This window comes from Paraburkholderia sp. A1RI-2L (assembly GCF_048957375.1).
Classification (GTDB): Bacteria; Pseudomonadota; Gammaproteobacteria; order Burkholderiales; family Burkholderiaceae; genus Paraburkholderia.
In genome coordinates this window covers 1-57,161 of sequence record NZ_JARBTA010000004.1, presented here as the reverse complement: position 1 = coordinate 57,161, position 57,161 = coordinate 1, and the positions used below count along the sequence as shown (strand labels likewise).

Sequence of the window (57,161 nt, the reverse complement as noted above, 5' to 3'; positions counted from 1 at the left end):
TGGTTCAGCCGGAAAGACCCGGCCTTCCGCACAAGGTGGTTGCGACAGCACGACCATTGGAGGACGGCAGGTACGCGGCGCAGTTGCGCGTTCAAAGAGCACTCGGCATCAACGGAACCTACGCGGTCGAGGAGCACTGGGAGCAGCTCGGTGTATTCCTCAACGCGCAAGAGGCCGTAGCGCACGCGAATTCTTTCGCAGCTGAGCTGCTGAAGGCCTAGGCGTCCCTGGCTTTCACGGCATGCGCCGGCAACACGCATTCGCCCTGGCTCCGGCCTCGCCGGCCGATCCAGGCGCGTTGCGTTTGCCTCCCGCGATCTTGCTGGCGTGCTTCAGGTTTCCCCGCTGGGAGAAGACCATGCAACCTGGAATGATGGCGGCACTATGCGGCTTGCTTTTCGCTTCCACGACCGCCATTGCGCAAGAGACGCATATCGCCGCATTCGATGCACCAGCGAGCGGGAACAAGTACACGCAGCAGTATGTCCTCGACGTCGGTGACGTGCCCGGCCACAAACTGCGGCTATACGAGCTGGTGCGCAATTACGGCGGCAAAGACCAGACAATCGAAGGCATCGTTCTGAAAGAAGCCGTCATCCGCGCCACCAGCGATCTGACCGATCTGAACGGCCTGGGACGCAGCTATGTCGAATACCGAATGGAGAACGGCGACAAGATTTTTGCGCGTGGATATTTCCTCAACCACAAGCTGCCAGACAGCAACCGTCTGAAGAACCTCACAGAGTTGGATATCACCGGCGGTACCGGCAAGTTCCGCGGTATTCGCGGCATCGTGCGCGCAGAGACAACCTCCGACTCCAAGACCTTCAACCAGAACCATACCGAGTTCGAATACTGGTTCGAGAAGTAGCCGCAAGGCTGCCTCGAGTTCGCGAACGCCTTGGTGAATCCGATTTCTGCTCCAGATTCGAGCAGCCGCGCATCATTCTGCGGCTGCTAAGGTTCGACAACGCTCGACGATAGTTCCGGCACAAATCCGACGATTTCCATGGGGACGCCGCACGATCGCCCGTGGATTTCCGAACACCTTCCCATTTCGCGATGCCTTGAATGGCCGGCGGCAAAGACGGCTTTTCAACGGGAAAGAAGCCATTGACCTGAATCAATCGGATACCGTCAATGGGACCTTATGGTGGGTTACGAACCGAATCGACTGCTGCTCGATGGGGCGCGGAGCGCGTTCGTCCCGCCTGCCGAGCCGCTACGATTCGTACGAAGAACGTACCACCAAGCGCTCATATCGCGACCCGGGAGGCATCATGATCCATCAACCCATTGCGGCGCTCGCCGCAGCGTTTGTCGGCCTTGCCGCATTGACGGCCGCTCGGGCCCAGACATTGGACAAGATTGCGCGAACCAATCAGATCGTCGTTTCGTATCGGGAATCCGCGGTCCCCTTCAGTTATCTGCTGACGCCGCATAAGGCGGTTGGATTTTCGGTGGATGTGACCGAAGCCATTGTCGATGACGTCCGAAAGACACTTCGAAAGCCGGACCTGCGCACCGTCTACATGCCCGTCACCGGGCAAAACCGGATTCCGTTGCTCGTCAACGGCACCGTTGATCTGGAGTGCGGATCGACGACAAATACATCGACGCGCGGCAAGGACGTCGCATTCTCGATCAACTACTTCTATGCCGGCACGCGACTGATGGCCAAACGCGAATCACATATCGGTGATTACGCGGGTCTCGCACACAAGGTCGTCGCGACCGTCGGCGGCAGCACCAATGAGACGGTCTTGCGCCGCCAACTCAACACGCAGCGCATCGAAGCGGACGTGGTGCTCGCAAAGGATTACGCCGAAGCGCTGCAGGACGTTGCGAACAATAGAGCGGCGGCGCTCGCACTCGACGACGTTCTGCTTTATGGGCTACGTGCGAACGCAAGCGACCCGGATACGTGGGAAGTCGCCGGCGAGGCGCTGCAGATCGAGCCATACGCGTGTATGGTGCGAAAGGATGATCCGGCGTTCAAACGGCTCGTCGACGGCACGCTGACCCGGCTGATGAAGAGCGGCGAGTTCACGCGCCTGTACGCAAAGTGGTTCGAATCGCCTATTCCACCGCGCGGCGCAAACCTCAAAATGCCAATGAGCGCCGCGCTGAAGGCAAACCTGAGCGCGCGCAGCGATCGCCCCGCACAATGACAGATCGCGCGCGTCTTCACTTCGCGCAGAACAGGCGCAAATGACCGCAAGGGGCTGGCGTCGCGATATGCCTCGAGGGTGCCCGGCGCATGTCGCGCCCGCACCGGACAGCGCACCCCAACCATCGCTGACCAGGCATCACGATGACAATCGCCGCCGGACCTCGCGCTGACGCCGCCGCAGCCCTGCCGACCACCGCCCGCGCGACGGGACTTGCGTCGGCCGAGGCGCAACGCCGCCTGCAATTATTCGGCGTCAATGCCATCGAAGAGGTTCGCACGCCGCGATGGCGCCAGCTTCTCGGCAAGCTCTGGGGCCCCGTGCCGTGGATGCTCGAAGCGGTAATCGCGCTGCAGGTGATGCTTCATCGTGGCCAGGAGGCGCTGGTTATCCTGTTTCTGCTCGCTTTCAACGCCCTTGTTGCCTTCGTACAGGAGCAGCGCGCGCAGGACGCACTGACTTTGCTGCGCCGGCAATTGCAGGTCAACGCGCGCGTGCTGCGCGACGCGCATTGGAGCCGTCGTCCCGCCGCGCAACTGGTTCCCGGCGATGTGGTGCGCGTGCGGGCGGGCGACATCATCCCCGCAGATCTCGCGTTGTTCGATGGAGCCGTGACGCTGGATCAGTCGGCCCTGACCGGCGAGTCTCTCGCCGTCGACGCCGGTCCCGGGCAGCCCGCGTACACCGGTTCGATCGTGCATCAGGGCGAAGCCAGCGGCGAAGTGATTGCCACCGGCTCGCGAACCTGCTTCGGGCGGACCGCGGAACTCGTGCGCACGTCCAGCGCGCCCAGCCATATGCAACGCACGATTTTCTCGATCGTCAAGCGCCTCGTCGCTTTCGACCTCGTGCTCGTGGTGCTGGTCGTCCTTTACGCCGTCACGCATGGTCTGCCGTTGGGCGATACCGTGGTGTTCGCATTGTTGCTGCTCGTCGCGTCCGTTCCGGTCGCCTTGCCGGCGACCTACACCCTGGCCACGGCTATCGCGAGCACACGCCTTTCAAAACAGGGGGTTCTTGTCACGAGGCTGCCTGCGGTAGAGGAAGCTGCAGCCATGGACACCCTTCTGTCCGACAAGACCGGTACATTGACGCAGAACGCCCTGTCTGTCGTCGGGGTCAAGGCATTGGCTGACGTCGACGAGGGTGCCGTCTTGCGCGCTGCAGCAATGGCGAGCGACGATGCATCGCAGGATCCGCTCGATCTCGCGATCCTTTTTGCCCATCGCAAAAGCGCGCAGAGTGCCCCGGTGCCCGCGCGCGCGCATTTTCAGCCCTTCGATCCGGCAAGCCGATTCAGCGAAGGCATCTACGTCGTCGATGGGCAGGAGTGGCATGCCCTGAAAGGCGCGACCAGCGCAGTATTCGAACATTGCGGTGCCAGCGCGGCGCAACGTCAGGCCGCGCAAGACACGGGAAGGGAGTTGGCCGCTGGAGGCGCGCGCGTGCTCGCGGTTGCGGCGGGTCCAGTGGGCGCGATCCGGCCTGTAGGCCTGATCGGCCTCTCCGATCCGCCTCGGGAGGACGCTGCCGAACTCATCGCCAAACTAGGCCAGCTTGGCGTGAGAGTCTGCATGGCCACCGGAGACGCGCTGGAGACCGCGCGGGCCATCGGACAACGACTTGGGCTGGGCACGCGTATCTGCGTTCCGCGCGAAGACGACCTGCGACATCCCGAAAAATGCGACATCTTCGCCCGCGTGCTGCCTGAAGAGAAGCATGCCATCATCCGCGCGCTGCAACGGGCAGGACACGTCACGGGAATGACCGGCGACGGCGTCAATGACGCGCCCGCGCTACGGCAGGCCGAACTCGGGATCGCCGTGGCCAGTGCCACGGATGTGGCCAAGGCCGCAGCGGGCGTTGTGCTGACCGATCCGGGTCTGAACGGTGTCCTGACCGTGGTCGGCACAGGGCGCGAAGTGCACCGGCGCATGCTTACGTATGTTCTCAACAAAATCGTCAAGACACTTGAGATCGTCGTTTTCCTCACACTGGGTCTCTGGCTCACCAAAGGCTTCGTGATCTCGCCGCGGCTGATCGTGTTGCTGCTGTTCGCCAATGACTTCGTCACGATGAGCATCGCAGCCGACCGCGTCCGACCGGCGACCCAGCCCCAGCGCTGGCGAGTCGGCCAGCTTGTCGGCGCCTCAGCCGTGCTCGCAGCCGTTTCGCTTGTGTTCACGCTATCGCTGTATGGCGTGGCGCGCACCCAGTTTGGGCTGAGTGCCGGGCAAATGCAGACAATCGTGTTCCTGCTGCTGGTATTCACGACGCAGGCCAATGTTTATGTGCTCCGCAATGACGGGCGAATGTGGGCGTTCGCTCCCGGGACGCTCATGGCGTGTGCGAGCGCCATCGATGTCGTCCTGATGAGTTCGATGGCCGTAACCGGAACGCTGATGGCAGCCGTCCGACCGGAACTCGTCGGAGCCTTGATCTGTGCCGTCGTCCTGTTCGCTGTCTTTCTCGATCGGATCAAGAGTGTCGTGTTTCGGCGCTTCATGTTCAGCGGCGCGTAAATGACGCTCGCACGTCATGGAGCCCGGCGGACACCTCCAGCCGTCTAACATCTACATAGCGCCTACAATTTGTGAAAGAACGCACAACGCTGGATCCGGCCGGACGCACGCCACCGCCTGGCGCCAGCGCGTTCAATGCAAAGGACACGCGCCATGAGAAAGCCGCATCCGCCAGGAATACGCTCCGCACTTGCCGCGCTGGTGCTTCTGCTCGCCGGTTGTGTCTACAGCGGCATGCCGCCGCCTTATGCCGGCCCGCACCTCAGTCCAACGGAGTGCCGCGACCTTGCATCGCTGAAGAGCAACGCGCCGCCTACGATGGCGCAACACCAAAGCGAACTCTCGGCGCTGAGGAAAGCGGGTTACGACCCGTCGCCCTGGTTCGACGACCCGTACTATCCGGATGATCTACAAGCGGCGCAGCGCCTGGTCGACTATTGGTTCCAGACAGAGTGCCCGCACCTTCAACCCGGCTGAGAACCGCATGGGAAAGCGGTACCATGAAAACGTTATCGAACGCGAGGCGCATTCGTGCCTGAGCCGCACTCTCCCAAGCCAGGAGTCCACCATGATCCTGTATCACACCACCTCAGATTCCCCGGTCGTCGAAATAACCGTCGAAGGCAAAATCACCGACCACGAATTGCGCGAAACCATCGAGCGCATGCGCAGCGATATCGAACTGAACGGCAAGACCCGCGTGCTCGAACGCATCGAGCATTTCAGCGGCATCGAGCCGAAGGCGCTGTGGACCGACATGACGCTCGGTGTCCCCCTCGCCCGCAAGATCACGCGCGCTGCCGTGGTGGCCGACGCCGGCTGGATTCGTGCATCGATGCATTTGGCGCGGTTCTTTACGAAGGCTGAAATCAAGGCCTTCCACGTCAACGAGCTGGAACAGGCGCGAGCCTGGATCACCGCCTGATCAGGCGGTGGTCACGGCATCGCCGTGCGCGTCGTTTCATGCATCTGTTTCGTAATGCAGACCGTATTCGCCAGTCGTTCGCTTTATTCGCGCGAAGCCGGGCACCCCCAAATGCATGCCAGCGATCAAAATCCCGTCCGCGCTGACCCGCTCCAGAAGCCGCGACCGTGTAGTGGCCGCGAGCGACGGGTTTTGATCGAATGCGATCGATACGTCTGGCCGTTTAATCTGGATGTGAGGAAAGTGAACGATATCCCCCCAGACAAGCACGCCCTGATCGCGTGATTCAAGGAGGTATCCGGTGTGACCGTCCGTATGCCCCGGCAACGGCACCGCGCTGATACCGGGGAGCACGTCCCCCTCAGCGATAGTACGAAGCTTGTCCCTGTAGCTATCGAACACCTGGCGCGCGATCAGGAAATTTCCGCGTGCCCGTTCGCTGGCACGCGCCAGATTTCCGTCATCTTGCCAAAACGCGAGCTCTTGCTGATGAACCACTAGCTCCGCATTCGGAAAAGCCGCCTCTCCGGCCGCATTCATCAGTCCTCCGACATGATCGGGATGAGCGTGCGTGAGCAGGATGGTGTCGATCGTGGCGGGATCCATGCCGGCAAGCGATAAGTTGCGCTTCAGTTGGCCGCCCCACTGCTTGAAGCCTCCCGCGCCACCGTCGACGAGAATGGTGCGGCCCGCTCCGTGCACGACGTAGCAGTTGATATGCACAGCAGTGAGCTCCTTCTGCCCCGCCTCGCGCTGCATTCTGGAAGCCTCAACCGTGTCGATATTCGAAAGAAAATCGAGGCCGGCGTTGAGGTAGCCATCGCTGATTGCGGTAATCGTGAAATCGCCGACTTGCTGACCTGGAAAGGCGAGGGTGGACACCATTTTTTCCTCTGACCCGCTAATTGCGGGCGTGAATGTTCGACGCGGCATACCCAAAACAACGGATGCGCGCCATAAGCCCAGTGCGGCGAACGATAGCGTTCTCCAGCGCATCCATGAACGGGTTCATGACCGCGGACGTGCGTGACGGCGCAAGACGGTATCGGACTTCCACGAAAACGGGATGCCCATGTCCGTGCCGCACTTCCGCATAGACGACGTGCACGTTTTCGAGGTCCGCTTCCAGCACATTCGTACACAGCTCGATGCAGTCGTCGGAAAGTTCGGCAAGGCGCTCATCAGGCGGCATGTGCCCCGCATGAATGTAGAAAGTGACGTTTGGCATTGCAGATCTATTTGCTCATCCCGATCGAAACCGGGCGTGCGCTTGTCAGTTGTTCCGTCATTGGCGTGTACAAGTAAAGGCCTTCCCGGTTCGCGACACGCTGTGCGTTTGGCCGTGGCCATTTCGCGAGCCAACGGTGTTCCGGAAACTTCTCCAGCGCAACCGCTTGCATGGCCAACGGTTCGAGGCCCATCTGGATCAGTGGTTCCGGGCCGCCGGTACAGAGCACGAGTAGTTCGTCGGCACTGACCGCGGGCGCCAGGCCGATATCGCTGTAGAGATTCCGGTGCCAGTCGATGATGTGCTGCTGCCATCCTGCGAAATCGCCGCCGCCTTTCTGGCGATATTCGTCGCCCGTCAAGACGTCGAGACCGTCAATCGTGTGGACGGCCAGGTAGACGGGGCAACCGTCGGTTATCGCCCTGAAGCGCTGCGACGTGTGAAAACCGGTCACCGAGATGAGGGCCGGCAGCTTTTCAAGGCTGTAAAAGTCGTTCCATTCGTGTTCGGATCGGCGAAGCTGCATTCCACGGTGTAGATCATCGGTTCGTGCTTCGTGGTGGACGTATATCCGCCCGCGAAGTCATATTCATTGCAGTGATGTAATGGTAATCTCGCATTTACGGCGCTCATAACGAAATAAAGTCACGCTTTAGTGATATTTACTCAAGGTGGCGCCGAGCGCATTACCAAGTGCATTCAAAGGGCGAGATTCAGATGCGACGCAAGATACCCAGCAATTCCGCGCTTCTGGCGTTTGAGGCAGCGGCTCGGCACGCAAGCTTCGCGCGTGCCGCCGAGGAGTTGGCGCTGACCGAAGGCGCCGTGAGCCGACAGATTGGCCGGCTGGAGGCGTTTTTGGGCGTTGCTCTATTCGAGCGGGTTGGAAATCGGGTTCGGCTTGCAGCCAACGGCACGCGATACGCGGTGCAGGTTCGCGAGATACTCGAACGGCTGGAACGCGACAGCCTGTATCTGATGGGGCAGCCCGTTGAAGGCGCGAGCATCGATATCGCCGCCATTCCGACCTTTGCCACCCGTTGGCTTATCCCTCGGCTCAAGCGTTTTCAGACTCGGCATCCGAACATCACCGTGCATATCGCCGAGCGCATGGAGCCGTTCGTTCTTGCGGGTAGCGGTTTCGACGCAGCCATCCATTTTGAGCACCCCGCGTGGGCCGGGATGCATCGATATCGGCTGCTGGAGGAGGTGCTGGTGCCCGTCTGCAGTCCGGCGCTGCTCGAAGACGCCAGTGCAGACGCATCGCTGGATGATCTGCCACGTCTGCACCGGCGACAGAATCCGGACGCCTGGCAGCGTTATGCCCAGGAGTCCGGCATCGCGCTGACCAACTCGGCGGTTGGCGCACGCTATGACCTCCATGCCATGCTGATCGAGGCGGCGCTAGCCGGCTTGGGTGTTGCGCTGGTGCCGCGTCTTTACGTCGGAACGGAGCTCGAACAAGGCCGTTTGGTCGCGCCCTGGCCCGACGGTAAAGGGGTAGTCAAAAACTTCTGCCTCGTTCTTCCTGAATCCATCGAATCGAGTGCAGGGCCGCTCCAGGCATTTGCGAACTGGATTTTTGACGAAGCCAGAGGCCCGGCGCCTGAAAGCAGCGCCTGAGCACATCACGAGATCGATATCAATCGCCGATCAAAAACTGGTCTGGCAGCGTAACTTCAAGCAACTGGAGATCATCCGAGTAGTGCTCGAATGCATACCGCGCACGACCGGGGATCGTGATGCTCGCATCCGATGCGAGCGCATAACGGTCGCCGTCCACGACGACATCGAGCCGGCCCGACAGCACATAGAAAAAGCACAGTTCGGTGTTGTGCGTCTGCGTCCGGCGCCTCGCCTCTCCGGCAGGCCGCACGACGCGAACCCCGGCTACGCCTTCGGTAGCCGCGCCAATCCCCGTATCCGCCGCCTCAAAACCCGCGATGCGCCACGGCGCCCACCTTGCCGACGCCGCCACGTGACGCACGAAGCGCTGGCCATTGAAATCCCGCAAGGGATGCGTCGCCGGTGTCGGCAGCACCATTTCATGGTCGACCACGGTGATGTGCTCAGCCGGACTGCTGAGTTCGACGACCTCCGCCCCAGCCGAGCTTGCCAGCACGCGATGCCGAATGGTCGGCGGCTGCAGCACGCAGTCTCCCGCCTGCATTTCAAATGGCTCGCCCTGCCCCTCATAGACGACGCGCACCCAGCCCTTCCGGCAAAAGATCGTCTGGAACCGAACCTTGTGAAAGTGCGTGTAGTCGGGAACCGGTCCGCCATCGAGAATACGAATGTGCGATGCGATAAACGCGCCACCGTGCCTCGCCGGCAGCAGATCGCGATAACGAAGCCCGGCCCGCCCGACGTTCCACTGCGCGTCTTCATCCAGATGCGACACCGCGAATTCCTGAATTGTCTCTGGCTGATGAAGTGGTGGATCGTTTGCTTCGAGGCGAATGCGCACCCCGTTCGGCGCAACCAGTTCTCGCGTGCCGGACGATAGCTGGTCAGGATCGTCACACAACACTCGCAACTCTTTGACGCCGTTGGCGAGGCCTACGCCAAGACGAATCGACAGGCCATGCGCGGAGAGCATCGCGGTTGAAGGGTTATCGGCTGGAAAGATGGCGTCGATCCGCAGCCCAAGCGTGCTCTTGAGGAATTCAAGGGTGGGATTCAACTCGTCGCATGCCATCAGTACCTGGCATCGACGCATGCCGGAAATGGGCTGCCGGGTGGATAACAGATCGTCAGTTTTGCTCATGACAACGCTCCGGGAAATGGAGATCAGCGCGTGAAATACTGCTTGACCGCATTAACGAACACGCCAATGTCCGCGCGTGAAACGTCCAGATGCGTGACGAAACGGGAACCATATAACACCTGGGTGAGAATGCCGCGTTTCCGGAGCCACGCTTCGAGCGGTGCGCAATGCGGCTGCGGGAATTGTGCAAAAACCATATTGGTGGCGTGCGACAAAACCTTTACCTGATCGATCTGCGCGAGCCCTTCGGCAAGCCAGGCCGCGTTGTCGTGATCTTCGGCGAGGCGTTCGAAGTTGTGTTCGAGCGCGTAAAGACACGCTGCTGCGAGTACGCCCGACTGCCGCATGCCGCCGCCCAACATCTTGCGCCAGCGGCGCGCCGCTTCGATCACCGCCTTGCTGCCGACCAGCACCGAGCCCACGGGCGCACCGAGTCCCTTCGAAAAACACATCGACACCGAATCGAACGGGGCGCACAGCGCCGCGAGCGACTGCTTCGAAGCAACAGCGGCATTGCAGACACGCGCCCCGTCGAGATGCGTCGACAGCCCGCGCTCGCGCGCGAGTTGCGTGGCCTCGGCGACATAACCCCCGGGCAGCACTTTTCCCCCAGTGGTGTTTTCCAGTGCGAGCAAGCGTGTTCGCGCGTAGTGGATGTCGACCGGCTTGATGGCCGCGGCGATCTTCTCGAGCGGCAGCGAGCCATCGGCTGCGTTTTCGATGGGCTGCGGCTGGATGCTCCCCAGCACGGCCGCGCCGCCGCCCTCGTCCCGGTAAGCGTGCGCGGCCTGGCCGACGATGTATTCGTCGCCGCGCCCGCAATGCGCCATCAGCGCGGCCAGATTGCTCTGCGTGCCGGTCGGGAGGAACAGTCCCGCCTCCTTGCCCGTGCGCTCGGCGACAGTCGCCTGCAACCGAAGCACGGCAGGATCGTCGCCCCAGACATCGTCGCCCACTTGCGCAGCGGCCATGGCGGCCAGCATGCCCCGGCGCGGACGGGTCACGGTATCACTACGCAGATCGATCATGTGGTCGTCTCCCGGATCAGGCGCTGGCGCCGTTGGCTACCACCGACTGCGCCAGCCGTTTGCGGTAGACGAAGTACACGATGGAAACGGCGATCAGCCACGGCACGCCAACGATCCACGAGATGTTCCAGAACTCGGTATCGAGTCCCATCGTGATCAAGATCGCGCTCAGCAATGCAATGCCGGTGATCTGCGCGATCGGGAACAGCGGCATGCGAACCGGCAGCGTGCGGCCTTTCCATGCCTGGCGAAAGCGCAGGTGCGTGGCGAGAATCACGATCCACACGAAGATGCCGCCAAACAAGGCAATACCGAACAGATAGTTGTACGCGAGCGGGCTGAAGAACGACACCGCGGCGGCGGCCAGCACGCCGGCGCCAGAAATTAGCGTGGCGACGAGCGGCGTGCCGTTCGCAGTCAGCGCGCCGATCCAGCGCGGTGCATAGCCGCCGCGCGCGAGCGAGAACAACGTGCGCGAGGACAGGTAGATGTTGGTGTTCATGCTCGAGAGCGCCGCCGTGATCACCACGAAGTTCATCAGCCCCGCCGCGTGCGCAATGCCTGCGTGCGTGAAGAGCTTCACGAACGGGCTTTGCTGGACCACCTTCGCACCGGCTTCCGTCCACGGGAGATAAGCCACCATGATGCCGAGCGCGAGAATATAGAAGAGCGTGAGGCGCAACACCATCGAGCGCAACGCATGCGGAATGGCGCGCGTCGGATCTTTCGCTTCGCCCGAGGTCACGGCCACGATTTCGACGCCGTAGAACGAGAAGATCGCCATGAGCACGCCCATCCAGACGCCGCTGAAGCCATGCGGCATGAATCCGCCCGGCAAACCGGTCAGGTTGTGCAGGCCGACGCCGGGCGACCCCGTGCCGATGCCGAACACATGCGCGAGGCCTACCACGATGAAGCCGAGGATCGCCACCACCTTGATCAGCGCGAACCAGTACTCGAACGAACCGAAGTTGCTCACCGAGCGGCAGTTCACGTAGATCAGCGCAATGCCGAACGCGATGGACCACAGCCACACGGGAATGCCCGGAAACCAGAAGCCCATGTAAAGGCCCACAGCAATGGCCTCGCCGCCGACCGCAACCACTTCGATGACCCAATAGGTATAGCGCACGACAAACCCGGCCCAGCGGCTCAGGTACATCTCGGCGTAGGTGCCGAACGAGCCCGCGGTCGGATGCGCAACGGCCATCTCCGCGAGGCTGAACACCATGATCACGGCGATCAGCGCGGCGACCGCGTAGCTGATCAGCACGCCGGGGCCCGCGTAGCCGATTGCAATGCCGCTGCCCATGAAGAGGCCCGTGCCAATGGCCCCGCCGATGCCGATCATCGAAATTTGCCGCTGCGTCAGGGCTTTGTGCAAGCCCTTCTCACGCGCGGTAATGTTTGTCTCTTCCATGTCGTTATTTCCTTGTCGAATGTATTTCGCAAGCAGATCAGGCTTCCGGTAGCAGCGCCGACAACGTGTCGAGCACGGCATGCGTCGTCAGCGCCCCCGGCGACATGCGCACGGTGCTGCCGCGCGTATCCACGAGCACGCCGTGCTTCGCCAGCGTGGCCTCGAGTTCGTGCGGATCGACGTGCGCGGGAAGATCGGTCATCACGCTGCCGCCGCGCTGCGCATCGTCGCGCGGCGATCGCACCGCATAGCCTTTGGCGTCGGCCAGCGCAATCAACCGATGCGACAGCGCAAGGTTGTGCTCGCGCATGCCGATGGCGTCGGGCGAGAGCCGCCACGCGAGGCCAGGCCCCGACGCGACAAACGGCAGGAACGATGGCGTGCCGCCATCGAAACGCCGCGCATCGGGCGCCAGCGAAAAGCGCGAGAGATCCCAGTTGAAGGGATCGGGCTGGCTGAACCAGCCCTGCACGAGCGGCGCCATATCGCTGTCGATCAGCTTCGGATCGAGGTACGCGAGCCCGGTGCCCGGTGCGCCGCACAGCCATTTGAGCGTGGTCGTCGCGACAAAATCGACAGCCGGTTGCCTGACGTCGAAATCGAGAATGCCCGCGCCCTGCGTGATGTCGACCGCAATCAGGCTACCCTGCGCGCGACCGTGCGCGGCCAGGCGCTTGACGTCGGCGCGCTTCGAAGCAGTCGACGTGACCCAGGTGATGACGGCCAGCGCCACGTCTTCCTGCCAATGGGCAATGAATTCGTCGTCGGTCATGTAGGCCGCGTCCGGCGCGAGCGGCACCGTATCGAGCGTGAAGCCCAGCACCGGTTCGAGCCCGCGCAGCATGTAATGCAGGCTCGGGAAGCAATCCGCGGAGATCAGCACGCGACGTCCAGCCAGACGTTTGCGCCCGAGCGCGCCGACGAAGCGCGCAAATGCATCGGTGACGTTCTCCGATGCAAACACGGCGTGGGCCGGCGCATTGACCAGCGTGGCCCATTGATCGAGCACCTGCCGCCGGGCGGCAAGGCCGTAGTCCCAGCGTTGCAGGTCCGGGCGGCACCAGCTCGATGCAAACGTGTCGAGCGCGGCGCGTACCGCGTCCTCCTGCCCGGGAAACATGCCGACCGAGTGATACAGCAGCCACCCAGAGCGATCGGTATCGGCGGGATGATTCATGAATTGGGTTCCTTTCAGTATGACCGGCGGCGTGACGCGCTGCGCATCAGAACATGTGGCGGATGCCCACCGCGACGCCGGTCTGGTTGTTCTTGCCCGGCAGCTCCGTGTACGCGCCGCCCGAAACGTGGTTGTAGTCGACCGTGCCGTAAACCTGCGTGGCCTTCGACAGCGAATATTCGGCCAGTAGCACGCCCGTGTAACGCTCGCCATTGTTGGCCGCGTAGCCGTTGAGGTTGTGCATGTCGTCGTAGTAGAACGCGCCCGTGAGTGCCAGCGCGGGTGTCGCCTGATAAGTCGCGCCCGTATAGAGCGTCATGTCGCGACGCTGATTGGCCGACGGCGAGCCGGTGATAACGGTGCGGCTCGGGTCGTTGAGCGCCTCGTCGACGGCACCCGTGCCGTCCTGCCCGCCCAGGTACCCCGCGAACAGCGTCGCCGGACCGGCGGCATACTTCACGCCTACGCCCCACATGCGCTGGATGTTGTTGCTGAGATCGCGCGTTTCCTGATACGTGCCGCCAAAGCTCGCCGGACCGAGGTCATACGAGGCGCGCACGCTCCACGACGAATTCTTGCTCAAGCTGCCGGGCTGCTGGCCAAACCCATAGGTTGCGCCGAGATGGAGGCCGCCGAATTGCCCGGTGTAGGTCGCGGCGCTGTCGATGCGGCCTACCGTCATGAAGAACGGCCATGAGTTCGCCGTATAGTTGCCGACGGTCAGCGGATCGAAGTCGCCGTAGAAGTTGAAGGCCTCCGTCCCCTGGCGGCCGAACGTGACGGTGCCGTACTGGCTTTCCAGACCCACGTAAGCGTAGCGGCCAAACAGACGCCCGCCCTGATTGAGCTTGCCGGTCTGCGGATCGAAACCGCTTTCGAGCCGGAACACCGCCTTCATGCCTGCGCCCAGGTCCTCGTCCCCTTTCAGGCCCCAGCGGCTATTCGTGATCGCGCCATTAGTCAGTTGTACCTGGTTGTCGTTAGCCGCGTTCGAATTGTTGGTGAAACGAATGCTCTGATCGACAATGCCGTACAGGGTGACGGAGCTTTGCGCGAAAGCGCTGCCCGTCAGACCAATTCCCAGCATGGCTATTGCGGCGTGAAGTTTGCGTTGCATGATTTTGCTTTGTCTCCTCGTGGGATGAATAATGGTTCTCCGGTTAGCCTCCGGAGTGGGCACTTCGAAATCCTGGCTCGAACAGTCCTCTCAGGGCTGAGCGGAGCCGCTCAGGGGCGCTCGGGTTCCCTTACGCAATAGTGTTTCGAGCCGGTCCATCGCTTCGATCAGGCTGGCGTCGCTGCGCGCGTAGCACAGGCGAATCTGATGCGCCGACTCCACACCGAACGCGATGCCCGGCGCGAGCCCCACGCCGGCCTCGTGCACAGCGCGTTTGCAGAATTCGAGCGTGTCGGTGACGCCGTCGATACTGAACATGAGATAGAACGACGCGCTGGCCGGGACCACATGCAGACCGTCGATCGCGCGCAGGCGATCGAGCGCGATCTGCCGGCCACCGCGGCAGCGCGCCACAAACGCTTCGACAATCGCCTCGCCTTCATTGAGGGCCGCTGCCGCGCCCGCCTGCAGAAACGCCTGGCCGCCGCTGGTGTTGAACTGGACGAGCTTCTCGAACGTACCGAGCATCGCACGCGGAAACACGAGCCATCCCATACGCCAGCCGGTCATGAGCCAAGCCTTGGAGAAGCTGTTGATCACGAAGACCGGGTCGTCCGGCGAGGCGATTTCCAGCAGCGAAGGCGCATAGGGCCGGTCGTACACGATGCGCTGGTACACCTCGTCCGCGAGGATCGCGATGCCGCGCGAACGCGCGAATTCGAGTAGTTGCCGCTGCTGGCCGGCTTCCATCGTCCAGCCTGTCGGGTTGCCTGGCGAGGCATAGTAAATGGCCCGGGTGCGTGCATCGCAGGCGTCGAAGAGTTGCTGCAGGTCGAGATGCCACCCGTCGTCGCCGTAACCGAGCGGCACGCTGCGCACGTCGCCGCCCGCAATCGTGACGGCGCGCAGAATGTTGGGCCACGACGGCGTCACGCACACGACGTTGTCGCCCGGCTCGATGATCGCTTGCGCCACGAGCGTGACGGCATTCATGCCGCCGCACGTGACGGAAATGCGCTCGTCGTCGATGGCGATGCCGCAAAGCCGCGCGTAATATGCGCGGATCGCATCGCGCAATTCGGCAATGCCGCGATTAGGCGAGTAGAACGTGTGCCCCGCCGCCAGCGCACGACTGGCGGCATCGCAAAACGGTTGCGGCGTCGGCAGGTCGCTTTCTCCGGCCCATAGGCCTATGACGTCATTGCGGCCGATCCCCAGGCGCCAGACATCGATGATCGGCGAATCCGGCATCGCTGCGATTGCTCGTCTCGTGATATCCATCGCGTCCTCTCGTTCCTTTGGAGTCCGATCAAAATGAAAAGCGCGTGCCTTGCGTCTAACCGCGCGCATCGTCCTTCGCTTCTTCTCGCACCTGGAGAAAGCCTTGCTTCACCACGTCGATGTCGTTGGCGCTCACGGCCATCCGGCATCCGCGCTCGAACGCCTGATGTACGGCGCGCGCGTTGCCCGTGAAGATGCCGCACGGCAAACCGTTTTCCGAGGCAGCACGCACAACGCGCTCGCAATCGCGGTCGATCACCTGGCTATCGGCGGTGCCGCGTGACATGGCCAGGTCGCCGGTGCCGATGAACAGATAGTCGACGCCCGGGGTCGCGGCAATAGTCTCGACGTTTTCCACGCCCTCGGCCGTTTCAATCATCAGACCAATCGCTACTTCGCGATCCGCGTCCCGCATTGCCTCGAGCCCCGCCCTCAGCGGCCGCACGCCGCCGGCCGAGCGCTTCCCCACCGGCGGGTATCGTCCTGCCAATACTGCCCTGCGTGCGTCGTCCGCCGTTTCAATGAGCGGCACCAGCACCGAAGCCGCGCCGGCGTCGAGCGCCTGTGAGATGGCGCTGTGCGAGTTTTCCGCGCAGCGGGCAATCACCGGCACCCGCGTGCCCACCGCGCCAATGGCCGCTTCAAGCGTAGTGCGCTCCCACAAGCCGTGTTGAAGATCGATGACGAGCGCGTCCGGATTTGCCTGAGCGGCAAACTCCACCATCGGCGCACTGCCCAGCGCCAGCCATATCAGACGAAGAGGATGTTCATCGGCCAGCAGTGGCTTCAGCGAGCGAAAAAGCATGGACTTACGCCTCGTTCCTGGAGTGGGCCGCCGAGCCCGAAAGACCCGACTCGACAAAAAACTGAATTCAGTTTTTGGGATAGCGTGAACATTACTGTGGATATATTTTGATGTCAACGAACTGCCTCCAAAATTTCTTTCCGCCCGCGTCAGAGCCTTTTATTGCAAGGAATTCGGGGTTTTACCGAGATGGGTTTTCACCGATAGGCCGTCAGGACTGGCGGCCCCGTGACCGCCTTGACAATTCGCGCCCCGGCGGCCGAGAATGACTATCAAATTCGGAATTCAGTTTACGGAACGGCTGCCATGACGAGAGGGGTTGCAAAGATTCCCAAAGCGCCGGTCAGAACCGCGCTCACGCAAACGACACTGACCGAGACCATCTATCAGGAAGTCCGCGCCCGGATGCAGCGCGGGGACGTTGGGCCGAACGATCGGATTCTCGACTACGAAATCGCCAACGAATTCGGCTGCACGCGCATGCCTGTTCGTCAGGCGCTCGTGCGCCTCGTCAACGAGGGTTTTCTGGTCGGCACCACGCGCGGTTTCGTCATCCCGAGGCTGACGAACAATGACGTCCATGAGATTTTTGAAGTCCGCAGGCTGCTTGAGCCGAGCGCCGCAGCGGGTGCAACCGCGGTGCTGACGGACGTGCAGGCCGCTGCGTTAAAGCGCGCGTACCAGAAAGCCGTCCGAAGCTGCGAAAAGCAGGACGGCGCTGCGTTGATGGCAGCCAATGTGGAGTTTCGCGATGTCTGGCTCTCGGCCGTACAGAACAGTCGGCTACAGGACACGATTCGGCGGTTTACCGACCACGCGCAGCAAGTCAGATCGCTCACGCTGACCGACCCGTCGACGCAGAAGATTGCATTGGCAGGCATGCGCGAATTGCTGCAAGGCTTCCTCGAGCGCGATTCGAAGCGTGTGAGGGCCGCCATGCTCGAATTCATTCTCAATGCCGAGCAGCGCTATTTCGTGTCGGTGGACGGCCAGAATCCGTGATCGAGGCGGGGCGCGAGCACGCGTTGCCCGAGCCCCACTGAGCTGTGATTGCCGGGCGGAAGGCCCGGACCTAGCGACCCATGCGCCGATCGTAACTACGGTTGATGCGCCCAAGCAGCGAAGGATCTTGTGCATTGCCGGAATTGAATTGCACCATCACGCTGCCATCGGCTTGCTGGCGCACGTTCGCAGTGACCGTGCCGCCGGCGGCGGTTCCGGCTATCGCGCCGGTGCCGGGGTCCTGAACCGTGATCGCGACGCCTTCGTCGCGCATCGCACCTGCAGCGGCGGCAAAGGACCGGTCGAAACTCGCAGGCTGCATGACCACGGTGCCGGGAGGCGGCGCGTAGTAATACGGACATCCCGCCAGAGGCAGCAGGCCGGCGCACACAGCAGCGAGCATGAGTCGTCTCGCGACGACACCTTTCTTTCCGCGCGATTTCCGGCAACTCCGTAAGCTCGTCATTATGGGTGTCCGTGTGTCAGTTTCCTGCGGAAGGTTTTAGCCTACCCGCTGTCCCGTTCGTTGGATATCGGACCTTGGTCCGATTCCCGCGCCTCCCACCGGCGTCGCCACTACCGGCAGTCCGTTTGAACCCACTGATCGACCAGGCGCTGCGCCGCGTGCAGATCGTCCGGGTAGTTCGGGTCATCGTTCCATGGCGACGGGTCATAGCCCGCTTTCCTCAGCGCCGAAAGCTCGGCCTGGCGTTGCTCCTTTGTAGGAGACGGATTGCTTTTTAGCGCGACCAGGTCGCGGCACTCCGTTGGGCTCAGATGGGGTCCGCTTTGCGGCATGCCGCCAGCGGCACATCCCGCCAGCAAGAACGCCAGCGCAACAAGCGTCGAGCGGTTTCTCCGGAAGTTTTCCATGAAGCATCTCCACACGTCTGATTGGCGCAACGCAAGCGCGTGCGATGCCACTGCCCATGCTGGCGCGATCGAAGGAAAGGACACGTACTATGGGAAAGCGACATCTGCCGGAAACAGGATCGATACTTCACACTCTAGTGCTTCTGCTCGCCGGTTGCGTCGAAGGAGACTCACGAAACGTCACTAGCCCGTGCCGCGATATTCACGTTCGGCAAACGGCTCAGAACGTTGGGAGACAGTAACAGCTTGGCTGCGCGCACTCCCGCTCGTGCAAGTTCTCCGCCGAATCGTTGCTCGATCACATCGATGGCGGCCCAAATGTTGGGCCCGACATTTTTTAAAGGGCGTTTGGCTATGGGCGTCAATTGCAATGCATCGATTGTTCTTTTGATATTTACCAGCCGCGGAAATGGATTGCCTCCCCGGCTGGTATGGAAAGGCGGCTGGGCGGCAGCGCACAGGTACATGCCCATTATCCTCGGATTGTAGAAACGTTTGACGTTGCCAAACATTTTTGTGCGAGTTTTCTCGCGCGAGCGATCGGCCGGGCGCATGGCGCGACTGATGTTCTGGTTCGAACAGGACTGCCAGTACGCTAGCAAGCGTTTTGTGAAAGAACCCCCGCCGATGCAACGAAACCCGTCCGTGTGCGGCCCGTGCGATGATGTGCCACGACCAACACGAGATATGGGATGACAACGACATTCGACGAAGCAACAACGGCGGCGATCGCCGCGTTTGCCCAACTGGACTTCTACACGGCTGTACAGGCGATGCGCGCCGAGGCCGACTACGACCGCGAACGGGACCAGTGGATCTCGCGCTACATCGACGAGCACGGCGGCGGCACGGACGATGCGGAATACGACGCCTTGCACGCGCAGGCCCAGGCAACCCCGGAATACGCGCAGTTCGTCGATGCCGTCCGCACGGAAATCCGGGAATACTTCGTCGTGTCCGACAATCAACTGAACTGGGTGATCCTGCTACGCGATGACGATAGCGATGCGCTTTGGGCGGAGGTCAACCGGCAGCGAAGCGCGCTGGGCACCGGTGAAGTACGCGGAGATCTTTGATCATCGCGTTCCATCGGGTCCAGGTCATTCTTCAGCTATTGGTATCCGCGCGACCACGAATGTCAACCTTCACTGCGGGCGGATGCGTACTCTCGCCCCGTTGCGCTCATTTCGCAGTGCAGTTTTCACGGCCTGATCGCATTCGGCCGCAAGGGCTGAAGCGTGCCATCATCGCGATGGTCGTACTCGGTGCAAACCCGCCCAAAGACGCGGTGTATCCGCTTAACGTGGCCGCCGCCGATGGCAAGCGCGTGAGCGGAGACAAGCGCTATGTCCAGGTGGTGGACACTGGGCAGGAGCAGGCCAGCGCATGCGTTAGGTATCGGACCTCGCAACGTAGCGATGGAGCGCAGAATCGATGGTGAAGGCCAGAGCATCGATCCGGCTGATGCGCGCCATCGCGCGTCATTCGCCAGCGGGCGTATTGAGTCACCGGTGCATCAGCTACGGGCTCAGGCGAAGACGAAGTACTTGCGCACCGTCTCCACCACCTCCCAGGTCCCCTTCATGCCGGGTTCAATCACGAACACATCACCCGCCTTCAGGTGCACCGACTCCTCGCCTTCCGGCGTGATAATGCAGTAGCCGTCGAGAAAGTGACAGAACTCCCACTTCTCGTAGTTCACCTCGAATTTACCCGGTGTGCAAATCCAGGTGCCCATGATCTTGCTACCGTCCTTGGAGAGGTAAGCGTTGAGGTTCACGGTGTGCGGATCGCCGCCGATGCGCTTCCACTTGGTGGCGTCAAGGACCGGAGTCGGGCAGGTTTCGCGCAAAACGGTAATGAAATCGGACATGTCGGCTCCAAATGAACGGATAAGAGGTTCATCACCTTAGTTCAAAAGCGTTACTGGAACTTGTACGCTTCCGACACCAACTCATCTATTTTCGACACCGACTCCTTCCCAGCTTGCTGCGGGCGCCGTTTGGAAAATTCGCGGACTTTGCCTGTGCCGCCAAAAGGCAAATCGCCAACTTGATGGTCAAGCGGCTGAACGGCTTAGCGCAACGACGACGCCTGACTCGCGCTATCCGCGTTTGCGCAGCGGATCGAGCAAGCTCCTCAGGCCGTTATGGTCCATCTCCTGCATCAGCGCGAGCAGCCGGCCGATTTCTCCCGGTGGAAACCCTTCGCGGGCGAACCAATTGAGGTAATGCCCGGGCAGATCGGCAATGAGCCGGCCTTTGTACTTGCCGAAAGGCATGGTGAGGGTGACGAGGCGTTCAAGGTCTGGAGCTTGCATGATGGGCGTATTGTGCATGGCTGTCCGTTGCAGCATGCCACAGCGCGCCGACTGATTCAGCTTGCTATCTGCGCGCTTGTCCAGCCGTTGCTTCGCGCCCACGAGGCTCGATCCGCACCGCCTCCACCCGCTCGCGCAGCAAAGGCGTCGCGAAATCCAGGAACGCGCGCAGCTTGAGTGGCAGCGGCGCTTGCCCGCCGTGCACGAGACTGACGGGCCATGGCGCCAGTTCGAACGCCTCGAGCACCACGGCAAGCCGCTTTTCGCGCACCGCCTGCGCAACCTGATACGAAAGCACGCGCGTGAGCCCCACGCCATGCAGCGCAGCGTCGATCGCGGCCTCCGCGGTGTTGACCGCGAGCCGCGCGTGCACCGACTGCACGACGTCGCCCTTGCCCGCGCGGAACGTCCACGTGCGGCCTTCGACACCCTCGAACGTCACGCAGTGGTGCCGCGCCAGATCGCCTGGCGCAGCGGGCACGCCGTGCTCGGCCAGATACTCGGGGCTCGCGCAAACCACGCGGCGAATCGCGCCCACGCCCACCGCCACGAGCGCGCTATCGGGCAGCTCGCCAATGCGCACGGTGGCGTCCACCTGCTCTTCCATCAGATTGACCACGCGATCCGCCAGCATCAGCCGCACGTCGATCTCGGGATACTGCGCGAGAAACGCATTGACGATGGGCAGCACGTGCAGCCGCCCGAACACCACGGGCGCCGAGAGCGCAAGCGTGCCTCTTGCCGTGGTGTATTCGCCGGTTGCCGCGCGCTCGGCCTCGCCCACCTCTTCCAGGATACGCCGGCAGGCCGCCACGTAAGACGCCCCGGCCCCGGTCAGCGCGAGTTGCCGAGTGGTGCGTTTGAGCAGCCGCGTCTTGAGATGCGCCTCGAGGTCGTTGACCTTGCGGCTGACCGTGGCCAGCGGCATGTGCAAACGCCGCGCCGCTGCGGAAAGGCTGCCGGCCTCGACCACGGCGACGAGCACGGACATCGCATCGAGCCGGTCCATGATGTTCTCGCTGTTCGGGAGGATGAGCATGAATATTGCCGTATCTTCTTCAAACGTGCGATTTGGGAAGGCGCAGCCCGGGTAGGTAAATGCAAAAAGCCAGCAAACCCGGTTTGCCGGCTTTCCAGGTCGGAGACCTCTGCGAAGCTTAGCTTGCCGATGCTGCAGCTTGCGGCGTGATCACGAGGTTCAGGCCGTTTTCCTTCGTGATCGTCAGGGTGACTGCCGACGGGGTCTTGTTGGCGCCAGCGCCAGCCGTAACGACTTGCAGGTTCGACAGCTGTTCACGTTGAATCAGTTGCATGAGCAACCTCCATAAATATGTGCGTGTGTTGAGAGAATGCTCCCCAATTAGGGAGGGAGCGGCGAAAAGCTTACGGCCAATCTCTCGCCGGGCGGGCTGTCTCGATTTGAAGATTCGTGAAGAAGCTTTGGCACTTGATTTGCGTCGCCCGACAAGCGAGTCATTGCACGGCGGCACCATAAAGAACTTGGAGAAATCACCAATAGCACGATCGTGCTATTTTTGTTAGGCTGCGACTTTTCTTATTCACGGGCCCTCTGCCATGTCGCTGATCTTCTCTCGCCGTGATCTTGATTTCCTGCTCTACGAATGGCTCGACGTCGAGCGCCTTACGCGCATCGCGCGCTACGCCGACCATTCGCGCGAGACCTTCGATGCGGCGCTCGACACCTGCGAGAAGATCGCGACCGACCTGTTCGCGCCCCACAACAAGAAAAACGATCAGCACGAACCGCACTTCGACGGCGAAACCGTCACTATCATCCCCGAGGTCAAGACCGCGCTGAAGGCGTTCAGCGAAGCGGGTCTGATGGCTGCGGGCCAGGACTACGAATACGGCGGCATGCAGTTGCCGCTGGTGGTCGAGAAGGCGGGCTTGGCGTGGTTCAAGGCCGCGAACGTGGGCACGAGCGCGTATCCGTTCCTCACCATCGGCAACGCCAACCTGCTGCTCGCGCACGGCAGCGCAAAGCAGGTCGAGACCTTCGTGAAGCCCGAGTTCGAAGGCCGTTACTTCGGCACGATGTGCCTGTCCGAGCCGCAGGCGGGCTCGTCGCTTTCCGACGTGGCCACACGCGCCGACTTCGAGCACGACTCGCCGCTGGGCGCGCAGTATCGGCTGCGCGGCAACAAGATGTGGATCTCGGGCGGCGAGCACGAACTCTCCGAGAACATCGTCCACCTCGTGCTCGCGAAGATTCCGGGCCCGGACGGCAAGCTCATTGCCGGCGTGAAGGGCCTCTCGCTCTTCATCGTGCCGAAATACCTCGTAAGCGAGGACGGTTCGCGCGGCGAGCACAACGACGTCGTGCTCGCCGGCCTCAATCACAAAATGGGTTATCGCGGCACGACCAACTGCCTGCTCAATTTCGGCGAGGGCACCAAGTACGCGCCGGGCGGGCGCGCGGGCGCTATCGGCTATCTCGTGGGCGAGCCGCACCAGGGCCTCACGTACATGTTCCATATGATGAACGAGGCGCGCATCGGCGTGGGTCTCGGGGCGACCATGCTCGGCTATACCGGCTATCTGCATGCGCTCGACTACGCGCGCAATCGTCCACAGGGGCGCAGCGTGGGCGCGGCAGGCAAGGACCCGGCTTCGCCGCAGATCAGACTGATCGAGCACGCCGACGTGCGCCGCATGCTGCTCGCGCAAAAGAGCTATGTGGAAGGCGCGCTCGCGCTCAATCTCTGGTGCGCGCAACTGGTGGACGAAGCGCGCGCTGCCGCCGACGACGCGGCGCGCGAGCCGCTCACGCTGCTGCTCGACCTGCTCACGCCGATAGCGAAGAGCTGGCCCTCGCAGTGGTGCCTCGCCGCCAATGATCTCGCGATCCAGGTGCACGGCGGCTATGGCTATACGCGCGAATATAACGTCGAGCAGTTCTACCGCGACAACCGCCTCAACCCGATTCACGAGGGCACGCACGGCATCCAGGGCCTCGACCTGCTGGGCCGCAAGGTCACGATCAAGAACGGCGCGGCGCTGAAGCTATTCGTGCAACGTGTGCAGGCTACGACGGACCGCGCACTGTCGAGCGGCGACAAGCAGGATGCCGCGTATGCGCGCTCGCTTGAAGCGGCGCTGAATCGTCTTGTCGATGTCACGCAAACGCTCTGGTCGGCCGGCGACCCGAGCGTCGCGCTCGCCAATGCGTCGGTGTATCTGGAAGCGTTCGGGCACGTGGTGGTCGCGTGGGTCTGGCTCGAACAGGCGCTCACCGCGCGCGCGGCGCTTGCGCACACAAGCGGCACAAGCGGCACAACCGAGGAAGGCGGCAAAAACGACGATGAGGCCAGCTTCTATCGCGGCAAGCTCGCCGCCGCCGAATACTTCTTCGCCTGGGAGCTGCCGAAGACGGGCGCACAGTTCGATCTGCTCGCCTCGCTCGACCGCACGACGCTCGACATGCAGGATGCCTGGTTCTAATCCGGCGGTCGTGCGCCGCTCAAAGCACTTGAGCGCCAGCAAACCTGCCCGCCGCGCTCCCCCACCTACCTGACTGGGGGGGTGTCCCCCCCGCGCGCTGTCCTTACCCTGAAAGCCGTTCTGCCCACGCCGCCAGCGCGGGCAGAGTCACTTCAGAGGAGACAGACCCTGCGCCGCCCCGAACCCGCTTCGGGCCGCCTGCGGGATTTCGCGCACTACCACCAAAGTGGACGACGCATGACGCCGTATCCACGACAGGGGACACCCATGAGTTCACCCTCCGCCGTGCCCGTGGCGGGCGAATACGATTATCTGGTGATCGGCGCCGGATCGGCCGGCTGTGCCGTGGCGGGCCGCCTCGCAGACGACCCGACGGTGCGCGTCGCCGTGATCGAGAATGGCGGCCCGGACGACCATTACCTGATCTGGACGCCCATCGGCCTCGCCAAAACCGTCGTCAAGCCTGGCCCCTACAACTATGGCTACTACACCGAGCCGCAGCCGGCGCTCGGCGGCCGCACCAGCTATCAGCCGCGCGGCCGGGTGCTGGGCGGCTCTTCGTCACTCAATGGCATGGTCTATATCCGCGGCCATCGCAAGGATTACGACGACTGGGCCGCGCTCGGCTGCGAGGGCTGGAGCTACGACGACGTCCTGCCCTACTTCAAGCGCAGCGAGAACAACACTCGCTTCGCCGGCACCGACAATCCGTGGCACGGCACGGACGGCCCGCTTTATGTGAACGACCTGCGCTCGCCCAATCCTTTCTGCCATCACTTCCTGCAAGCCGCGCAGCAAGCGGGCCATGCGCTGAACGACGACTTCAACGGCGCCGAGCAGGAAGGCTTCGGCTACTACCAGGTCACGCAGCACAACGGCGAGCGCTGGAACGCGGCGCGTGCCTATCTGCACCGGGGCAAGACCACGAACGGCCACTACAACTTCGGCCGTAATAACCTGGCAGTGCTGACCGGCACCCAGGCGCTGCGCCTCGTCTTCGAAGGGCGGCGCGCGGTGGGCGTGCGGGTCGTGCGCGATGGCGTGCAACACGTCCTGCGCGCACGGCGTGAAGTGATCGTGAGCGGCGGCGTATTCAATTCGCCGCAGCTCTTGCTGGCCTCTGGCATCGGGCCTGCCGCGCATCTGCGCGAAATGGGCGTCGAGGTGCTCCACGACCTGCCCGGGGTGGGCGAAAACCTCCAGGATCATCTGGACATCGTGCTCAACACGCAACTCGACAGCACCGATCTGTTCGGCGCGACGCTGCGCGGCGGCCTGCGTCTCCTCAAGGAGATCCGCCGCTATCGGCGCGAACGTACCGGCATGCTGACGTCCAACTTCGTCGAAGCAGGCGCGTTTGTGAAGAGCCGCCCCGAGCTCGATCGCCCCGACCTCAACCTTGTGTTCACCGTCGCCCTGATCGGCAATCGCAACATGGGCAGCCGACGCAAGCTCGGCCACGGCTACTCGGGGCACGTATGCGTGCTGCGCCCCGAAAGCCGCGGCGTCGTGCGCCTGCGCTCGCCCGACATGCGCGAAGCGCCGCTGATCGACACACGGCTGATGAGCGCGCCACGCGACATGGAAACGCTGATAGCCGGCATCCACATCATGCGCAATATCTTCGGGCAGCCTGCGCTGAAGAACCTGGGCGGCCGCGAAATGAAAAGCGAGAGCTTCGCCGATGAAGCCAGCGTGCGCGCTTTCGTGCGCGGTCACGCCGATTGCCTGTATCACCCGGTAGGCACCTGCAAGATGGGGCGCGACGCGGACCCGCACGCGGTCGTCGATCCCGAACTGCGCGTGCGAGGCGTGGAAAGTCTGCGCGTGGTGGACTGCTCGATCATGCCAACGCTGATCGGCGGCAACACCAACGCTCCGGCCATGATGATCGGCGAAAAGGCCGCCGACATGATTCGCGCCGCACAACGCCGGGCATAGCGAGAATATCGTCGGCAAGGCGCCGGCATAATCTGGGAGACACACGATGCAACATCCGATCAAGCAAGAAGCCCAGCAGGCGCTGCCCGGGCCGCTTCCCGCAACCGAGGCGACCATCGCCGCGCAACAGCACGCGCTGAACGACCTGCCGCCCGACGATCCGATTGAAGTCGCCGATGCAAAGCGCGGCTTTATCGGCACCATAGCCGATGCGGAGATTCGCGGCGCATACGGGCAACTGGTCTGGAGCCTCGCCGATTATGGCTTTCTCGACGAGCAAGCCGCGCCGCCCACCGCGCATCCCGGTCTGTGGCGCCATGCGCGGCTGAACAGGCTGCACGGTCTCTTCAGCGTGACCGAGCGCATCTATCAGGTGCGTGGCTTCGACGTTTCCAACGTGACGTTCATCGAAGGCGAGACCGGCCTGATCGTGATCGATCCGCTCACGTGCAAGGAAACCGCTGCCGCCGCGCTCGAGCTGTATTTCGCGCATCGTCCGAGGCGCCCTGTCGTGGCGGTCATCTACAGCCACAGCCATGCCGATCACTTCGGCGGCGTGCGAGGCGTCGTGGACGAAGCGGATGTCGTGGCCGGCAAGGCGCAGGTCATCGCGCCCGCTGGATTCATGGAAGAAGCGGTGTCGGAAAACGTGATGGCGGGCACGGCCATGGCGCGGCGCGCGCAATTCCAGTTTGGCCATACGCTCGCGCGCAATGCCTGCTGCCAGATCGATGCGGGCATGGGCAAGAATATTCCGCGCGGCACGATCACGCTGATTCCACCGACAAAGCTGATCATGCAAATGACCGAATCGCATGTGATCGACGGCGTCGAAATCGTGTTTCAGCTCACGCCCGAAAGCGAAGCGCCCGCCGAGATGCACTTCTGGTTCCCGCAGGAGCGCGCGCTCAACCTGGCCGAGAACGGCACGCGGTCGCTGCACAATCTGTGTCCGCTGCGCGGCGCGCAGGTACGCAACGCGCAATTGTGGTCGCGATACCTGGGCGAGTCGCTGGAGCGCTACGGGCGCGAAGCCGAGGTCGTGTTAGCGCAGCACAACTGGCCGACCTGGGGCAACGAGCGCATCGTCGATTACCTGGAGGCGCAGCGGGATCTCTACAAATTCCTGCACGACCAGACTGTGCGCCTCATGAACCACGGCTTGAACGCCGTTGAAATCGCCGAGCAGATTCGCCTGCCGGACGAGCTGCGTTCGAAGTGGCATGCGCACGGCTACTACGGCGCTGTCGTGCACAACGTCAAGGCCATCTATCAGCATTACCTGGGTTGGTACGACGGCAATCCGGCTAACCTGCACGCCCTGCCTCCGGAGGCTTCCGCACCGCGCTATGTCGAGTACATGGGCGGAGCCGATGCCATGCTCGAGCGCGCGCGTCGAGATTTCGATCAAGGCGAGTACCGTTGGGTCGCCCAGTGCATGAACCACCTGGTGTTTGCACAGCCGCAGTTGCGCGAAGCGCGCGAACTGGGTGCTGCTGCGCTCGAACAGATGGGGTATCAGGCCCAATCGGCAACGTGGCGCAACGCGTTCCTGCTCGGCGCGCGCGAACTGCGCGAAGGGCGAGATGCTTCGACCGAATTCGGCAGCCGCAGCGCCGACATGGTCAGCGCGATTACCGAGGAAATGTTCTTCGACTATTTCGCCGTTCGTGTCGATGGCCTGAAGGCGCAGCATCTGAACATGCGCATTGCGTGGCGTTTCAGCGACATCGATAAGCAGTTCAAACTGAATCTCCAGAACGGGGCGTTGACGTGGTGCTACACATCGCCAAACGAGCGCACCGATCTGAGCGTGACCATGTCGAGGCAAACGCTCAACCGGATCCTCTGCGGCGAAACGGGCTTTCAGGAAGCCGTACTTGCGCGCGAAATCCAGCTGGACGGCAAGGTCGAACTGTTCCGCGCCATGCTAGGGACCCTCGACAAATTCGACGGCGATTTCAACGTCGTGGAACCGTGACGCAGATGTGCCGACGAACTACGCGATGAAACGAGCCCCCTCCCGCACAACCGCATTCGTCGGCTATAATGCGCCGGTCTTAGGGGAGTAGTCTGCGTCACGCGCGATGCGTGTCGCGCCGCCGTCAACATAATTGGCACGCTGTGCCATGGCGCCGGCAGCCGTTCTTCGGCCTGACGAGACCTATGACGTCATCCTTCATACCCGGGCTGGGCGGGGGGATTGCGTCATTGGTCCGTCCGTCCAGCCCGAGGAATGCCGTTTCCCATGCACCGCTTTTCACGCCGCCACGCGATCGCAGTCGCACACACCCGCACGACGGAGCGCTCGTCATGATCTGGACGTTCGCCCTGCTCATTGCCGCCGCCGGCATCATCTATCTATCCTGCGAAACCTTCGTCAATGCCGTCGAGTGGCTCGGCCAGAAGCTCAAGGTCACGCAGACGGCCACCGGCACGATCCTTGCCGCGTTCGGCACGGCGCTGCCCGAAAGCGTGGTCACGCTCGTAGCCGTTGCGTTCGGCACCGATCCGGCCCACAAGGAAATCGGCATTGGCGCAGCCATTGGCGGGCCGCTCGCGCTCAGCACCGTCGCCTATGCGGTGGTGGGCGTCGCGTTGCTGGCGACGGTCGCGCGCGCGGGCCGTGCAGGCGCCGGCACCGTCGACGCCGATACGCGCCGCCTGCGCCGCGACCAGCTCTGGTTCCTCGCGATCTTCGTGGCGAAAATCGGGCTCGGACTCGTGGTGTTCAGTTTCAAGCCCATTCTCGGCATTGCGTTTCTCGCGGCCTACGCGCTCTATTGCTGGAAGGAGCTGAGCGACGATGGCGATGAGATCGAAGACGTGGGGCTCGAGCCGCTCAAGCTGCGTCCGCGCGATGCGGATCCGTCGCTGTTCTGGGTCCTGCTCCAGACCCTGGGCGCGCTGGTCGTGATCTTCTTCGCCTCGCACCTGTTCGTGCAGCAGATCGGTAAAGTAGGACCGTGGCTCGGCCTGAGCCCGCAATTGACTGCGCTGCTCTTCAGCCCGATCGCCACCGAGCTGCCGGAAATCATGAACGCGATCATCTGGGTGCGTCAGGGCAAGGAGCGGCTCGCGCTCGCGAACATCAGCGGCGCGATGATGATCCAGGCGACCATTCCCACCGCATTCGGCTTGTTCTTCACGCCGTGGCACCTGGGTGCGCCGTCGATTCTTGCCGCGGCCACGACGATGCTCGCCATCCTGTTCCTGCAATGGGCGTTCCGTGCGCCGCAAGTGCATAGCCGCCAGCTTACGCATGTGGGCTGGCTCTATGCGGTGTTTGCGGGCATGCTGTGGGTGATTCCGAAGTGATTGGCTTGCGGCGGTTGCGCAACACGTTGCGAAACCGCCGCCCCACGACCCTCAATGCGTCGCATGCAGATACAGATACAGCGACGCAGCCGCCACGCCGCCCAGCAGCGGTCCGAGCACGGGAATCCACGCATAGCGCCAGTCGCTGTCTCGCTTGCCCGGGATCGGCAGCAGCGCATGCATGATGCGCGGCGAGAGATCGCGCGCCGGGCTCATGGCGTAGCCCGTGGGGCCGCCCAGCGAAATGCCGATGCCGAGCACGAGCAGGCCAACCGGCAATGCATCGAGCGCGCCCAGGCCCACCTGCGGCGAGGCCAGATACAGTACGCCGAGGATCAGCACGAAGGTACAGATGGCTTCGGTCATCACGTTGTGCCGCACGCTACGGATCGCAGGCGCGGTGCAGAACACGGCGAGCTTGAGATCGGCATCGGCTTCGTTCGCGAAGTGCTGGCGATAAGCTAGCCACACGAGGAACGCGCCCGCCATGCCGCCGAGCATCTGGGCGACGATGTAGCCGCACACCTTCGACCATGCGAACTTGCCCGTGAGCGCGAGGCTGATCGTCACGATCGGGTTCAGATGCGCGCCGCTGTACGATGCGGTGACGTACACGGCCACGAACACGGCCATCGCCCAGCCCATCACGATGACGATGAGGTCGGCGCCCTTGCCTTTGGTCTTTGCGAGCAGCACGTTGGCGACCGCGCCGTTGCCTAGCAGCACGAGTATGGCCGTGCCGATGAATTCAGCAATGTATGGTGACATTCTGATTATTTCTCAGGATTCCGAAATGGACGCGAGACCAGCGCAGTGCTGGCTGCGCGGCCCTTCGGTAATGGGTTACGTTGACTCGTTCGAATTCTTTGGCTGGATGTCGCCGCGGCGTTACTGCGTATCGTCGGCCCAAGCCTTGGCGGCGCGCACCGCGCGCTGCCATCCCGCGCGACAGGCGTCCACCTGCGATGGCGGCATGGCGGGAGAGAAACGCTTGTCCACATGCCACTGGCTCTGCAGTTCGTTCACGCTTTTCCAGTAGCCGGTCGCAAGGCCAGCGAGATAGGCCGCGCCTAGCGCGGTGGTTTCGGTAATCCGCGGACGCACGGCATCCACGCCCAGCAGGTCAGCCTGGAACTGCATGAGCAGGTTATTGGCGCTCGCCCCGCCGTCCACGCGCAACTCGCCTACGCTGATGCCCGAATCGGCCTCCATGGCAGCGAGCACGTCGAGCGATTGATACGCGATCGAATCGAGCGCGGCGCGCGCGACGTGCGCCGCGCTCGTGCCGCGCGTCACGCCAAAGAGCGAGCCGCGCGCGTGCGCGTTCCAGTGCGGCGCTCCAAGGCCAGCGAAGGCCGGCACCAGATACACACCATCCGTGTGCGGCACGCTCGCCGCAAGGGCTTCGACTTCCGCCGCGCTCTTGATGAGGCCCATGCCGTCGCGCAGCCATTGCACCACGGCACCAGCGATAAAGATGCTGCCTTCGAGCGCATAGTTCACCTCGTCGCCAATCTGCCACGCAATGGTCGTCACGAGATTGTTCTTCGACTCGATGGGCGTCGTGCCCGTGTTCATCATGAGGAAGCAGCCCGTGCCGTAGGTATTCTTCACCATGCCGGAGGCCGTGCACATCTGGCCGAACAGCGCCGCCTGCTGGTCGCCGGCAATGCCTGCGAGCGGAATCTTCGACGCGAATACCGTGGTTTTGGTCGGCCCGTACACTTCGGATGACGAACGAACTTCAGGAAGCATGCTGCGCGGAATATCGAGCGCGTCGAGCAGCTCGTCGTCCCATTTGCGCGTGTGGATATTGAACAGCATCGTGCGCGAGGCGTTGGTCACGTCGGTCACGTGCAATTCGTGCTTCGTGAAATTCCAGACGAGCCAGCTGTCGACGGTGCCAAACGCGAGCAAGCCTCGCCGCGCCTTTTCGCGCGCGCCTTCCACGTTGTCGAGAATCCAGCGGATCTTGGTGGCCGAGAAGTACGCGTCGATCGGCAGACCGGTCTTCGCGCGCACCATGGCTTCGAGGCCTTGTGCCTTGAGTTGATCGCAGAAGTCGGCCGTGCGGCGGTCCTGCCAGACGATCGCGTTGTAGATGGGATGGCCGGTCTCGCGGTCCCAGACGATGGTGGTTTCGCGCTGGTTCGTGATGCCAATGGCGTCGATATTGGTGCCGTTCAGTCCCACGCGCGTAACGGCTTCGGCGGCCACGCCCGCCTGGGTCGACCAGATTTCCTGCGGATCGTGCTCGACCCAGCCCGGACGCGGATAAATCTGCTCGAACTCCTTCTGGGCCATCGAGACGATATGGCCCTGCCGGTCGAACAGCATCGCACGCGAACTCGTGGTGCCCTGGTCGAGCGCAAGAATGTACTGTTGGTCCTGCATGTCTCTTATCTCCATCCGTGAGTAGTTTTGATTCACGCCGCGATGTGCGGCGCGCGGCTCGCGGCAAACCACGCTTCGAGCGCCGCCGTGACCGCCTCCAGCGTGCCCGACGCCACATGCAAGCCGAGCTTCGAGCGGCGCCAGAGCACGTCCTCGGCGCAGGTCGCCCACTCGGTATCACGCAAATAGCGCAATTCGGCCTCGTAAATGCCTGGGGCAATCTGCGGCCCCAGTTCTTCGAGCGACGCAGCCTTGCCGATCAGGCGCTCAGCGCGCGTGCCGTAAGCGCGCGCGTAGCGCAGCGCGAGCGGCGCGGGCAGCCAGGCGTGGCGACCCGCGAAGCCTTCGGCGAAGGGCGCGAAACGCGCGTTCGCGATGTCGCCGCCCGGCAGCGGCTCGCCGGCAGTCCAGCCCGGCGCGTTGCTGCCCAGCACGCGGCACAGCCTGTCGCCGGCTTCTTCCGCGAGCTTGCGAAACGTGGTGATCTTGCCGCCGAACACGGAGAGCAACGGCGCGCCTTCAGTGTCGTCCATCTCCAGACGATAGTCGCGCGTGACCGCCGACGCATTCTTCGCGCCCTCTTCTTCGAGCAGCGGCCGCACGCCCGAGTAGGTCCAGTGCACGTCGGCGGGCGAGATCTTGCGCTTGAAATAGCGGTTGATCGACTCGCACAGATAGCGCGTTTCGTCGCCGTCGATCGAGACTTTCGCGGGATCGCTGCGGTATTCCACGTCGGTCGTGCCGATCAGCGTGAAGTCGTGCTCGTAAGGAATCGCGAAGATGATGCGCTTGTCCGGATTCTGGAAAATGTAGGCGTGGTCATGATCGAATAGACGCTTCGTCACGATATGGCTGCCCTTCACGAGGCGTACGCTGTGCTGCGCGCCGCGCCCGAGCGCGCCGTGCAGCACCTCGCCCACCCATGGGCCCGCCGCATTGGCCACCGCGCGCGCGCGCACGTCGAAGGTGCTGCCGTCGGGGCGGCGCAGGGTCGCCAGCCATTCGCCATTCACGCGCTGCGCGCCAACGAGCTTGGTGCGCGTGAGAATCCGCGCGCCGCGCTCCTGCGCGTCGAGCGCATTGAGCACGACCAGACGCGCATCGTCCACCCAACCGTCCGAGTAAACGAAACCGCGCCGAATGGTGTCGATGAGCGGTGCGCCCGCCGCGTGGCGGCGCATGTCGATGCCGCGCGAGCCCGGCAGCAGCTCGCGCCTGGCCAGATGATCGTAAAGAAAGAGCCCGACGCGGATGAGCCACGCGGGGCGCAAGTCGGGCATGTGCGGCATCACGAAGCGCAGCGGCCACATGATGTGGGGCGCCGAGCGCAACAGCGTCTCGCGCTCCTGCAGCGCCTTGCGCACGAGGCCGAACTCGCGGTATTCGAGGTAGCGCAGCCCGCCGTGAATCAGCTTTGTGCTCGCTGACGAGGTGTGCGAGGCAAGGTCGTCCTGCTCGCAAAGGAGCACGGAGAGCCCGCGCCCGGCCGCGTCACGCGCGATGCCCGCGCCGTTGATTCCGCCACCCACGACGAGCAGATCGTAGCGATTCTGTTGACTCACCTGCGTTCCCTGATAGTTCCGGCAAACTCGCGATCCTGGTTGATCACGCCAAAGCATTCACCAGGATCGAACCCAAAAAATGTTCGAATTCGAAATTTATCGAACAAAACAGAAAAAGTAAAGTTCGCTTTTATGGTGTGACGAGCGGACTTCCGGAATCGCCTGACAAAAGGCAACTGCCCTGCATATCGCTGGATTTCAAGCGCAAGTAGGCGCCCGATCAAGCGCCTGGAGAGCGTTTGAACAAGCGCGAAAATTTTCGAATGATGTTCGTATTGCTTTCGTTTCGGCACATGCGGATGCGCCGCGCCGCTGCCTAGTCCGCGACGTACACGGCCGTTCCCGCCTGGGCCACGGTCTCGTTCATTTGGGCGGGCAGGGGCTTGTCGGTGAAAAGCGCGTGAATCTGGCTCAGATGCCCCTGACGCACGAGCGCGGGCCGGCCGATTTTCGAATGATCCGTCACCAGATAAACGGTGCGCGCGTGCTCGATGATCGCTTCCGCCACGTGCACCTCGCGCGTGTCGAAGTCGCGCAGCGTGCCATCGGTTTCGATCGCCGAGGTGCCGATAATCGCGTAATCGACCTTGAACTGACGAATGAAGTCGATGGTGAGCTCGCCCACAATGCCCTTGTCCCATGGCCGCACGATGCCGCCCGTAATGAGCACTTCGCATTCCGGGTAGCCGCTCATCATGCTCGCCACGTTCAGGTTGTTCGTGATGACGCGCAGGCCGCGATGGCGGTTGAGCGCGCGCGCGACCTCCTCGGTCGTGGTGCCGAGGTTGATGAAGAGCGAGGCCTGATCAGGGATGTGCGAGGCCGCGAGCGCGCCGATGCGCCGCTTCTCCGCGTGGAACATCTGTTGCCGCGCGCCGTAGGAGACGTTTTCCGCACTCGTGGGCAGGCTCGCGCCGCCGTGGTAGCGGCGCAGGAGGTTCATGTCGGCGAGCCAGTTGACGTCGCGGCGGATGGTCTGCGGCGTGACGCCGAAATGCGCGGCGAAATCGTCGACGGTCACGAAGCCGTCGCGCTGCACCCATTCGAGCAGCTCCTGCTGACGCGCGTTGAGGGTGAGGCGGGGGTCTCGTGTCATGGTCTCGTGATGGCTGCGAATGGGAACTGGCACTATTGTAAGGGCAGTCGGGCTGGGCATTCGGTGGCCCAGTGGGGGTGCGCCCGCATCCGTACCCGGGCAAATACGGGGGTAAATACCGAGAAAATCGCTTTCAGCCAGAAAGCAGTCAGAAGGCCACGCTTTCTTATACTTCCACCCATTCCGGCAAGCCGCCGGTCACGAGGAGTCACGCAGTGATGCTTTCCGGCGCCCAGCATTTCGGCAGCGCTTTGTTGCTGTGCATCGCGCTCGGCGCCGCCCCGATGGCGCATGCCGAGCCGATCCGGCTGATGATGGGGGGCATGTCCAAGATCGTCTATCTGCCAGCGGTGCTTGCCTCGCAGTTGGGCTACTTCAAGGACGAAGGGCTCGACGTCCAGGTGGTCTCGGGTCCGGCGGGCATCGACACCTCCACGGAACTGATCGCCGGCGCGATCGAAGGCGCGGTGGGCTTCTACGACCACACGCTCGACCTGCAGAGCCGCGGCCAGGACGTGCTCTCGGTGGTGGTGCTGCAGCGCGCGGCGGGGCTCGCCGAACTCGCCTCGGTTCATGCGGAAGGCGGCCGGGAACTGGCTGGCGCCACCGCCATGAAAACCACGGCGTCGAACTTCGCGTCGAACACACCAGCGAATACAGCGGCGATGAAAGCGGCGCGCGGCAAGCGCCTCGGCGTAACCGGATTCGGCGCCTCCACGTGGGTGCTCACGCGTTTCCTGCTCGCCCGCGCGGGCGTGGCGGCCGGCGACTACACGGTTGTACCGCTCGCATCCGACACGCGCTTTGTCGAAGCCTTCGAGCAGGGCTCGATCGACGCGGGCATGGTCGAGGAACCCACGGCCACGCGCCTCCTGACGAGCCGCGCGGCCACGGTGGTGGTCGACATGCGCAGCGTCGAGGACACGCAGCGCTGGGTCGGCGGCCCGTATGCAGGCGCGTGCCTCTATCTGCGGCGCAACTGGATGCTCGCGCACCGGCGGGAGACCGGAAAAATGGTGCAAGCGCTCACCCGTGCGCTGCGCTTCATCAGCACGCATTCGGCTGGGCAGATCGCCGCGGTGCTGCCGCCCGAGGTTATCGGCAACGACCGCGCGGGTTATGTGCGCGCGCTCGCCTCGGCGCAGGGCGCGTTTTCGAAGGATGGCCTGATGCCCGACGGCGCGCCGCAAACCGTGCTGAAGGTGCTGATGACGGCAGGCACGGGATTGACGGCCCGGCATGTCGATCTGTCGAAAACCTATACGAATGAATTCGTGAAAGGCATGCCGTAATCCGGCGCTGCCGTTCGCCAAAACAATCGCATTAATTTCAACCGCGTTTTCCACCCCGAATCAAGCCACACGGCGAGCAGCACGACGGCCCGCACGGCCGCCGGGGCGCGCTCGTCCAACATGCAAGGATGTCCAACATGTCTTCAGCCATTAACGCCGCGCCGGGAGAGTCGAAAGCCCGCACCGTGTTTCGCGCGGTCAGCGGCAACTTTCTGGAAATGTACGACTTCATGGTGTACGGCTATTACGCCGCCGCCATCGCCAGCACGTTCTTTCCGGCCGGCAACGAATTCGCCTCGCTGATGCTCGCGCTCTCCGTGTTCGGCGCGGGCTTCCTGATGCGCCCGCTCGGCGCCATCGTGCTCGGCGCGTACATGGACCGCCATGGCCGCCGCAAAGGCCTGATTCTCTCGCTCGGGCTAATGGCCGTGGGCACCATGTGCGTGGCCTTCGTGCCCGGCTACGCCACCATCGGCCTGGCCGCTCCGCTCATCATCCTGGTCGGGCGTCTGCTGCAAGGCTTCTCGGCAGGCGCCGAGCTGGGCGGCGTGTCCGTCTACCTCGCGGAAATCTCCACCAAGGGCAACCGCGGCTTCTTCTGCTCGTGGCAGTCGGGCAGCCAGCAAGTGGCCGTGGTGTTCGCCGCGGCGCTCGGCGTGGCGCTGAACGCCATGCTGCCTGCGCCCGAGATGAAGGAGTGGGGCTGGCGCGTGCCGTTCGTGGTCGGCTGCATGATCGTGCCGTTCCTGTTCTATATCCGCCGCACGCTGCGCGAATCCGATGAATTCACCGCACGCCGCCATCATCCGAGCCTCGGCGAGATCACGCGCGCCATCGCCAGCAACTGGGGCATCGTGCTCGCGGGCATGGGCCTCGTGATCATGACGACGACCTCGTTCTATCTGATCACCGCCTACACGCCCACCTTCGGCAAGGTCGAGCTGCACCTCTCGTCGTATGACGCGCTGCTCGTGACCGTATGCGTGGGCGTCTCGAACTTCATCTGGCTGCCCATCTCCGGCGCCGTGTCGGACCGCATCGGCCGCGCACCCGTGTTGATGGCCTGCACCGTGCTCGCCATGCTCAGCGCGTATCCGGTCATGCGCTGGCTCGTAGCCGCGCCCTCCTTCTCGACGCTGCTGATCGTGGAGCTGTGGCTTTCGACGCTCTATGCGTGGTACAACGGTGCCATGGTCGTCGCGCTGACCGAGCTGATGCCGGTGCATGTGCGCACCACGGGTTTCTCGATGGCCTATAGCCTCGCAACGCTCGTGGGCGGCTTCACGCCGGCGATCGCCACGTGGCTCATTCATGTCACCGGCGACAAGGCCGCGCCGGGCGCATGGCTGAGTATCGCCGCTGTGTGCGGCCTGGTGGCGACCCTGTACCTGTATCGCACGCGCATCGCTCGCGAACAGTACAAGACCGCCTGATACCGATACCGCATCGTGCAGGGCCGGCCGACTGGACTGGAAAACGGCATGAAACTGCTGCTCGTCGAAGACAACGAACAACTCGCGCATTGGCTCATCCGCACCTTGACCGATGACGGTTTCATGCTCGACCACGTAGGCGACGGCGAGGCGGCCGAAGACGCGCTGCGCGCCTCGCCCTACGACGTGGTGCTGCTCGATCTCAATCTGCCGCGCATGTCCGGCAAGGCGCTGCTGCGCCGCATGCGCTCACGCGGCGACGCCACGCCCGTGCTGATTCTCACGGCCACGGGCGCCATCGACGAAAAGGTCGTGTGCCTCGGCGCCGGCGCCGACGACTACATCGTCAAGCCCTTCGACGCACGCGAGCTCGTGGCGCGCGTGAAAGTGCTCGCGCGCCGCCAGGCGCCCTCGCGCACGAACCGCGTGCGCTGCGGCAACCTGCTCTACGACATGGACACGCTGCGCTTTTACGTGGATGAGGAATCGCTCACGCTCACGCCGCGCGAGCACACCGTGCTGGAAACGCTGATCCTGCGCGCGAAAAAAACCGTGTCCAAGGCCGCCCTCGCGGAATCCGTGAGCGACGCCGACGCCCCCACCAGCGAAGACGCCATCGAGATCTATGTCTCGCGGCTGCGCAAGAAACTCGAAAAGAGCACGGCGACCATCATCACGCTGCGAGGGCTGGGCTACCTGCTCCAAGATGCCGAAGCCGAAGAATAAGGCGAAAAACAAAGCGACCAACAGCCTGCGTGTGCGCCTGCTGCTCTGGCTCGTGCTGCCGATGACGGTGTTCATCGCGGCGGCCGGGCTGATCACGCGAGGCAACGCATGGCACACGGCAAATCTGCTTCAGGACGATGCGCTGCTCTCGGCGGCTCGCGTGATGGCCGGCGACATCGGTTGGCAAGGCAACGACCTGGTCGCATCGATATCGCCGAGCGCCATCGAAATACTGCGCACGCCGCACCGCGACCAGGTGTTCTTCCGCGTGCAGGAAATCGGCGGGGCCATCATTGCAGGCACTTCCGATTTTCCGCAACACGTTCCCGAAACCTCCCCGCAGTGGTACGACGCCCAGGTAGGCGGCGCACCCATTCGCGCGGTTTCGCTGATCCGCGACATGTACGACGCGGGCGCGACGCGCCGCGTGATCGTTTCGGTGGGCCGCACGCTGCACGAGCGCGACGCGATGGTCGCCGCGCTCTGGCGGCCGCAGATCTTCTATTTCGCGGCCATCGTCACGGTGGCCGTCGTACTCGTGTGCGTCGCGCTCACGCTCGAGCTGCGCCCGCTCACGCGGCTCGCGCGCGGGCTGCCGCAACGGGTGCGCACGTCTTCGGTGCGCATCGACGTCGAGCCGCTGAGGAGCGAGTTGCGCCCCATCGTGAGCGCGTTCAATGAATGCCTCGACATCATCGAGCGGCAGACCGCGATGCAACGGCGCTTTGTCGCCGATGCCGCGCACCAGTTGCGCACGCCGCTCACGCTACTCGGCACGCAGTTGCAATACGCGCGCCGGCAGCAGGATCCCGCGCTGCTTCACGAAACGCTCAAGGCGATGCATCAGAGCAACCGCTCGCTCGTGGGGCTTACCAATCAGCTGCTGACGCTCGCGCAAGCCGAGGCGGCCGACTATACGCAATTCGAAGGTGTGAGCGTGGATATGCGCGCCGTGACAACCGGCGTCATCGAGCAGCTTGCGCTGCTCGCGCAGCGCAAGCGCGTGGAGATCGTGGCCACACTCGCGCAGCACGCCGAAGTCATGGGCAACGAACAGCTGCTCTCGGTGCTGGTGTTCAATCTCGTCGATAACGCCATTCGCTACTCGCCCGAAGGCGGTGCAGTCATGGTGACGCTCGCGGTGGCGGCGGGGTTCGTCACGTTGAGCGTCGCAGATGAAGGTGACGGTATCGCGCAGGAGTTGCGCGACAAGGTTTTCGAGCCTTTCTTCCGGGCTTCCACGAAACCCGGCAGCGGCCTCGGGCTCGCAATCGTGCGTGAGATCGCGCGTGCGCATCGGGCCGAGGTGAGGCTGGAAAACGGCGCGGATGGGCGCGGAACGATGGCGGTCGTACAGTTCGCGCCGGGCTGATGCGCGTGCGCGAGTAATATCGCCGCGCGTTAGCGTGCTCAGCTCGCGTCGGCTGCCGGCCGCTCCGCATAGGCATAGGCAGCGCCCGCGTGCTGATGCAGCCAGCGGATCATATCCGAGTGCTTCACTACGCCAAGCAGGCGCCGGGCATCGTCGAAAACCGGGACCTCGTAGCACGAGTGATCAGCGAAGATCGATGCGAGATGGGTCAGCGGCGTGGCGCGGTGTACCGCTTGAACCCCCGATGCCATGACAGCTTCGACCGTCTCCTCCACCTGCAGGGTCGTGCGCCGCAGCGCACGCCATAACCTGCGCGCGAATCCCGCCGGACGCCCGTGCGCCAAATCGTGATGCGTTACCGTGCCCACGAGCCGATGCGCGTCGTCCACCACCGGCAACGCATGAACGCCGTGGCGGCGCAGCGTCTCCAGTGCGGCATGCCTGCCCATCGTGATCGGCACGGCGTGGTCCGCGCTCGTCATGAATTCCTCGCAGGTGAGCTCGTCGAACGACAGGCGCTGCGGGTCGGCAAACACGCCGGCCTCCTGCGCGACAGGTGCCGGCGTCCCCAAGGGGCTCGCCGGGGCATTGGCCGGAGCCGTCGCACGCCAGACGGCGCGCGGATAGCGGTGCCCTGTGAGCGCGTGATAGACCAGTGCGGCGCTCAGCAAGGCAAACGACTGAAACAAAATGGGCGTGACCACGAAGCGAAAGCCGAGCGCATGCACGGCCGGGCCGCCGAGCACGGCCGTCAGCGCAACGGCGCCTGAGGGTGGATGCACGCAGCGGCACAGGAACATCGCGCTGATGGCAAGCGCAACGGCCACGGCGGCAGAAAGAACCGGGGTCGCGATCCACTGTGCGCAGGCCACGCCGACCAGCGCCGAAACGAGGTTGCCCCCCACGATGGACCATGGCTGCGCAAGCGGGCTTTCGGAAGCGCCGAACAGCAGCACCGCCGAAGCTCCCATGGGCGCGACCAGCATCGGAATATCGCCTGCGCTGCCGAACAGCAGATGCGTCGCGATCCCCGTGAATGCGATGCCGAGTAATGCGCCCCCGGCGCGGCGCACCCGTTCGCGCCACTCGGGCGCGCCCGGATGCGGAATGAAGTTCATCAGCCAGTCGTTGAATGCGATGCGAGGCATGGGCGTCGGCGCGTCTGGGGTGGGCTCCGCGCCGCGCGAGCCTTGCTGCAAGGCCGCGCGGCGCCTCAGGCGATTTGCGTGCGTTGAGGTTACCGAGACGCTCCGAATAACAACAATTGCGAATTCTTCGCTTATATATAATTCATTCTGTATGCATGTTTATGGGCGCCCGGTGAGCGCTTGTGCACAGGCATTTTTTAGCTCCTGCTTTTTTCGCATTCCTGATTTTTAGTGCCGACAGCCGAATTGCGGCAGCGTCACTCCTGCGGCCAGAAGCGCTCAAGCCGTGTCATCGCAAGGTCACGTAACGAAGCCATCGTTTCGTTTACGCCCACCCTGCAACACTTGTGACGAGCCATGACGAAGAAGCATATCCCCGAAGCATCCTCCACCGAAGCTGCCGCCAACGTCTCGCGGCGCGGCTTCCTCAAGCTCGCCGGCGCATCCGGTTTCGCGAGCGCCGCTGGCGCCGCGGCCACGCTCGCCGGCGTTGCAAAAGCCAATGCGGCCACGCCTGACGGCACGCCCGAGCAGATCCATCTCACCTGGGGCGCGGACCCGGCGAGCGAAGTCGTGGTCTCGTGGGCTTCGCTCGCGGCAGCCACGCGTCCGCGCGTGACGTACGCCACGGACCGTGGCAGCCGCGAAGTCGTGAACGCGGTCCAGCGCACCTACACGGACGGCCTCACGGGCGTCGTCGTGTTCGCCTATCATGCGCGCCTCTCCGGCCTGCACGCGGGCACCACCTATCGCTACGAAGTCACCGCCGACAACGACAGCCACGCCGGCAGCCCATTTGCCGCAAGCTTCACCACCGCGCCGCGCGGACGTCAACCGTTTCGCTTCACGAGCTACGGCGACCTCGCCACGCCCAATACGGGCTGGGTGCTGTCGTCGCCGCAAAGCCGCTTCGCGGTGGAGGCCGTCGAGCGCTTTCAGCCGCTCTTTCACCTGCTCAACGGCGACCTCTGCTACGCGAACCTGAACCCCGCGCACCAGACCGAGGTGTGGCGGGACTTCGCGAACAACAACCAGAGCTCGTCGTCGAACCGTCCGTGGATGCCGTGCCCCGGCAACCATGAAGTCGAGTTCCACAACGGCCCGCAAGGGCTCGAGTCGTATCTCACGCGCTACACGCTGCCCGAGAACGGCACGCGCTTTCCGGGTCGCTGGTACAGCTTCCGCGTGAGCAACGTGCTGTTCGTCTCGCTCGATGCCGACGACGTGGTGTATCAGGATGCCGCCGCGTTCGTGGCCGGCCCCGCGCCGCTCGTGCCCGCGGCAAGCACGGGCAATCCACCCATCGCGGCGGGCTCGTCGTTTTATGTGCGCGGCTACAGCAACGGCGAGCAGACGCGCTGGCTCGAAAGGACGCTGCGCCATGCCTCGCACGACGACGACATCGACTGGATCGTCGTGCAGATGCATCAGGACGCGCTCAGCTCATCGGAGACGGGCAACGGCTCGGACAAGGGCATCCGCGAAACCTGGCTGCCGCTCTTCGACCGCTATGGCGTGGACCTCGTGGTGTGCGGCCACGACCACGACTACGAGCGCAGCTATCCTGTGCGCGGCTGCAACCATCATGCAGGCGTGGATGCCGCGACGGGCACACCTGTCGACACGCTGCAGCCAAAGCCAGCCGCGAACGCGCAAGCGGGCGCCAACACGTTCGACACGAGCCACGGCACGATCCACCTGATACTCGGCGGCGGCGGCACGAGCGTACCGCTCGACGTCTACGGCGTAGATGTGGGCAACGGCAATCCGCAAGCGAAGGTGTTCACGAAGCCAAACCGGCCCGTGCCGGGCGCAACGCCGGGGACCTGGGTACGCGCGGGCGCTGATGCGCTCGAAGACGCCATCTGGTCCGCACAGCGCGATACGGGTACCGGTTATGGGATCGCCGTGTTCGACGTGGACCCTGGCAAGCACGGCGGCAAGACCACCATCACGATGAACTACTATCACGCGCCGGGCGCCGATCAGACGCCCACGCCGAACTACGAACTCTTCGAGACGGTCACGCTGGCCAAGTCGCGCAAATGAGCGCCCTGGTCCAGCGTTGAATGGCAGCGGTGCTCAGGCGAGCCCCGGCACTGCCGCTTGCAACACATCCACGCGTTTGGGCACGAGGCCGAGATCGAGGAAAGTGTCGGCGATCTTCTGCTGCTCGCCGAGAATGGTCTTCGTGATCTGCACCGTGCCGAACGCCGTGCGATCGACCGCCCGCGCCACCACGGGTGCGGGCAGCCCCCAGAGCTTCGCCAGTTCGTCCGCGTACGCCGCGCGATTGCTCTTGCCCCATTCGTCCGTTTTGGCGACCTCGTCGATCAGCACACGGATCACGTCCGGGTTATCGCGCGCATAGTTGCGCGAGGAAAAGTAAAACCCGCGATTGACCACTACGTCGCTTGCATCGGCGAGCACGCGTGCGCCGAAGCTCGCCTGCGCCGACGCAAAGAACGGGTCCCAGATGACCCAGGCGTCGATGGCGCCATGCTCGAAAGCCGCGCGCGCATCGGGCGGCGCGAGGAAGACGGGATTCACGTCGCGATAATCGAGCCCGTACGTGCGCAACAGTTGCACGAGGAAGTAGTGAACGTTGCTGCCCCGGTTGAACGCGACCCGCTTGCCTTTAAGATCGGCAACCTCGCGCAGCGGCGAGTCGTGCGGCACCAGCACTGCCTCCGATTGCGGCCGCGGCAGCGTTGCCGCCACATAGGCAAGCGGTGCGCCCGCGGCCTGCGCGAAGATGGGCGGCGCCTCGCCCACGTCACCGAAATCGATCGAGCCGACGTTGAGCGCCTCCAGTTGCACTGGGCCCGCGTTGAACTCCGTCCACGTCACCTTGACGCCCAGCGGCGCGAGACGCTGCTCCAGCGTGCCTCGGCCCTTCAGGAGGCTTAGCGCGCCCTTCTGGTTGCCGATGCGCAGGGTGCGCGCGGCGTTTGCCCCAAAGGCCCGGGGAGTGCTCAGGGCGGGCAGCGCAGCAGCAGCCGCACCTAGCGAAAGTTTGAGAAATGCGCGGCGTGTGCTCATGGGATTCGTATTGACAGTCGTAAGGAAAAGTTCGACCGATTCTACGAAGCGCCCAGGCAAATCCGAACGATGGAGTTTTCCGATTCAAATCAGCTACAGGACTAAGGGCGCGGGGGCCATTGCCCGTTTGATGCAAAACAATTTACGAGACCCGCCCAGCCGCTAAGCTTGCGGCCAGCATCTACGATTCCGCGCGGAGTATGCATCCGGCACCCGAGTTCTCTCCGACGAACCGTTCCACCCACCCGCAAATGAAAAAACCTCTCCTTGCCGGGCTGGCACTCGTTGCCGCGCTCTGTGCCGGCAACGCCACTGCGCAAACCACGCAAACACCCCCCGCCAAGCCAGCGCCTTCGATTGATCAAGCCGATGTCTTTCTGAATGTTTGCCAAAGGCCAGAAAATGTCGACGCCTGTGTCATGTATCTTTCGGGCTACACGCACGGTGCGCTGGTTCAGACCCTGATCGACAAGCAGCCGCAGCGCTATTGCGTCCCGCCCAACATCGGTCGCAGGGAGCAGCTTGTCGCCGTCCTGTCCTGGATGAAGGGACACCTCCAGTACATTCTCGAACCCACGGGCGCGGTCATCTACAAGGCGCTGATGGGCACATTCCCCTGTCGCTAGCCGCCTTCGTGCCCAGGGCACGGTTAAAAGTCTGATGGATATCGACTTCAATCTCCACATCCCATTAATTAAGGCTAACTAACTATCATCCCGGTGCCTGGCTGCGCTCCGCCGCACGCACTAACCGCGCCGATGCCACGAGGGTCGCGCAGAACAACATGAAAACGATCATTCAGCGGGACTCCTAGGGTAGCGACCAATGGTGGACTGGCTGCATCCAAGAAGTGGGTGCTGGTTGAACAGGACGGCCAGGTCGCGTAACGGGATTGCGCTCGCTGCGCACGCAGAAGCCTTGCTACGCCTGGCATCCAGCCTATAACGGCGTTCCCCGGAACGGCACGCCACTTGCGGTGCCCGATCTGCTTATGTGCGACAGGTACACGCCCGCTTCCGCATCTGCGACCTGAAATCCCACAAACGGTTACCTTTGTGTTGCGAGCACGGCAAATTCTCTGCTCCGTTCAGTCGCTACACCGGGAAGCGCCACCACCAGGAATGTGCGGCTTGCTTCGTCAACCCCTTCATATACAGGACTACCAATAAATTTTCGACGATGGCACCAGCTTTATCGGGCCTGCGCACAGGCAGGCGCCCCATGACTCCCCGCAGTGATGCATCTCATTGGCTGCACAAGGTTCACACGATGGGCCGGCATGCCCCTCGGAACTGCCAACCGGCAGACCACTCGCGGAAATCGCCGCGCGACCATGTGACTGGTTGCGCAGCGACTCTCGTCGGTGCACCGGATCTGTTTCATACCCAACGGCGGTCAGAAGTCGACGCTCCCGCACGGATACAGAAAGCCGTCGTTAAGCCACGCCTTCAGTAACTCGCGCCATGCATACCGCATACATCAGCAAGAGAAGGAACATGTTGCAACCCGATTCCGCCAGTTGTCCGCGCGCACTCCTCCCGGCGTGCACTGACAAGGCTCGTGGCCTCAGACGGCGAGCATCGTGGCATGCCTGCGCACCGGGCACCTCGTGCGCGAGGGTGCCCGGCCAATTACCCAGCACGACGGGCTGAGCCATCACGCCCCCTGGTACCAGCCAGGTGAAGCGGCGCGGGGTTCCTGTCCCGATACGCGCTATCGCGGAGGTTCACTCCCGGTTGTCAGTTTGTCGATTCGGTAGCGCGCGACGGATTCGGAATCGCCGTCCGCAGGTTTGGATTGAACGATGATTACGGGTACAGGCGAAGGTTACCTGCAAAACATGTTGCAGTGCACCTTAGGGCACCGACCGGGCATCTATCGAAAACCCAGTCGAGGTTCTCCCATATTTGGTGACCTAAGGTAGGTAACACGATATGGGTGGCGGGGACCTTGGGCAGCACTTTCAGGGCCGACAACCCGCTGAGCAATGCGACCCGGGGAACAGACAGATTCTGGTTTTCAGAACACCAAGTGTCTTGTGAGGAGACGAGCTACTCAGAGACCTAATCGATCCCATAGACAGTTACCTTCACCGATGTATTTCCCCATAATGCGACACCATAAGAGGAATCATGATTGTGAATCAAGATGTTATGGCATCTATTTAATGTAAATTCTTATGTAGCGATTTATAGGTCCCAAGTTTTGGGAGCTACAGAAGTGTCATTCCGCTCGAAGGTCACCGGGTTTGGGAGGATATGCGTTAGTGATCGCTCACATTTCCATAGGATCCCGGTTTTGGGAGACGTTTTTCTCATCGGGCGCTTGTTTCAGTGTTTACCTTTTACGCTTTAGAACCTTTAGTAAACCTTTAGGCAGCTCAAAGCCTTATCTGGTAAGGGTTTGCGGGCGAATTGGTTGCAACTTATGGGGCGCTGGGCACTGTCTATGGGATTCCGGGGTTGTGGATATGGGGATTCGGTAGCCTTGGATGGGGATTGGGGTCTGTGGATATGGGGAAAAGGTTGCCCCGTATGGGAAAAATTGCCGGAAGGGCCTTAGGTTCCCATTTATGGGAGCGCGCGAAGGTACCCGTCTATGGGCCCCGGCCAGATGATCCGACTTATCTCGTCGCCCGCAGGTTGCCGTGAAGGTATCCAATTATGGGGAAAGCAGAAGGTAACCAGCTCTGGGAACCTACGGCAGGTGCCCAGAACCTGAACATCGAAGGTCCCTCCCGCCGGGGCTTGCCGTACAGCCCAAGGGACTAACAACAGGTAGCGGTTTGTGGGAGGAGTCAAAGGTAGCCAATTATGGTAGCGCGCATCATGGATGCCGATTCAGGAAGGCTTGGGTCCGGACTGCTTTGGGTCCTCATTTATGGGATAACCAATAGGTCACCTCCAGTGGGAGATTTTTCTCATGGGACTTGCCACCACGCCATGATGGGCCGCGTGCCGCGATTTCCCATAAGCTGATACCTGTGAATAACTATTTCGAAGTGAACACTTACCAGGGGACCACAAGGTAGCTGGTTATGGGAGCAAATTTGGAGCGGCACGCTCGAATAGTTACCGTATTTGGGATCACTTTGGGCTGGCAGCAATGTCCTTCCAGGCTTGTCCGGTGGCCTGGCACGGCCACCAACGCGGCACCTGTCAACCCTTCCCACACGCGGTGTCGCTCTCCCGCACAGGCGAGCTCATGGCCTTGAGTCACCTGGTCGGTTGGTATACAGTTACCAACCGACCAGGTTCCCTTTTAACGTGGATCATATGGCAAGAAAAAAGGCCGATGCCGGCGACGCCGACAAGCAAGGTGCACTCGTATTCCAGCAAGGCCAGCCGCCTGATCTCTTCCGCAAGGCGGTTCCTGCGATTCACATCGCACCGAAATCCGGGTCGATCAGCCTTCAGCAGCGCAAGATGTTCAGCTCGTTGATCAAAAACGCGATCCGCCAGGACTCTCTCGAATCCGGACGCTCTTCGTTCGAAATCACGATTTCCGCCCTCTCGCAAGACGTCGATCTGAACAGCAACAATACGGAATACGTCAAGGAGACGATCAATTCGCTGATCAGCACGGTCGTTAACTGGGACTATCTCACGCAGGACAAACGCAGCATCTGGAAGGCTTCGGGTTTGCTTGCGGGCGCGGAACTCGAGCGCTCGGTGCTGCGTTATACCTTTTCCGAGCAGATTCGCGGCGAGCTTTTGAATCCCGAAATTTACGCGATGATCGACATGCGGATCACGCGGCAATTCAGGAAAGCGCATTCGCTTGCCCTCTGGGAAAACGTCGTGCGCTACGAAGCCGTCGGGATGACGGCGCGTTTTCCGCTTGCGACACTGCGCGATCTCATTCTTGGCCAGGATACGTCGGCACAGTCGTACAAGCTCTACAAGCAGTTCAAGAGTCGCGTACTGGTGCCTTGCATCAAGGAAGTCAACGAGATCTCGGACCACAACTTCGAACTCATCGAACACAAGGTAGGCCGCTCGGTCGTCGCCCTGCAATTTCGTGTGACCCGCAAGCCGGAGACGGATCCGTCTCAAGAGCTCCGGGCGAATGAGACCATGCTCGTTGGCGAGATGTCGAAATTCAATGTTCCGGTCTCGGAGGCGCGGCGTCTTTTTAAGCAATACGGCGAGGAAAAGGTTCGCACAGCCGTGGCCTACACGGCCACGCGCGTGGCCCAGAAAAATGCGGCACCGCTCGCCAATGTGGCGGCGTATTTCCGCAAGGCACTGATGCAGGGGTATCAATTGCCGGGGGCTAATGCTGCAAGCGGTGCGGGTGCCGATTCGCCCAAGGCGCGCGAGAGCCAGGATCAGGTGAAGGATCGTTATATTGCGGCGAAGATTGCCGAGGCGCGGGCCTACTTCAACGAACTCGAGCACGACGATCAGACTGCGCTCATCAAGCGCTATAACGAAACGGTCGGCATGGACAAGCTCAAGGTTTCGATGACCAAGGTGCCGAGCAAGATGGCCTCGACGAACTTCTTCCGTTGGGTGGTTCTCGATACGTGGGGCCAACCGACCGCTGCAGATTTGCTCGAATTTCTGTTGAGTGGGCAACAGGCGCCGGTGGGTGCTGATCTTCACGCCATGGGCGATGTCGACCTCACGTTGAAGGCCGGATCCGAGTAACTGCTGTTGTCGAGGGATTTAAAGGAATTTATTAATTTAAAAAAATAAGAAAATTTCACGTAGCCATTTTCTATACGTGCAGCGGTGCCAAAAAACCGCCGTTTGGTGTCTGAGGTATCTTTGTTCTCTCTGCCGCCTGCTGCCCCCCAAGTGGCCCAGGCCCCTCCTTTTTGTCGCTGCCTGATCTCCACGTGGAGATCAGGCAGTCCCGGATATAAATCGGCCAGCGGATTGCCAGATTTACAAATTCTAGAGATTTCGCTTTCTGCACGCGTTGATTTGCATGCTTGTCGCACGCTGCTCGAGCGCGTTGTTCTTTGAGACGAACGAACAGGTCGCGATGGAGATCGTGACATGCCCCCGGTTTTAGTCCGAACTACAGTTAGAGTCCGAGGTTAAAAACTGCTGCTTCGCGTCGTGCGCCCGGGCGAACTGCGCAGGCGTCAGATAGCCGAGCGAACTATGAGGCCGCTCGGTGTTGTACTCGATACGCCATTCTTCAATCAGCCGCTTGACGTGGCGCATTGAGACGAACCAGTGCTCATTCAGGCATTCATCGCGGAACCGCCCGTTGAAGCTCTCGAGATAGGCATTCTCCACTGGCTTGCCAGGCCGAATGAACGACAGCGTGACACCGGCTTCGTAGGCCCATGCATCCAGCACCTTACCAGCGAACTCCGGCCTGTTGTCGACCGTGACGGATGCGGGTAAGCCTCGCATCTCCTTGAGCCACTCGAGCACTTGCTGCACGCGTAGGCCCGGCAATGAAGTATCGACCTTGATGGCCAGGCACTCGCGTGTGTAATCCCGCCGAACTTCGCTTTCCAGTTGTAGTAGGTCGCTTCCGATATGCCGTACTTGCGGCACAGCTCCGCAGGCTTTAGGCCAGCCTCGGCTTCCTTCAAGATGCCGATGATTTGTTCTTCAGTGAATCGCTTTTTCATTGCCGTTCCTCTCTGGAACGGACTCTACACCGTCACCGTACTAAACGCGGGGAGCAGGTCAGTGGAAGCGAATTTCAGAGGTACTGCAAAGCAATCCAGTCTCCACGTGGAGTGTGGTGTCGAGGTGCAGCTAAATAAATGTTTCCCTGACTGGGCCTCCTCTGAAGTCCTGCCGGTCTTGGATTTTGATTGACATCTCGTCGACGAACACGCTTAGGCTCGAAGCCCATCTTAGCGATTCCGTAGAGGGAGGCCTCGTCGACGAAACCTCCCCCCAAGCTGCTTAGAGTCTCCACGTGGAGATCGCCCATCGGTACGACAGTCATCTGATCGAATATCGAACCCGAAAAATTCTCACTTCGTCGAATCTCTTGTCCGAATGGTCAGTTTGGTTGTGATCTGGCAACGATTCTAGCGCTGAAGCTAGAATTTACTTTAACTTGCCGCTAGACTGCCAACTGACTCGCTGGAGACTCTCCACGTGGAGAATGGCGTCAGGCGATGCCAGCGTTGAACATTGCATGGAGAACTGAATGGGACTGGTCATTGCGGTAGCGAACCAAAAGGGTGGAGTGGGAAAAACCACAACCAGCATGAATCTGGCGGGGGCTTTTCGAGCCGAAGGCTACAAGGTCTATGTCGCCGATGCCGATGGTCAGCAATCGTGCATGAGTTGGTGCGCGGCTTCCGGTCCGGAAACGCCGCTCCCATTTCGTGTTGGTAGCATCAATAAGCTCGATAAGATGATCGGCCCGGAGATCGCCGCGCTTGCGAACGACTATGACGTCGTCATTGTCGACTGTCCGCCGAACATCAACGACCTAACCACCGCTCGAGTCCTTGCTGTTGCCGATGCGACCATCATCCCGACCGACGCATCTCCGATCGACATATGGAGTAGTGAAGGGATGATGGAGTTGGTCGAGCGTACGCGAGTGGCTAATCCTGCGGGAAAATTCGCAATTTTGCTGAATAAGGCCAATTCGAAGACCCTCCTGCACACACAGATGAGCGCGATTCTTGCCGAGAGCAATGTTCACGTGCTCGCGGCTACCATCAAGCAACGTGAACTGTATCGACAGACGGCGGCGCTTGGGCGAACGGTCTTCGACGTAAAAGGTGTGCGCGGCACGAAGGTCGCCAAAGACGAAATTTCCGCGGTTTACAACGAAATCATTGCGCTCGTTCAGGAAGAAGAGGAGGTCGTCGATGGCAACTAAGCTTAACTTCACCAGCAAGGTTCGCGCGGGCATGGCCGTTGAACGCGCATCCGCAGGCGAGCGGCTTGCCGACGGCGACATCGTGGGTATCGCACAGCGCGACGCGGCGCCTGCCGCGCGGATTGAGGTCGCATCGGTGGAGCCGTCTACTGCTACGGCGGTTCATGCGGTTACGAGAATTCCACTCGAAGATGTCGTCTCTAATCCGTACAATCCGCGCGCCTTTTACAGCGCGGAGACAATCGACGAGCTTGCGGAGAGTTTTGCCGCGCAGGGCCAGATCACGCCGATTCTCGTCACGCGGCTGCCAGAGTTTCCCGGCAAATATGTGATTGTCGACGGCGAACGCCGTATCCGCGCGGCGCGCTCGCGCGGCGACAAGCATATCGATGCCGATGTTCGCGATGGCCTCGATAACCAGAACCTCTATCTGCGCGCCTATCACGCCAACAAGGAGAGAGAGGAGCAGACGGTTTTTGACGATGCGCTTGCCTGGAAGAAGTTGCTGGATGATGGTGTCTACGTCGACCAAGTTGAACTGGGTGTAGCGGTTGGTGAAGACCCGAAACACATCAGCAAGGTGATTTCGCTCACATCTTTGCCTCCGTATCTCTTGCAGCGTATGGCCCAGCATCGCAAGGATATTGGCCTTGGACATGCCTACAACATCAAGTTGATCTTCGACCGCGCTGGTGTGAGCGTCGCCGAGCACTGGCTCGAGCAGGTCATCGAAGGCAAGGCGAGCGTGCGCAAGCTCGAAGCTGCGGCGTCCGCGGAGGCCGGTGCTCGGCGTATCGGGCTGCGCCGCACGCATTATCAGTCGCGCGTGCAGTTCAATCGCCCGGATGGCGTGGTGCTTGGGGAACTGAAGCTTTTCGGCGATGGCCGTGCAGAGTTGAGCCTGAAAGGCATTGCTGCTGTAGATCAGCAGCGCCTGGCCGAACGGATGAAGGCGGTGATTGATGAATGGGCTGCCGAGATAGATGCGGTTGAGATGGACACGGCCGAGGCAGACTGAAACCGAACGCATGAACGTCCGAGAGGGCAGGGCCGGAAGGGCGCCTGCCCTCTGCTTTTTTGGACTCAGAACACTGCCTGTAGCGTAAAAACGTGGCTGGGGTCGAAACCGTGAAACACGGCCCGATAATCGCTGCGCTAGCATTTCCCTTTTTTAATCAATGAGATGTCTGTGAATTCCTAGAATGTTTCACGGCTGAACGTGTTTAATTGAAGGCCAAAAGACTGCTGCTGCATTCGCGGCATGCTAATGATCGTTTTAAAGCTCAAAAGGTATTATTTGAAATGTAATTTGTAGTTATCAAGACATTTCGTCAAGGCGAATGCTGGATTGACAATTGATGCGGCCTCCCTCATGCTTGTGCGAATGAATTCCCGCCACTGCCCGATTACGCTGATTATTCGCACCATTCATCGAATGGTGGGTTAGCGTACGTCTGGCATAAGCGACAAAAACCCGCCCCACGAGGCGGGTTTTTTGTTTCCGCCTCCTGGCAACAAGAGATATCAAGAGACAGCACAGGAGTCGTCATGCAGGTCGAATCGAGTCAAACCGTAGTGGAAGCCGACGCAACCGAGGCCGCTACGGTCAACAGCAAAGCCAGCAACGCGCGGCAAACGGATTATCTTCGCTTGATCCTCACCGCCCGCGTCTACGACGTGGCCCGCGAGACCGAACTGGAGCGTGCGCCGAACCTCTCGGCGCGCCTGCGCAACACCGTCCTGCTCAAGCGCGAGGACAACCAGCCCGTGTTCTCCTTCAAGCTGCGCGGCGCCTACAACAAGATGGCGCACCTTACGCCCGCGCAGCTCGAGCGCGGCGTGATCACCGCCTCGGCCGGCAATCACGCCCAGGGCGTGGCGCTTTCAGCTGCCCGGCTCGGCGTGAAGGCCGTGATCTGCGTGCCGGTCACCACGCCCCAGGTCAAGGTCGACGCGGTGCGCGCCCACGGCGGCCCCACCGTCGAGGTCGTGCAGGCCGGCGAATCCTATAGCGACGCCTACGCGCACGCCGTGCGCCTGCAGGAGCAGCGCGGACTGACTTTCGTGCATCCGTTCGACGATCCGCACGTGATCGCAGGCCAGGGCACCGTGGCGATGGAAGTGCTCAGCAAGCATCAGGCCCCGATTCACGCGATCTTTGTGCCGATCGGCGGCGGCGGGCTTGCGGCGGGCATGGCGGCCTACGTGAAGGCGGTGCGCCCCGAGATCCGCGTGATCGGCGTGCAGACGGACGATTCGTGCGCGATGGCGCAATCGATGAAGGCCGGCAAGCGCGTGGAGCTGAGCGAAGTGGGCCTGTTCTCGGACGGCACGGCGGTCAAGCTCGTGGGCGAGGAAACCTTCCGGCTGTGCCAGCAGTATCTGGACGAGGTGCTCACGGTGGACACCGACGCGCTGTGCGCGGCCATCAAGGACGTCTTCCAGGACACGCGCAGCGTGCTGGAGCCGGCGGGTGCGCTGGCCGTGGCGGGCGCCAAGCAGTACGCGGAGCGCGAGGGCATCACGGGCCAGACGCTGGTGGCGGTGACCTCGGGCGCGAACATGAACTTCGACCGCATGCGCTTCGTGGCCGAGCGCGCGGAGGTGGGCGAGGCGCGCGAGGCGGTGTTCGCGGTGACGATCCCCGAGGAACGCGGCAGCTTCAAACGCTTCTGCGAACTCGTGGGCACGCGCAGCGTGACCGAGTTCAACTACCGCATCGACGACGCCGAGCGCGCGCACATTTTCGTGGGCGTGCAGATCCGCAACCGGGGCGAGTCGCAGCAGATCGCGCAGGCCTTCGTCGATCACGGTTTCCCGTGCGTCGACCTTACCGGCGACGAGCTCTCCAAGCAGCACATCCGCTACATGGTGGGCGGGCGCTCGCCGCTCGCGCACGACGAGCGGCTGTTCCGCTTCGAGTTTCCGGAGCGTCCGGGCGCGCTGATGCGCTTTCTCTCATCGATGGCGCCGAACTGGAACATCAGTCTGTTCCACTACCGCAACCAGGGCGCGGATTACAGTTCGATTCTGGTGGGCATCCAGGTGCCGGCGGCCGAGGACGCGGAGTTCCGCCGCTTTCTCGCCACGCTCGGCTATCCGCATTGGGAAGAGACGCAGAATCCGGCTTACCGGTTGTTTCTGCAATGATGCGCCTGCAATCACCTCCGCGATTCGCACAGAGATGTGCACTGAATCCGGTGCGATAAGACTGCTGGAAAACACGAGGCCCGGCAGGGGGGCGCCAGGATACTGAGCCACTGCTACCTTGACGGCGGCCATCGATCTCTCGATGGGATTCGTCATGGGGCTCGCCGCCGTGTGCGTTGCGCAGTTCACGATTCCGGGCTGCGGCTCGCCGTGGGTGCTGCTGCTGTCGATTCCGCTCACCATCTTCATTTGCCTGATTCCGGGCCTCGTCAATGGCGTGCTGATTGCACGCCTTGGCGCGCCCGCGTTCATCGGCACGCTCGGCATGTACGGTGTGGCGCGGCGCGGGCTTTCTGGCGGCGGGCAGCGGCATGACCGTGTCCGTCGACAACACGGGGCTCGCATGGCTCGGCGAGGGCTGGAGACCCGTGGTGCTCACCGCCATGCCGCTGATGTTCATGCACTTCGTGCTGTCGCAAACGAAATTTTGGCAGTACACCTGTGCAATCGGCGGCATCGTTTATACCGCGCGTTTCGCGGCCGGCGCCGCCTACGCGGGCGAGCCGATGCTGCTCGATTCGATCGCGGCGGTCGTGATCGGCGGCCCGAGCCTGTTTGGCGGCACCGGCACCGTGATTGGCACGTTGATCGGCGCGCTCATCATCGCGGTCATCGAATTCGGCCTCGTCTTTATCGATGTCAACGCTTTTGGGCAGTTCATCGTAGTGGGGATCGTGATCATCGTGTCGGTGCTGATCGATCAGTACAAGGAACGGCTGGGGGCGCGCAATGAGCGATACGGGCGTGACGCCGGCGCTCGAATATCATGGACGAGCCCCACGGCTGCGCTCGGCGCGCCGGAGCAGCGCAAGATGATGGCGCTGATTGGCATGCCTAAGATGCAGAGGGTGGCGATCGTGCTTATTTCCCACAACTCGCATGATATTTTTGCGGTATCCGACCGCATTGTCGTCTAGCGCAGGGTGAGGTGGCCGGCGAGCGCGAGAGACCCGGCATACGAACCGCGATGAAATCGTGCGGCTGATGGCGGGGCGACACTTACGCGAACGGGGCGCACGGACGCAAGCGGGCACACGCGATGCGGCAGGCGCATCGGGTGGCGGATTTCGCGGCACAATGCCGATTCGAACCTCGCCGATTTCCCGCACTTCAGACATACCGCCATGAATCATCCCGATCCCGCCGATATTTCCGGTTGGCACGCCCATATTTATTTCGATGCCGGCACGCGCGACGTCGCTTGGGCGTTGCGTGAAACCATCGCTGCGCAACTAGGCGACGCCGTGGGGATCGGGCGTTTTCACGAACGCCCGGTCGGGCCGCATCCGATGTGGTCATATCAGCTCGCGATCCCGGGCGAACGATTTGCCACGGTGTTTGCGTGGCTCGTGCTCAATCACGGCGCGCTCGACGTATTCGTGCATCCCAATACCGGCGATGCGTTGCGCGATCATCGCGACGCCGCTGTATGGATTGGCCAATCTCACACGCTCAATCTCGCCGCGCTTGGCGGCTGAGCGGCACGTCAGTGTTGCGCTTCGCGCGCCGGTTGTGCGTGCTGATTGTGCGTGCTGATTGTGCGTGCTGGTTGTGCGGCCCGTTGCCTGAAGCACAACGCGCCGTCACGCGGCAGCGCTCAGTGCTTCGCTCAGTGTCCGAGCGACTCCTTCTCCGCGCCCGCCACCGCTTGCACGACGTGCGGCCGCGCGGCCTGCTTCACGAGCAATGCCACGCAGGCCACGAGACCGGCTACGGCAATCGTCGCGAAGATTCCCGCGAACGAAAAGTGACGGCGCGTGAGTTCTGCCACGAGAAATGACCCGGCGATTCCGCCGAAGCGGCCGATTCCCAGCATCCACGCAACGCCGGTGCCGCGGCCTTGAGTCGGGTAAAAAGCCGCTGCGAGCGCGGGCATCGACGACTGTGCGGTATTCATGAGTACCCCTGCCGCGAACACGGCCAGCACGAGTGCGCCCACATTGCCCACGGCCTGGCCGATGAGCCATACGGAAAGCGCGGTCAGCGCATAGCACACGGCAATGATGCGGTTGGCGTTGAAGCGGTCCATCAGAACGCCGCACAGCACGGCGCCGATGCCGCCGAGCGGGAAGAGCGCCGAGATCAGGGTCGCGCGAGCGGGCGGCAGGCCGGCGTCCTTGAGCAGCAGCGGCATCCAGTTGATCGACGCGTAGAAGATCACGAGGCCCATGAAATAGGCGATCCACAGCATCACCGAACCGATCGCATAGCGCGGCGAGAGCACCACACCAAGTCCCTTGCCGTCGGCGTGCGGCGCGCTCTCGGTCATGGTGAACGACTGCGCGGTTTGCGCGTCTGCGGAAATGCGTGCGAGCGCAGCGCGGATACGCTCGGCGGGCCGCTGGTTCGCCACCATGTAGCGCACCGATTCGGGCAGGCGAAGCGCAAGCGGAACGGCGAGCACGAGCGGCGTGAGACCGCCGACCAAGAGTACGCTTCGCCAGCCCAGGTGCGGGATCATCCACGCGGCGAGAAAGCCGCCGAGTGCGGCGCCCAGCGGAAAACCGCAGAACATCAGATTGATGATCGTTGCGCGGCGGGCGTCGGGGCAGTATTCGCCCATCATCGTGACGGCGTTCGGCATGGCGGCGCCCAGACCCACGCCGGTGATGAAGCGCAGCCAGGTGAGTTGCTCGATGCCCGAGGCGAACGCAGAGGCAAGGCAGGTCGCACCGAACACCAGCACAGCACCTAGCAGCATGGTGCGGCGGCCCAGCCGATCGGAAAGCGGCCCTGAGACGAGCGCGCCGCAGGCGAGGCCGAAGAGCGCGGCGCTCAGCACCGGCGCGAGCGCGGGCTTGGTGAGTCCCCACTCGCCTAGTAGCGACGGCGCGATGAAACCGATGGCCGCCGTGTCGAAGCCGTCGAGCAGGACGATGGCGAAGCACATCAGAAAGACGAACCACTGAAACAGCGAGAACGGATGCTCGTTGATGAACGTCTGGACGTCGACGGCTGAACTGCGGCTCATGAGGTGTCTCCTGTGTCGATCGGAGTTGGTGCTTTGGCGCTTACTCCGATTCCGTGCAAAGCTGCTGTTGCGCTGCGCGGGTGGGCGGTGCGTCCAGAATGGCTTGCGATTTTTGTGCTGTGAATTCTGCACACGAATCGTACGTCCGTGCGGCTTGGACGGATATCGGGGACATTATTGAGGGCGCGGCAGTGCGCAGTGGAGCGTCTATTGTTGTGAGACGGTCAGCTTAACGCGGTTCGCGCCGGCGGTTTGCGCGGTGATCTCGGTGCGGCTGCCGCGCTCGCCCAGGTAGAAGTGTTGGCGGCCGGGGGAGTTTTCATCGTGGGTGGCGTTGGGCAAACAAGAGGCGATATCGGCGCCTACGCCCTCCAGGGCGTCCGTGATCGATCCTGCCTGGACGTCACGCGTGCTCCACGTGCATTGATAGGTGCCTCGACTCGTTGCGCAACGAGCGTCGTCTCCGTATGGCTGTGCAACGGCTCGACCATCTTCGGGGCTTAGGGAGGAGAAGCGCTGCGGCGCCGCCGCGACAATGCGCTTGAGCGCGGCACAGGGGTTTGCACTGTCGTCTGCACGAACCATAGGCGGGGCAATGAGCGATAGCGCAATAGCCAGGGGAATCCCTTGTCTCATGGTCGAATCGCTGCGATTACCGCAGTGCCTCATAGGAGGATCGATGGACGTGTGCCGCAAGCGACGTGCCGGAAAGCATTTCCCGCTTGCGCAAGCGAGGGTAGAC

General features: G+C 62.5%; 49 protein-coding genes, 3 pseudogenes and 1 riboswitch (1 of these 53 running past the window's edge). Of the genes and pseudogenes, 25 read left to right on the top strand and 27 right to left on the bottom strand.

Annotated features, from left to right (window positions below):
• The 6 genes from PWP93_RS28740 to PWP93_RS28715 form a co-directional block, all read left to right on the top strand.
• Positions 1-221, top strand: the 3' portion of a protein-coding gene (locus PWP93_RS28740; RefSeq protein ID WP_421047063.1) for a hypothetical protein. 157 nt of this gene lie to the left of the window's left edge; the window shows 221 of its 378 coding nt (coding positions 158-378); the start codon falls outside the window, past its left edge; the stop codon is at positions 219-221.
• Positions 222-241: 20 nt separating this feature from the next.
• Positions 242-871, top strand: a complete 630-nt coding sequence (locus tag PWP93_RS28735; RefSeq protein WP_421047062.1) for a hypothetical protein — start codon at positions 242-244, stop codon at positions 869-871.
• 409 nt (positions 872-1,280) lie between these two features.
• Positions 1,281-2,171: a transporter substrate-binding domain-containing protein gene (locus tag PWP93_RS28730; RefSeq protein ID WP_421047694.1), complete on the top strand. Its 891-nt coding sequence runs from the start codon at positions 1,281-1,283 to the stop codon at positions 2,169-2,171.
• Positions 2,172-2,314: 143 nt separating this feature from the next.
• A complete protein-coding gene (locus PWP93_RS28725; protein ID WP_421047061.1) occupies positions 2,315-4,693 on the top strand; it encodes a plasma-membrane proton-efflux P-type ATPase in 2,379 nt (792 codons plus the stop codon).
• Between the two features lie 153 nt (positions 4,694-4,846).
• A complete protein-coding gene (locus PWP93_RS28720) occupies positions 4,847-5,170 on the top strand; it encodes a DUF4148 domain-containing protein (RefSeq protein WP_421047060.1) in 324 nt (107 codons plus the stop codon).
• Positions 5,171-5,261: 91 nt separating this feature from the next.
• Positions 5,262-5,618 carry an STAS/SEC14 domain-containing protein gene (locus PWP93_RS28715; protein ID WP_421028297.1) on the top strand — a complete coding sequence of 119 codons (357 nt, stop codon included), beginning with the start codon at positions 5,262-5,264 and terminating at the stop codon, positions 5,616-5,618.
• 36 nt (positions 5,619-5,654) lie between these two features.
• Here the strand turns inward: PWP93_RS28715 and PWP93_RS28710 are convergent, their stop codons facing one another.
• From PWP93_RS28710 to PWP93_RS28700, 3 genes and pseudogenes are all read right to left on the bottom strand, one after another.
• A complete protein-coding gene (locus PWP93_RS28710) occupies positions 5,655-6,500 on the bottom strand; it encodes an MBL fold metallo-hydrolase (RefSeq protein ID WP_421047693.1) in 846 nt (281 codons plus the stop codon).
• Positions 6,501-6,519: 19 nt separating this feature from the next.
• Entirely contained in the window at positions 6,520-6,846 is a 327-nt protein-coding gene (locus PWP93_RS28705) for a hypothetical protein (protein WP_421047059.1), read from the bottom strand.
• 7 nt (positions 6,847-6,853) lie between these two features.
• Positions 6,854-7,389: pseudogene (locus PWP93_RS28700) on the bottom strand (sugar ABC transporter).
• A gap of 174 nt (positions 7,390-7,563) precedes the next feature.
• Between PWP93_RS28700 and PWP93_RS28695 the strand changes: the two are divergent.
• Positions 7,564-8,469, top strand: a complete 906-nt coding sequence (locus tag PWP93_RS28695; protein WP_421047058.1) for a LysR substrate-binding domain-containing protein — start codon at positions 7,564-7,566, stop codon at positions 8,467-8,469.
• A 19-nt stretch (positions 8,470-8,488) separates the two neighbouring features.
• Here PWP93_RS28695 and PWP93_RS28690 read toward each other — a convergent pair whose 3' ends face one another.
• The 7 genes from PWP93_RS28690 to PWP93_RS28660 all read right to left on the bottom strand — a co-directional run bounded on the left by PWP93_RS28690 (position 8,489) and on the right by PWP93_RS28660 (position 16,558).
• Positions 8,489-9,613 carry a cupin domain-containing protein gene (locus PWP93_RS28690; protein ID WP_421047057.1) on the bottom strand — a complete coding sequence of 375 codons (1,125 nt, stop codon included), beginning with the start codon at positions 9,611-9,613 and terminating at the stop codon, positions 8,489-8,491.
• Positions 9,614-9,636: 23 nt separating this feature from the next.
• Positions 9,637-10,641 (bottom strand): low-specificity L-threonine aldolase, encoded by a 1,005-nt coding sequence (ltaE, locus tag PWP93_RS28685; RefSeq protein ID WP_421047056.1) that lies wholly within the window; start codon positions 10,639-10,641, stop codon positions 9,637-9,639.
• A gap of 16 nt (positions 10,642-10,657) precedes the next feature.
• Positions 10,658-12,061 (bottom strand): amino acid permease, encoded by a 1,404-nt coding sequence (locus tag PWP93_RS28680; protein ID WP_421047055.1) that lies wholly within the window; start codon positions 12,059-12,061, stop codon positions 10,658-10,660.
• 37 nt (positions 12,062-12,098) lie between these two features.
• Entirely contained in the window at positions 12,099-13,238 is a 1,140-nt protein-coding gene (locus PWP93_RS28675) for an aminotransferase class V-fold PLP-dependent enzyme (RefSeq protein WP_421047054.1), read from the bottom strand.
• Between the two features lie 46 nt (positions 13,239-13,284).
• Entirely contained in the window at positions 13,285-14,355 is a 1,071-nt protein-coding gene (locus PWP93_RS28670) for a porin (RefSeq protein ID WP_421047053.1), read from the bottom strand.
• A gap of 90 nt (positions 14,356-14,445) precedes the next feature.
• Positions 14,446-15,636: a pyridoxal phosphate-dependent aminotransferase gene (locus tag PWP93_RS28665; RefSeq protein WP_421047052.1), complete on the bottom strand. Its 1,191-nt coding sequence runs from the start codon at positions 15,634-15,636 to the stop codon at positions 14,446-14,448.
• A 55-nt stretch (positions 15,637-15,691) separates the two neighbouring features.
• A complete protein-coding gene (locus PWP93_RS28660; protein WP_421047051.1) occupies positions 15,692-16,558 on the bottom strand; it encodes an HpcH/HpaI aldolase family protein in 867 nt (288 codons plus the stop codon).
• Between the two features lie 189 nt (positions 16,559-16,747).
• On the opposite strand from PWP93_RS28660, the gene PWP93_RS28655 reads away from it, so the two are divergent.
• Entirely contained in the window at positions 16,748-17,443 is a 696-nt protein-coding gene (locus tag PWP93_RS28655) for a GntR family transcriptional regulator (protein WP_421047050.1), read from the top strand.
• A gap of 70 nt (positions 17,444-17,513) precedes the next feature.
• On the opposite strand, the gene PWP93_RS28650 is transcribed toward PWP93_RS28655, so the two are convergent.
• From PWP93_RS28650 to PWP93_RS28640, 3 genes are all read right to left on the bottom strand, one after another.
• On the bottom strand, positions 17,514-17,846 hold the full coding sequence (locus PWP93_RS28650; RefSeq protein ID WP_421028288.1) for a hypothetical protein: 333 nt from the start codon (positions 17,844-17,846) through the stop codon (positions 17,514-17,516).
• Positions 17,847-18,019: 173 nt separating this feature from the next.
• Complete coding sequence (locus PWP93_RS28645) at positions 18,020-18,316, bottom strand: DUF4148 domain-containing protein (protein WP_421047049.1); 297 nt, start codon at positions 18,314-18,316, stop codon at positions 18,020-18,022.
• Positions 18,317-18,486: 170 nt separating this feature from the next.
• Positions 18,487-18,870 (bottom strand): hypothetical protein, encoded by a 384-nt coding sequence (locus tag PWP93_RS28640; RefSeq protein WP_421047048.1) that lies wholly within the window; start codon positions 18,868-18,870, stop codon positions 18,487-18,489.
• A 138-nt stretch (positions 18,871-19,008) separates the two neighbouring features.
• On the opposite strand from PWP93_RS28640, the gene PWP93_RS28635 reads away from it, so the two are divergent.
• Entirely contained in the window at positions 19,009-19,392 is a 384-nt protein-coding gene (locus tag PWP93_RS28635) for an ATP-dependent protease (protein WP_421047047.1), read from the top strand.
• Positions 19,393-19,844: 452 nt separating this feature from the next.
• On the opposite strand, the gene PWP93_RS28630 is transcribed toward PWP93_RS28635, so the two are convergent.
• The 4 genes from PWP93_RS28630 to PWP93_RS28615 form a co-directional block, all read right to left on the bottom strand.
• Positions 19,845-20,189, bottom strand: a complete 345-nt coding sequence (locus PWP93_RS28630) for a cupin domain-containing protein (protein WP_014193317.1) — start codon at positions 20,187-20,189, stop codon at positions 19,845-19,847.
• Positions 20,190-20,420: 231 nt separating this feature from the next.
• Positions 20,421-20,636, bottom strand: coding sequence for a DUF3820 family protein (locus tag PWP93_RS28625; RefSeq protein WP_421028768.1), 216 nt, complete (start codon positions 20,634-20,636; stop codon positions 20,421-20,423).
• Positions 20,637-20,700: 64 nt separating this feature from the next.
• Positions 20,701-21,645 carry a LysR family transcriptional regulator gene (locus tag PWP93_RS28620; RefSeq protein ID WP_421047692.1) on the bottom strand — a complete coding sequence of 315 codons (945 nt, stop codon included), beginning with the start codon at positions 21,643-21,645 and terminating at the stop codon, positions 20,701-20,703.
• A 148-nt stretch (positions 21,646-21,793) separates the two neighbouring features.
• Positions 21,794-21,949, bottom strand: a complete 156-nt coding sequence (locus PWP93_RS28615; protein WP_175196844.1) for a hypothetical protein — start codon at positions 21,947-21,949, stop codon at positions 21,794-21,796.
• Between the two features lie 262 nt (positions 21,950-22,211).
• On the opposite strand from PWP93_RS28615, the gene PWP93_RS28610 reads away from it, so the two are divergent.
• The 4 genes from PWP93_RS28610 to PWP93_RS28595 all read left to right on the top strand — a co-directional run bounded on the left by PWP93_RS28610 (position 22,212) and on the right by PWP93_RS28595 (position 29,357).
• A complete protein-coding gene (locus PWP93_RS28610) occupies positions 22,212-24,098 on the top strand; it encodes an acyl-CoA dehydrogenase (RefSeq protein WP_421047046.1) in 1,887 nt (628 codons plus the stop codon).
• A gap of 267 nt (positions 24,099-24,365) precedes the next feature.
• On the top strand, positions 24,366-26,039 hold the full coding sequence (locus PWP93_RS28605) for a GMC family oxidoreductase (protein WP_421047045.1): 1,674 nt from the start codon (positions 24,366-24,368) through the stop codon (positions 26,037-26,039).
• A gap of 46 nt (positions 26,040-26,085) precedes the next feature.
• Positions 26,086-28,020: an alkyl/aryl-sulfatase gene (locus PWP93_RS28600; protein ID WP_421047044.1), complete on the top strand. Its 1,935-nt coding sequence runs from the start codon at positions 26,086-26,088 to the stop codon at positions 28,018-28,020.
• Between the two features lie 70 nt (positions 28,021-28,090).
• A riboswitch (yybP-ykoY riboswitch) is annotated at positions 28,091-28,280 on the top strand.
• A 72-nt stretch (positions 28,281-28,352) separates the two neighbouring features.
• Positions 28,353-29,357, top strand: coding sequence for a sodium:calcium antiporter (locus tag PWP93_RS28595; RefSeq protein ID WP_421047043.1), 1,005 nt, complete (start codon positions 28,353-28,355; stop codon positions 29,355-29,357).
• Between the two features lie 51 nt (positions 29,358-29,408).
• Here the strand turns inward: PWP93_RS28595 and PWP93_RS28590 are convergent, their stop codons facing one another.
• The 4 genes from PWP93_RS28590 to PWP93_RS28575 form a co-directional block, all read right to left on the bottom strand.
• A complete protein-coding gene (locus tag PWP93_RS28590) occupies positions 29,409-30,125 on the bottom strand; it encodes an MIP/aquaporin family protein (RefSeq protein ID WP_421028281.1) in 717 nt (238 codons plus the stop codon).
• Between the two features lie 120 nt (positions 30,126-30,245).
• Positions 30,246-31,751: a glycerol kinase GlpK gene (gene glpK, locus PWP93_RS28585; protein ID WP_421047042.1), complete on the bottom strand. Its 1,506-nt coding sequence runs from the start codon at positions 31,749-31,751 to the stop codon at positions 30,246-30,248.
• Positions 31,752-31,783: 32 nt separating this feature from the next.
• Entirely contained in the window at positions 31,784-33,313 is a 1,530-nt protein-coding gene (gene glpD, locus PWP93_RS28580; RefSeq protein ID WP_421047041.1) for a glycerol-3-phosphate dehydrogenase, read from the bottom strand.
• A gap of 316 nt (positions 33,314-33,629) precedes the next feature.
• A complete protein-coding gene (locus PWP93_RS28575) occupies positions 33,630-34,409 on the bottom strand; it encodes a DeoR/GlpR family DNA-binding transcription regulator (protein ID WP_421028278.1) in 780 nt (259 codons plus the stop codon).
• 218 nt (positions 34,410-34,627) lie between these two features.
• Between PWP93_RS28575 and PWP93_RS28570 the strand changes: the two genes are divergently transcribed.
• The 4 genes from PWP93_RS28570 (at position 34,628) to PWP93_RS28555 (ending at position 39,232) form a co-directional block, all read left to right on the top strand.
• Positions 34,628-35,701 carry an ABC transporter substrate-binding protein gene (locus PWP93_RS28570; protein ID WP_421047691.1) on the top strand — a complete coding sequence of 358 codons (1,074 nt, stop codon included), beginning with the start codon at positions 34,628-34,630 and terminating at the stop codon, positions 35,699-35,701.
• A 137-nt stretch (positions 35,702-35,838) separates the two neighbouring features.
• Positions 35,839-37,134 (top strand): MFS transporter, encoded by a 1,296-nt coding sequence (locus PWP93_RS28565; protein WP_421047040.1) that lies wholly within the window; start codon positions 35,839-35,841, stop codon positions 37,132-37,134.
• Positions 37,135-37,182: 48 nt separating this feature from the next.
• Entirely contained in the window at positions 37,183-37,860 is a 678-nt protein-coding gene (locus tag PWP93_RS28560) for a response regulator (RefSeq protein ID WP_421028275.1), read from the top strand.
• Positions 37,841-39,232, top strand: a complete 1,392-nt coding sequence (locus tag PWP93_RS28555; RefSeq protein ID WP_421047039.1) for a sensor histidine kinase — start codon at positions 37,841-37,843, stop codon at positions 39,230-39,232. The genes PWP93_RS28560 and PWP93_RS28555 overlap by 20 nt, the downstream gene beginning before the upstream one ends.
• A gap of 38 nt (positions 39,233-39,270) precedes the next feature.
• On the opposite strand, the gene PWP93_RS28550 is transcribed toward PWP93_RS28555, so the two are convergent.
• Positions 39,271-40,380: an HPP family protein gene (locus PWP93_RS28550; protein WP_421047038.1), complete on the bottom strand. Its 1,110-nt coding sequence runs from the start codon at positions 40,378-40,380 to the stop codon at positions 39,271-39,273.
• A 357-nt stretch (positions 40,381-40,737) separates the two neighbouring features.
• On the opposite strand from PWP93_RS28550, the gene PWP93_RS28545 reads away from it, so the two are divergent.
• Positions 40,738-42,429 carry a purple acid phosphatase family protein gene (locus tag PWP93_RS28545; RefSeq protein WP_421047037.1) on the top strand — a complete coding sequence of 564 codons (1,692 nt, stop codon included), beginning with the start codon at positions 40,738-40,740 and terminating at the stop codon, positions 42,427-42,429.
• A 33-nt stretch (positions 42,430-42,462) separates the two neighbouring features.
• Here PWP93_RS28545 and PWP93_RS28540 read toward each other — a convergent pair whose 3' ends face one another.
• A complete protein-coding gene (locus tag PWP93_RS28540) occupies positions 42,463-43,422 on the bottom strand; it encodes a sulfonate ABC transporter substrate-binding protein (RefSeq protein ID WP_421047036.1) in 960 nt (319 codons plus the stop codon).
• A 200-nt stretch (positions 43,423-43,622) separates the two neighbouring features.
• Between PWP93_RS28540 and PWP93_RS28535 the strand changes: the two genes are divergently transcribed.
• Positions 43,623-44,048: a Rap1a/Tai family immunity protein gene (locus PWP93_RS28535; protein ID WP_421047035.1), complete on the top strand. Its 426-nt coding sequence runs from the start codon at positions 43,623-43,625 to the stop codon at positions 44,046-44,048.
• Between the two features lie 2,649 nt (positions 44,049-46,697).
• On the top strand, positions 46,698-48,074 hold the full coding sequence (locus tag PWP93_RS28530; protein WP_421047690.1) for a replication initiation protein: 1,377 nt from the start codon (positions 46,698-46,700) through the stop codon (positions 48,072-48,074).
• A gap of 366 nt (positions 48,075-48,440) precedes the next feature.
• Here PWP93_RS28530 and PWP93_RS28525 read toward each other — a convergent pair.
• Positions 48,441-48,881, bottom strand: a pseudogene (locus tag PWP93_RS28525) (integrase core domain-containing protein); the annotation flags it as partial.
• Positions 48,863-49,018: pseudogene (locus PWP93_RS28520) on the bottom strand (transposase); the annotation flags it as partial. The pseudogenes PWP93_RS28520 and PWP93_RS28525, both read right to left, overlap by 19 nt.
• A gap of 533 nt (positions 49,019-49,551) precedes the next feature.
• Here PWP93_RS28520 and parA point away from each other — a divergent pair.
• The 5 genes from parA to PWP93_RS28495 all read left to right on the top strand — a co-directional run bounded on the left by parA (position 49,552) and on the right by PWP93_RS28495 (position 54,926).
• Positions 49,552-50,238 (top strand): ParA family partition ATPase, encoded by a 687-nt coding sequence (gene parA / locus PWP93_RS28515; RefSeq protein ID WP_421047034.1) that lies wholly within the window; start codon positions 49,552-49,554, stop codon positions 50,236-50,238.
• The gene (locus tag PWP93_RS28510; RefSeq protein ID WP_421047033.1) at positions 50,228-51,256 is read left to right on the top strand and encodes a ParB/RepB/Spo0J family partition protein; all 1,029 of its coding nucleotides are present in this window, start codon (positions 50,228-50,230) and stop codon (positions 51,254-51,256) included. Before parA ends, PWP93_RS28510 begins: the two co-directional genes overlap by 11 nt.
• Positions 51,257-51,786: 530 nt before the next feature.
• Positions 51,787-53,388, top strand: coding sequence for a threonine ammonia-lyase, biosynthetic (ilvA, locus tag PWP93_RS28505; protein ID WP_421047032.1), 1,602 nt, complete (start codon positions 51,787-51,789; stop codon positions 53,386-53,388).
• A gap of 428 nt (positions 53,389-53,816) precedes the next feature.
• On the top strand, positions 53,817-54,365 hold the full coding sequence (locus PWP93_RS28500; RefSeq protein ID WP_421047031.1) for a hypothetical protein: 549 nt from the start codon (positions 53,817-53,819) through the stop codon (positions 54,363-54,365).
• Between the two features lie 207 nt (positions 54,366-54,572).
• Positions 54,573-54,926, top strand: coding sequence for a DOPA 4,5-dioxygenase family protein (locus PWP93_RS28495; RefSeq protein WP_421047030.1), 354 nt, complete (start codon positions 54,573-54,575; stop codon positions 54,924-54,926).
• Between the two features lie 131 nt (positions 54,927-55,057).
• On the opposite strand, the gene PWP93_RS28490 is transcribed toward PWP93_RS28495, so the two are convergent.
• Both PWP93_RS28490 and PWP93_RS28485 read right to left on the bottom strand, forming a co-directional pair.
• Positions 55,058-56,419: an MFS transporter gene (locus PWP93_RS28490; protein WP_421047029.1), complete on the bottom strand. Its 1,362-nt coding sequence runs from the start codon at positions 56,417-56,419 to the stop codon at positions 55,058-55,060.
• A 207-nt stretch (positions 56,420-56,626) separates the two neighbouring features.
• Positions 56,627-57,055 carry a hypothetical protein gene (locus PWP93_RS28485; protein WP_421047028.1) on the bottom strand — a complete coding sequence of 143 codons (429 nt, stop codon included), beginning with the start codon at positions 57,053-57,055 and terminating at the stop codon, positions 56,627-56,629.
• Positions 57,056-57,161: the final 106 nt, after the last annotated feature.

What these genes read in the sequence shown, in the direction of transcription:
- PWP93_RS28735 (WP_421047062.1), top strand. Translation starts at nt 242, where the DNA reads ATGCGCCGGCAACACGCATTCGCCCTGGCTCCGGCCTCGCCGGCCGAT.
- PWP93_RS28730 (WP_421047694.1), top strand. Translation starts at nt 1,281, where the DNA reads ATGATCCATCAACCCATTGCGGCGCTCGCCGCAGCGTTTGTCGGCCTT.
- PWP93_RS28725 (WP_421047061.1), top strand. Translation starts at nt 2,315, where the DNA reads ATGACAATCGCCGCCGGACCTCGCGCTGACGCCGCCGCAGCCCTGCCG.
- PWP93_RS28720 (WP_421047060.1), top strand. Translation starts at nt 4,847, where the DNA reads ATGAGAAAGCCGCATCCGCCAGGAATACGCTCCGCACTTGCCGCGCTG.
- PWP93_RS28715 (WP_421028297.1), top strand. Translation starts at nt 5,262, where the DNA reads ATGATCCTGTATCACACCACCTCAGATTCCCCGGTCGTCGAAATAACC.
- PWP93_RS28705 (WP_421047059.1), bottom strand. Translation starts at nt 6,846, where the DNA reads ATGCCAAACGTCACTTTCTACATTCATGCGGGGCACATGCCGCCTGAT.
- PWP93_RS28695 (WP_421047058.1), top strand. Translation starts at nt 7,564, where the DNA reads ATGCGACGCAAGATACCCAGCAATTCCGCGCTTCTGGCGTTTGAGGCA.
- PWP93_RS28690 (WP_421047057.1), bottom strand. Translation starts at nt 9,613, where the DNA reads ATGAGCAAAACTGACGATCTGTTATCCACCCGGCAGCCCATTTCCGGC.
- ltaE (WP_421047056.1), bottom strand. Translation starts at nt 10,641, where the DNA reads ATGATCGATCTGCGTAGTGATACCGTGACCCGTCCGCGCCGGGGCATG.
- PWP93_RS28680 (WP_421047055.1), bottom strand. Translation starts at nt 12,061, where the DNA reads ATGGAAGAGACAAACATTACCGCGCGTGAGAAGGGCTTGCACAAAGCC.
- PWP93_RS28675 (WP_421047054.1), bottom strand. Translation starts at nt 13,238, where the DNA reads ATGAATCATCCCGCCGATACCGATCGCTCTGGGTGGCTGCTGTATCAC.
- PWP93_RS28670 (WP_421047053.1), bottom strand. Translation starts at nt 14,355, where the DNA reads ATGCAACGCAAACTTCACGCCGCAATAGCCATGCTGGGAATTGGTCTG.
- PWP93_RS28665 (WP_421047052.1), bottom strand. Translation starts at nt 15,636, where the DNA reads ATGGATATCACGAGACGAGCAATCGCAGCGATGCCGGATTCGCCGATC.
- PWP93_RS28655 (WP_421047050.1), top strand. Translation starts at nt 16,748, where the DNA reads ATGACGAGAGGGGTTGCAAAGATTCCCAAAGCGCCGGTCAGAACCGCG.
- PWP93_RS28650 (WP_421028288.1), bottom strand. Translation starts at nt 17,846, where the DNA reads ATGCTCGCTGCTGTGTGCGCCGGCCTGCTGCCTCTGGCGGGATGTCCG.
- PWP93_RS28645 (WP_421047049.1), bottom strand. Translation starts at nt 18,316, where the DNA reads ATGGAAAACTTCCGGAGAAACCGCTCGACGCTTGTTGCGCTGGCGTTC.
- PWP93_RS28640 (WP_421047048.1), bottom strand. Translation starts at nt 18,870, where the DNA reads ATGCGCCCGGCCGATCGCTCGCGCGAGAAAACTCGCACAAAAATGTTT.
- PWP93_RS28635 (WP_421047047.1), top strand. Translation starts at nt 19,009, where the DNA reads ATGACAACGACATTCGACGAAGCAACAACGGCGGCGATCGCCGCGTTT.
- PWP93_RS28630 (WP_014193317.1), bottom strand. Translation starts at nt 20,189, where the DNA reads ATGTCCGATTTCATTACCGTTTTGCGCGAAACCTGCCCGACTCCGGTC.
- PWP93_RS28625 (WP_421028768.1), bottom strand. Translation starts at nt 20,636, where the DNA reads ATGCAAGCTCCAGACCTTGAACGCCTCGTCACCCTCACCATGCCTTTC.
- PWP93_RS28620 (WP_421047692.1), bottom strand. Translation starts at nt 21,645, where the DNA reads ATGGACCGGCTCGATGCGATGTCCGTGCTCGTCGCCGTGGTCGAGGCC.
- PWP93_RS28615 (WP_175196844.1), bottom strand. Translation starts at nt 21,949, where the DNA reads ATGCAACTGATTCAACGTGAACAGCTGTCGAACCTGCAAGTCGTTACG.
- PWP93_RS28610 (WP_421047046.1), top strand. Translation starts at nt 22,212, where the DNA reads ATGTCGCTGATCTTCTCTCGCCGTGATCTTGATTTCCTGCTCTACGAA.
- PWP93_RS28605 (WP_421047045.1), top strand. Translation starts at nt 24,366, where the DNA reads ATGAGTTCACCCTCCGCCGTGCCCGTGGCGGGCGAATACGATTATCTG.
- PWP93_RS28600 (WP_421047044.1), top strand. Translation starts at nt 26,086, where the DNA reads ATGCAACATCCGATCAAGCAAGAAGCCCAGCAGGCGCTGCCCGGGCCG.
- PWP93_RS28595 (WP_421047043.1), top strand. Translation starts at nt 28,353, where the DNA reads ATGATCTGGACGTTCGCCCTGCTCATTGCCGCCGCCGGCATCATCTAT.
- PWP93_RS28590 (WP_421028281.1), bottom strand. Translation starts at nt 30,125, where the DNA reads ATGTCACCATACATTGCTGAATTCATCGGCACGGCCATACTCGTGCTG.
- glpK (WP_421047042.1), bottom strand. Translation starts at nt 31,751, where the DNA reads ATGCAGGACCAACAGTACATTCTTGCGCTCGACCAGGGCACCACGAGT.
- PWP93_RS28575 (WP_421028278.1), bottom strand. Translation starts at nt 34,409, where the DNA reads ATGACACGAGACCCCCGCCTCACCCTCAACGCGCGTCAGCAGGAGCTG.
- PWP93_RS28570 (WP_421047691.1), top strand. Translation starts at nt 34,628, where the DNA reads ATGCTTTCCGGCGCCCAGCATTTCGGCAGCGCTTTGTTGCTGTGCATC.
- PWP93_RS28565 (WP_421047040.1), top strand. Translation starts at nt 35,839, where the DNA reads ATGTCTTCAGCCATTAACGCCGCGCCGGGAGAGTCGAAAGCCCGCACC.
- PWP93_RS28560 (WP_421028275.1), top strand. Translation starts at nt 37,183, where the DNA reads ATGAAACTGCTGCTCGTCGAAGACAACGAACAACTCGCGCATTGGCTC.
- PWP93_RS28555 (WP_421047039.1), top strand. Translation starts at nt 37,841, where the DNA reads ATGCCGAAGCCGAAGAATAAGGCGAAAAACAAAGCGACCAACAGCCTG.
- PWP93_RS28550 (WP_421047038.1), bottom strand. Translation starts at nt 40,380, where the DNA reads ATGCCTCGCATCGCATTCAACGACTGGCTGATGAACTTCATTCCGCAT.
- PWP93_RS28545 (WP_421047037.1), top strand. Translation starts at nt 40,738, where the DNA reads ATGACGAAGAAGCATATCCCCGAAGCATCCTCCACCGAAGCTGCCGCC.
- PWP93_RS28540 (WP_421047036.1), bottom strand. Translation starts at nt 43,422, where the DNA reads ATGAGCACACGCCGCGCATTTCTCAAACTTTCGCTAGGTGCGGCTGCT.
- PWP93_RS28535 (WP_421047035.1), top strand. Translation starts at nt 43,623, where the DNA reads ATGCATCCGGCACCCGAGTTCTCTCCGACGAACCGTTCCACCCACCCG.
- PWP93_RS28530 (WP_421047690.1), top strand. Translation starts at nt 46,698, where the DNA reads ATGGCAAGAAAAAAGGCCGATGCCGGCGACGCCGACAAGCAAGGTGCA.
- parA (WP_421047034.1), top strand. Translation starts at nt 49,552, where the DNA reads ATGGGACTGGTCATTGCGGTAGCGAACCAAAAGGGTGGAGTGGGAAAA.
- PWP93_RS28510 (WP_421047033.1), top strand. Translation starts at nt 50,228, where the DNA reads ATGGCAACTAAGCTTAACTTCACCAGCAAGGTTCGCGCGGGCATGGCC.
- ilvA (WP_421047032.1), top strand. Translation starts at nt 51,787, where the DNA reads ATGCAGGTCGAATCGAGTCAAACCGTAGTGGAAGCCGACGCAACCGAG.
- PWP93_RS28495 (WP_421047030.1), top strand. Translation starts at nt 54,573, where the DNA reads ATGAATCATCCCGATCCCGCCGATATTTCCGGTTGGCACGCCCATATT.
- PWP93_RS28490 (WP_421047029.1), bottom strand. Translation starts at nt 56,419, where the DNA reads ATGAGCCGCAGTTCAGCCGTCGACGTCCAGACGTTCATCAACGAGCAT.
- PWP93_RS28485 (WP_421047028.1), bottom strand. Translation starts at nt 57,055, where the DNA reads ATGAGACAAGGGATTCCCCTGGCTATTGCGCTATCGCTCATTGCCCCG.